Genomic DNA, 53,585 nt, shown 5'->3' with positions numbered 1-53,585 from the left:
CCCGGTGGCCGAGGAGTCCATCGTCGTGCCGCCGTTCGCGCTGCCCGCGCACTGGCCGCGCATCGTGGGCCTGGACTTCGGCTGGGACCACCCGGCCGCAGCCGCCTGGCTGGCGTGGGACCGCGACACCGACACCGTCTACGTGTACGACACCTTTCGCGTGCGCGAGACCAGCGTGGCCATGCAGGCCCCGCTGATCGCGGCGCGCGGCCGCTGGATGCCCGTGGCCTGGCCGCACGACGGGCTGCAGCACGACAAGGGCAGCGGCGAGCAACTGGCTGGGCAGTACCGCACCCTGGGTGTGAACCTGCTGCCCGAGCGCGCCACGTTCGAAGACGGCAGCAACGGCCTGGAGGCGGGCATCAGCGACCTGCTCACGCGCATGCAGACCGGGCGCTTCAAGGTGTTCAGCACGTGTGGGGATTGGCTGGAGGAATGGCGGCTGTACCACCGCAAGGACGGGCTGGTGGTCAAGCTGCGCGACGACCTGCAGAGCGCCACGCGGTATGGGGTGATGATGCTGCGGTTTGCGGTGGTGGAGCCGAAGGGCTCGACCTTGGGGGGCCGGTCTGCGGGGTATGGGGGGAGGAGGGGAGGGTACTAGAGCCCCTGTCCGATGCTGCTTTCCTTGCCCATGGTGTTCGTTTATTATGGGTGTTCACAAAAAATGAACATTTTAAAAAATGAACAAAATTGCGGTGATTGAGCAAGCTCTGAACGCTGCAAAGCCAGTCCTGCACGGCGAGGTTCTGGCTTTGCCGGGCCTAGAGGATCACAACGACGCGATCGTCAAGCTCGCTCGAGCAGGGCAAGATCCGAGTCAATTTGAGGTCCAAGTAAGACATATTGCACGCACCAGCGACTTGGCGTGGTACCGCTCAGAGAAGGAACTCGGTGGTAACGGCAAGACCCAGTTGCTTTTGATCTCCCCCTACTTGTCCGCCAAGCTTGCCGAGGAATGCCAGCGCACGGGGATCAACTTCCTGGACACTGCGGGCAACGTCCATCTTGATCTGCCGGGAACGCATGTGTTCATCACCGGCAAGCCGCGCCCCAAAGAGCTGCGCATTCCGTCGGACCAATCCGCCCTGCGCAAGGCCAGCACCTTGCGGGTCATCTTTGCGCTGCTGACGATTGACGGCCTGGCACAGCAGCCGGTGCGGTCCATTGCCGAGGCGGCCGGTGCAGCGTTGGGATCCACGTCGAATGCCATCGAGGACTTGGCTGCGCTGGGTTTCATCACAGGCGCGGCGCGCCAGCGGCGGGTGGCGAACATACAGACGCTGCAGATGGAGTGGGCGCGGCAGTATCCGATTTCGCTGCGGGGCAAGCTCAAGCCGCAGCGGTACGCCTGCGTGGATGGTGCCGATTGGCGGGGGAGCAGTCTTCTGACTGATGAACCCGAAGTGGCGCTGGGCGGTGAGGTGGCTGCCGCTGCGATCACGCAATACATCAACCCGGCCAGCGCGTGCATCTACAGTTGGCTGGACAGGGGCCAACTGCTGCGCAAGCATCGCCTGCGCCCAGACCCTGAGGGGCCCATCGAAGTGTTGGATGCCTTCTGGCCGCTCGCAGACCAGGCGAAGGCGAATGCAAAGGTCTTGGTGCCGGCTGTGGCGCCCTTGCTGTTGGTCTACTCCGACCTGATGGCCAGCAACGAAGGCCGCAGCGTGGAGGTTGCGGGCATGCTGCTGGAGCGGCTCAAGAATGCTTAGGGTACTGGCCGAACGTCCCATCGATCCAGGCCTGCATGCGATTCTTGCGCATGCCAAAGCGGCCACGCAGGCGCTGGGCATCGATGTGTTCGTGGGCGGAGCCATGGCCCGGGACATCATGCTCACGCATGTGCATGGTCAGGCAGTGCGAAGGGCCACGCGCGATGTGGACATCGGCCTGTACATCGACAGCTGGGAGCGCTTCACCATGCTGAAGAATCGGCTCACCGCGACGGAGGCATTCTTTGAGGTGCATGGCATGTCCCACCGGATGCACTACTTGCGGCCCGGTGGAATTCCGCTGGATCTCATTCCTTTCGGGGGCGTTGCAGGAGAGGACCAGACCATCACCTGGCCGCCTGGCCACGACGTGGTGCTCAATGTGGCCGGGTTCAGGGAGGGGTTGGAGAGCGCGGATCTGGTGGATCTGGGTGCGGGGCTGTCGATTCATGTCTGCACGCTGCCCGCGTTGTCGGTGCTCAAGCTGCTCGCCTGGCGTGACCGCGGTAGCGAAAACAACAAGGATGCCACCGACTTTCTTGCATTGGCGCAGGCGTATGCCAATGCCGGCAATATGGACCGGCTCTACGAAGAAGAGGCGGCGCTGCTGGAGATGGCAGGCCACGATCCCGACCTGGCCGGCGCGGCGTTGCTCGGCAAGGATGCTGCAATGCTCTGCAGTCCGGGAACCGCACAGCAGGTGCGTGTCATTCTTGCTGACCCTGAGCAAATGCTGGACGCGCTTTTGCGCGTGCGCAGCCAACTGGCAATGGACGGTGATGCGCGGCGGCTGCGCGCATTCATCGCGGGTTACCGCAGCGGATTTCTAGGGCCAGTTGGCGGCTGAGCACGGTGGTGACGGCTGAAGCTTTGCATCACACCGCAGTCAACGCCCGGCCACGCGACTGCACTGCCGACCTGGCACGCTGCTGACCCGGTGCCGGTGCCGGTGCCGGTGCCGGCGCTGGCACCGCAGCCCGCGCCGGCAGCCCCCCCGCCTCCAGCCGAAACACCTGCACCGAATCCGCCACCGCACCCGCAGTGCGCGTCAGCCCCTGCGCTGCAGCCGCCACCTGCTCGACCAGGGCAGCGTTCTCCTGGGTGATGGTGTCGAGCTGGCCCACGGCGGTATTGACCTCGGAGATGCCGGCCAGCTGCTCCTGGCTGGCGTGGCTGATCTCGCCGACCACGGCGCCCACGCGGCGCACGCCCTCGACCACCTCGACCATGGTGGCCTGGGCCGCCTGGGTGCGCTGCTGGCCCTGCTCCACGCGGTGGGCCGACTGGTCGATGAGCTGCTTGATCTCCTTGGCCGCGTCAGCGCTGCGCCCGGCCAGGCTGCGCACTTCGCTGGCCACCACGGCAAAGCCCCGGCCCTGCTCGCCGGCGCGGGCGGCTTCCACTGCGGCATTGAGCGCCAGGATGTTGGTCTGGAAGGCGATGGAGTCGATCACCTGCGTGATCTCGCCGATGCGGCTCGAGTCGCCCTGGATGTCGCGCATGGTCTGGCCCACACTGTCCACCGCCTCGCGGCTGCGCGCGGCGGCCGCGCTGGCCTGGTCGGCCAGTGCCGTGGCCTGGCGGGCGGCGTCGGCGCTCTGGCGCACGGTGCCGGTGATCTGCTCCATGGACGCCGCGGTCTGCTCCAGGCTGGCGGCCTGCGACTCGGTGCGCGCCGACAAATCGAGGTTGCCCTGGGCGATCTCCTGCGCGCCCAGGCGCATGGATTCGCTTTCATCGCGGGCATCGCGCACGATGGCGCACAGGTTGAACGACAACTGGCCCAGCGCCTGCTGCAGGTCGCCGAGTTCGTCGTTGCGGCCCCTGCGCACGGTGGTCGTCAGGTCGCCGGCTGCGACCCGGTTGGCCGCCAGGGTGAGCCCTGCGATGGGCCGCACCAGCAGCCGCGCCAGGTACCACCAGGCCGTGCCGAACAGTGCCAGCAGCACTGCCCAGCCGGCCGCGCCGGGCAGCAGCATGCTGGTGGCCAGCGAGGCCGCCAGCAATGCGAGCAGTGCCAGCGCCAGCCGGGCCGACAGGCCCAGTGTGGCCAGCCCGTGCGCCACGCGCCCGGCCAGCGTGTGCCGCAGCACGCGGCCCGAGCGCAGCCCGTGCACGCGCCGCCCGGCCTGCTTTTCCTGGCGCATGGTGGCATACAGCTGCTCGGCCGCGGCGATCTGCGCGCGCGTGGCCTCGGTGCGCACCGACATGTAGCCCACCGGGCGCCCGTCCTGCAGCAGCGGCGTGGCGTTGGCCATCACCCAATAGTGGTCGCCGTCCTTGCGCCGGTTCTTCACCGGGGCCGACCAGGGCCGGCCCGAGGCGATGGTGGCCCACATGTCGCGGAACGCCTCCTCGGGCATGTCGGGGTGGCGAATGAGGTTGTGGGGCTGGCCCAGCAGCTCTTCGTGCGTGTAGCCGCTGATGGCCACGAAGGCCGCGTTGCAATGGGTGATGCGGCCCTGGGTGTCGGTGGTGGAGACGAGGGTCTGGCCCTTGGGGACAGCATATTCCTGTCCGGTGACTGGCAGGTTGTGGCGCATGGAAAAGGCTCCGCTGGACGATGCAGCCGATTGTCCGGACCTCCTCTGCGGGGCGCCTTGACCAAGGTCAACGTTTGCTTGACGAGCGTCAATCCTCACGCCTGCCAGACCCCGAAGCCCGCCGAGCGCAGATCGATGCCGATCTCGATCTCGCGCTCCACCGCATCGTCGTAGCGCATGGGGTTGAAGCCCTCGTACAGGTCGGGCAGCAGGCGCAGGCCGTACAGCATGACAAAGCGGTTGGCCTGGATGCCGGCCTTGTGCTTGTCGAAGCGCACATCCGGGTCCAGCCCGGTCATGCCCACATACACACAGGGCTTGCCCTCGATGTAGCCGGGGTTGCAGCGCAGGAACTTGCGCTCGCGCAGCACCGCCATCGACAGTTCGACGACATAGACGTTGTGGTGCGGGCGCCTGGGCATGGGGTGCATTGTGCAGCGCATGCATTCCAGTGTGTGGCCGGGCCCGGGGTAGACCGCCAGAACCAGCCCATCCGCCAACCCCTGCGCGAGCACGGCTGGACAGCCGAGGCATGCCTCGCCGCATGGCAATCTGGCCTTGCCCCTGTGCCCTGGCGACAGCGGCTTTAACAGACAGAGACAGTTTGCGCCTTGCTGCCGCCCGGCCCGCATGCCACCATCCGCAGCTCCAACCACACACGACACGAGGGACGCGCATGCCACAGCCCAATTTGCGGATCTATTTCGATGGCCTGGAAGAGGCGACGCCTGGCATGCCGTGCTACGACCCGGAGCAGCCCTGGTTTGCCCACGTCACAGTGGTCAACGCCAACCTCGACCCCAAGTGGCCCGCCGAGAAGCGGGCGCTGAATCCGCAGAATCCCACCGGCCCAGCGGGGCCGTTCAAGGTGTTCTTCCAGGTGTTCCCGGGGCAGACTTCCAAGTCGACATCGGGCTCGACCCCGTTCACGACCTACCTGGTCGATGGCCTGGGTGCCTATCCCAGCGGCACAAACGCTTGCGCGCAAGGCTTTTCGATGCAGTTGCCCAAGGGCACGACCAAGGCGGATTTTGGCGTGAAGTACGGCTTCATGTTCCAGGCCGACATGTACCATTCGGTCACCGAGTCCAACGAGGACGACAACTACTTCGTATGGGAGTCGGGCCTGGCCCCCTCGCTGGCGCCGCAGTGGAAAGAGGGCGATCCCAGCCCGTTTTCCAACCTCAAATTCATCGACTTCAAGGCAGTGCCGGGCTCGAAGAACCAGCTCGACATGCTGGTCAAGAACCAGGGCAGCGAGACCTCGTACCAGCTGGAGCTGCGCTTGTCCATCCTGGGGGCGCCCAAGCCTGGCAGCCCCACGGGCAGTGTTGTCGAATCGGTCAGCGCCAATTCCACGGCCATCCCGCCCGGCGGCTCCACCTGGGTGCGCTTCAAGGCCAGAAGCGCCTTCGTGCAGCCGCGTGCGGCGCTTTCGGCGCGCGAACTGCAGCGCCTGCACTCCGCCAACCCCGCCAGCCGCCGCTTCCGCCAGGTGCAGTTGGGCAGCAGCGGCCTGCTGGATGGCCAGAACATTCCACGCTACCTGGTGATGGAGAAGGACTTCGATTTTGTGCCGCTCAAGCCGTTCTTCATCACCCTCATGAACGCCTCGACAAGCGAGCGGGTGGCGTTCGGTGAAAACCCGCTGGGCGTGGTCAAGCGGCCGGGCCCGGGTGGGCCGATTGCGATTCCGCACAAGTAGCCGCCAGCCCCTCCGGCGCCGTGGTGCAGGGCGCGGCGGGAGCGCAGCTCTGGCGGTGCGTCCCCTGGTGGCCTGCGCCGTTGGTCTTTATTCATCCAGTGCTCAAAGCGAGCCCGCCGCCACCAGCTCGCGCGTGCGCGCCAAGGTGGACAGCAGCGCGGTCTTGTAGCCCTTGTCGCTGTCCATCCAGGCCTGCTCGGCCTGTTCCTCTGCGCCGCCTGGTTCTTTGCCGCGCAGGCCGGTGTAACAGTAAAAGCGCAGCTGCAGCTCGCCTGCCTCGTCCTCGAAAAGCTCGTTGACGATCACGCCCTCGCGCGGGCCGGTGGCCTGGAAGAAGCTCACCTTCTGGCCGGGCTCGAACGCGATGATCTCGCGCAACTCGGCGCCGCCGATGGTGGCCTCGCGCACGATGTGGTCGGCCCCTTCGTAGACCACGTCGCAGCGTGTGCACAGCCCGGGCGGCAGGAACTGGCGCGCATCGCGGGCCTTCAAAACGAGCCCGGCCCAGGCCTGCTCGCGGGTGAGTGGCATTTCGCCAGCGGGGTTGACGGGGACGGTGGCGGTGGAATAGATCATGGTGGTTCTCCTGGATGGTTTGATTGGGGCATTCAGGCCTGGGCAGCGACCTGTGCCGCAAAGTCGCGGTAGCTGCGCAGCGGGCGGCCGAGCAGCGCGGTCAGGCGGTCCACGTCGCCCGCCTCGGGCGCCATGCCGTCGGTGAGAAAGCGCTCGGCCATCAGGCGCATGTCGTAGGCCATCCAGCCGGGCATGAAGTGGCGCAGGTTGGCTTCGAAGGCGGCGGTGTCGTCGCCACCATGCACGATGGGGCGGCCCAGCACCTCGGCCCAGGTGGCGGCCACGCCCGCACCCGTGAGCGTGTCGGGGCCGACCAGGTTGATGCGCGTGGTGGGCAGCGGGCCGCTGGCCTGGGAGCGGCGCAGCAGCTCGATGGCGGCCACCTCGGCGATGTCGGCCGTGTCCACCATGGCCAGCCCCTTGGCGCCAATGGGCATGGGGTACACACCGTGGGCCAGCACCACATCCTTGATGCTGAGGTCGTTGCCCATGAAGTAGGCGGGGCGCAGGATGGTGGCGCCAAAGCCCATCTGCTCGATCATGCGCTCCACGCCGTACTTGCCGGCAAAGTGCGGCACGTTGACATAGCGGTCGGCATGTATCACCGAGAGATAAACGATGCGCGTGATGCCCGCCTCGCGTGCCAGGTTCAGCGCCACCAGGGCTTGGGTGAACTCGTCGGGCACCACGGCGTTGAGCAGGAACAGCGTGTCCACGCCCTGGAACGCGGCGCGCAGCGAATCCACGTCGAGCAGGTCGCCCTGCACGGCCGCCACGCCGGCGGGCAGGCCGCCGGCCTTGGCCACATCGCGCACCAGGGCACGCACGTTGGCGCCGCGCCGGGCGAGTTGCTGCACGACCTGGCGGCCCACGGTGCCGGTGGCACCGGTGACGAGGATGGCGGGGGAAGAAGAAGGGTGGGCGGAAGAAGCGGTGGTCATGGAATTTCTCCGGGTTGGGTGGTTGACAGCCCGAACTTTAGGGATCTCATCCATGATCCGATAGCCGTTATAGTTGGACAGATCGTCTCAAAATCGGAACACTCCGCCATGGACCTGCACACCCTTGCCGACTTCAACCTCGTCGCCCGCCACGGCGGCTTTGGGCGCGCCGCGCGCGCATCGGGGCGCCCCAAGGCCACGCTGTCGCGCCGCGTGGCCGAGCTCGAAGCGTCCTTGGGCTTGCGCCTGCTGGAGCGCGGCGCCCGCGCCGTGAAGCTCACCGAAGAGGGCCGCGCGTTGCACGAGCGCACCGGTGCGCTGCTCACCGAGATCGACGAGGCTGCCGCCGCGATTGCCTCGGGCGGCGAGCAGCCGCGCGGGCGCCTGCGCATCAGCGCGCCGCTGCTGTTCTCGCAGACCGCCATGGGCCGGCTGGCGGCCGACTTTGCGCTGCGCTACCCGGCAGTGCGGCTGGAGGTGACCACCGAGGACCGCAGCGTGGACATGGTGGAGGAGGGCTACGACCTGGTGATCCGCGTCAACCCGTTGCCCGACGCCAGCCTGATCGGCCGCGTGCTGCTGCGCGACCGCCTGGTGCTGGTGGCCCCGCCCGGCCTGGCGCGGCCGCGCAAGGGCAGCACCGCAGCCGTGCCTGCGGTTGTGCGCGGCACAGGTGTGCAGCAAGGCAGCACGTGGGAGATGGCGCCGCCGGTGAAAGGCAAGGGCAGGGCCCCGGCGGGGCCGCCGCCGGTGCAGACCATCGCCATCGACCCAGTGCTCAGCCTGGCCTCGCTCATCATGGTGCGCGACGCCGTGTGCCGCGGCGTGGGCGTGGCGCGCCTGCCCATCTCCCTGGTCGGCCACGACATTGCGGCCGGCACCCTGGCGCACTGGGGCGATGTGCCGGGGCCGGACATCGAGCTGTGGGCGCTGTACCCCTCACGCCGGCTGCTGAGCGCGCGGGTGTCGGCGTTTCTGGAGCATTTGAAAGAGGCGTTTCCGAAGGGGGCGCCGGAGGAGCTGGCGGCGTATGTGGGCGGGTGAGTGAGACCAGGAAAGCCTGCTGATCGTTGCCCACCGCATACTCCGCCCATGGCCAGAACGTGGCGCGGAGGTTGCACATGGCACAAACGTTGAAAGTCGAGTCGCAAGGCACGCCGCTGTCGGTGCAGACTGCCGGGCGCGGCGCGCCGGTCGTGTTCCTGCATGCGGCGGTGTGCGACCGGCGTATGTGGGCGGCCCAGATGGATGCGCTGCTGGTTCGCATCGGGTGATTGCTTACGACCGCCCGGGCTTTGGGGGCTCACCCGTGCGCAGCAGCGCGTCTTCGTCCATTGCCGACTGGCTGGCGGTGCTGGACCATCTGGGCGTGGCAGAGCCCGTGGTGCTGGTGGCCTGCTCGCAGGGCGGGCGCATTGCGCTGGAGGCGGCGCTGGCACACCCCGACCGGGTGCGAGGCCTGTTCCTGGTCGCGCCCACCCTCAGCGGTGCGCCAACGCCGCAGCATGCGCAGGAGATTGCGCAGTTGCTGCGCGAGCAACAGCGAGTCGAGGAGGCGCAGGAAATGCCCTTGCTCAACGCCATCAAGGCACATCTGTGGCTCGATGGCCCGTTGTCGCCCGCCCAGCGCGTGGGCGGCGGGGCCCGGGCGCTGTTCCTGGAGATGAATGCCATCGCGCTTTCAAGCAGCAATCAGCGCGGCGCAGAGACAGACGACCTGCCCGTACATGGCCGCCTGCGCGAGATCCAGGCGCCCGCCTGGGTGGCCTGGGGCGACCTGGACTTTCCCCACATCCAGGAGCGCAGCCAGATGGCTGCGCAGCAGTTGCCCAACGGGGACGGCGCGGTGCTGCAGGGCACGGCGCACCTGCCGTCGCTGGAGCGCCCTGAGTGCATCAACCGGCTGCTGCGGGCGTTTCTGGGCGGGCTGTGAAGCTCCTGGTGCATCTGCGCGATGGCGCCGTGCGCCCGCTGGACAACATGTCCATTGGGCCACGCCAAGGCCTCCTATGATCGGACGGAACCTTTCGATCGCAGACACCATTGCCCCATCCCATGGCCGCCGCAAAATCCAAATCCAGATGGACCGACCGCATCTCCTCCTCCATCACCGTGCTCAACCACGCCGAGAGCCTGGCCCTGGACCGGTTCACCAGTGAAGACCTGGACCAGATCGTCGGCTGCGACGATGTGCAGGAGCTGTCGCTGCGCAGCAGCAAGATGGCCGATCCCGTGGACCTGGCGCGCATTGCCCACATCACCGGCCTGCGCTACCTGCGGCTCGACCGGCTCCGGTTCACCAACCTCAAGGCGCTGCGCGCGCTGCCGCGCCTGCGGCACATCTCGATGGACGGTTGCGCGTTCTCCAACTTCGAGGACCTCAACGGCTTCGAGGCGCTGGAATCGCTGTACCTTTTCAACAGCAAGCTCACGGCGTTTCCGGCCGGGCTGGACCTGCCGCGGTTGGAAAGCCTCATCGTGTCGGGTGGCCGCCTCACGGACCTGTCCTTTGTGCAGAGCTACCCGCGCCTGGCCCGGCTGAGCGTGAAGGGCAACCAGGTCCGCGACCTCTCCCCGCTGGCTGCGTGCCCGTGGGTGGTGGACCTGGAGGTGCACGACAACCCCGTGGCCAGCCTGGCGCCGCTGGCGGGCAGGCAATTCACCCGCTTCTACGCCGATGCCCCGCACCGCGAGGAACAGCAGGCGCTGCAATTGCTGCTGCCCGAAGAACCTTATGTGCCCGATCCCGCGCACGCCGAGGCCTGGCGCGTGGCCGACCTGATGCAGGCCAAGGATTGGCAGCAGCTGTATGCCATCACCGACCTGGCGCTGCTGGGCGAGGCCTTCTTCAACCTGGCGCACAGCCACTACGACGAAGAGACCGTGCGTGGCGTGCTGGCCCACCCGGCCGAGGGCGCGTTCCACGCCATGGTGGCCAAGGGCCTGCGCCCGCACTACTCGGTGGAGGCCGAGCTGCTGGTGGGCGTATTGGGCAGTTACGGCGAACGCACCATCGCGCCGCTGACCGAGTGCTTTTACACGGCGCTGGCGCGGCACCCCGACCACGACGACTTTGCCGCGGGCAAGCTGGAGAGCGAGCATGCCATGGTCATGCGCATCCTGCTGCAGGTGGCCGGCCCGGCATACACCGAGCTGTTCCTCGCCTTCTTCAACGAGCGCGAGGGCTTCTCCGAAGCGCACCTGCACCACTACAAGAAGCTGCTCGACGTGGTGGGCAAGACCGGCGCGCCGCAGCTGGTGGAGCCGACCATCGACCTGCTGCGCTTTGAAAAGCACATCGTCGGCGGCGATGCGGCCTTCATGAAGAAGGTCTTCAAGGCCATCGGTCAGCTGGGCAGCAAGGCCGATGCCGCCGTGCTGGCCAGCCGCTTCGATGCCGCCGCCGAGGCCCGGGCCGATGTGCTGGAAGCCTATGAGGCCACCCTGGCGCGGCTTGCCAAGAAGAAGGCGTGACGGCACCCTTGGTCGCAAGGTCCCTTCGCTGCTTCCTGTTCTCATTGGGTGGCATCTGTCTTGCCCTGGTTTTTCCCTGTTTTCATTCAAGTATCTATTCATAAATCAATTCATATGAACTAAGATACCTGCATGGAAACCCCCACCCATCGCCACACGGACCCCATCCGTGATCTGCTGCGAAGCGGGTTGAAGACTGCGCGGGCTTTGGCAGATGCGCTGGAGATCAGCCAGCCCACGGTGTCCCGTGCGCTGCAGGCGCTGGGGCCGGATGTGCTGCGCCTGGGGGCTGCCCGATCTATTCAGTATGCGCTGCGCGATACAGCGCGGGCGGACCTGGTGGCGCCGATCTGCCAGGTGACGGCCGAAGGCCGGTTGCAGGGGCTGGGCACGCTGGTGCCGGTGTACCCCGAGGGCTTCGTGGTGGTGCAGGCCGATGGTGCCGCGCACGGGCACACCGATGGCTTGCCCTGGTGGCTTTTCGACATGCGGCCGCAGGGCTACCTGGGGCGGGCCTACAACCAGCGGCATGGGCCTGCGCTGGGGCTGCCCGAGCGGCTGGCCGACTGGAGCGACGCGCACGTGATGCGCGCGCTGCTGCGCGAGGGCGGGGACCTGCCCGGCAACCTGCTGGTGGGCGATGCGGCGCAGCAGGCCTTCATCAACGCGGGCCAGCCGGCGCCCATTGCGCTGGCCGGCAAGGCGCGGGCCTACGCGGCGCTGGCGCTGGCTGCGTCGCGCGGTGAGCAGGCGGGGTCGTCGGCCGGCGGGGAGCAGCCCAAGTTCACGGCCTATGCGCATTGGGGTGGCGGTGGCCGGGGGGCGGCTGCGGGCTTGGTGGAGCCCGCGCACGTGATCGTCAAGTTCAGTGCTGCGGTGCAAAGCCCGGTGAGTGCGCGCTGGCGCGACCTGTTGTTGGCGGAGCACCTGGCGCTGCAGGTGCTGCGGGACCATGGCATCGCCGCGGCGCGAACGCATGTCATCGACCATGGCGGGCAGCGCTTTCTGGAAGTGGAGCGCTTTGACCGGGTGGGTGCGCTGGGGCGGCGCGCACTGCACTCGCTGACGGCGCTGGACGCCAAGTTCGTGGGGCAGAGCGGGCGCTGGCCCGAGATGGTGGCGGCCCTGGCGCGCGAAGGCGTGGTGCAGCCGCAGGCGGTGGACTCGGCCGGCCTGCTCTGGGCCTTTGGCACGCTGATCGGCAACACCGACATGCACAGCGGCAACCTGTCGTTCATGGCCGAGGGGGGGCTGCCCTACCAGCTGGCGCCGGCCTATGACATGACGCCCATGGCCTTTGCGCCCACGGCGGCGGGCGAGGTGCCGGTGCGCCCGCTGGCGCTGGTCATCGGCTCGCAGGTGGCAGCGCACACCTGGCGGCAGGCGCTGCCGCTGGCGCAGGACTTTGTTGCACGGCTGCTCGGCCAGACCCGCGGGGGGAGCGGGCAAGGCGGATTCAGCGAAGGTTTTGCACAGTGCATCGACGCACTCAAGGCGCATGTCGGGCTGGCGCAGGAGCGGATTGGTCGGCTGGCGATGTAAGGGGACGGCGGTGATGGCCACTCCAGGTTGGGGCGCGCCGCACCACGGGGATCACAATGGGAGACCAAAAAAATGGGAGGGAGCCTGTGATGATGGGACCGGTGAGAAACGGCGGCGCGCTCAAGCTGCTGTCCGGAGGGCTGCTGGCGGGCCTGTGTGGCGTGCTGGTGCACTGGGTGCACGTGCATTGGCACCAGGTGCCCGTGGGTGGGGGCCTGGTGGTGGTGGGGCTGCCGGGGGCGTTCGCGCTCACGGGCTTTCTGGAGCTGCTGACGGGGCACCCCTTCCTGTCGCTGGCCAGCAAGTGGGATGACCTGGCGGGTTGGCAGCGCGGCCTCCTGGGTACGCTGGTGGCCGCGCTGGCCTTCGGGGTGGCGCTCTGCGCGCTGGTGCTGTTCGGCTAGTGAGGGAAGACTCCGGCCCACAGCCCCGGGGCGGCCCCATCAGTCATCGCGCTGGCGAGGCGGGCCTTGGCCGCCATGGGACGGCAGCCGGTAGTAGGACACACCCGATTTTTCTCCCAGGTCGTCGCGCCACAGCAGCACCTGGCCCCGGTTGGACACGGCGATGGCCTGGGGCCGGGTGGCCGCGATGCGTTGCAGGCCATACTGCATGCGCTGGCGCGCGTTGGCGCGGCTGGTGCCGGGGCCACGCTCAATGCAGCAGGACAGGTCCAGGTCCCAGTACTCGGTAAGTTCGAAGAAGTGGCCGCCGTAGCCCCGCAGGCGCTCCCAGCGGCCGATGCGGTCCGCCACGCCCTCCCGCTCGCGCAGGCCTTGCGGGCCCAGGGGCTGCATGCCGACCAGGGGCACGACGAGCGCCGTGCGGTGGGCCAGCGAGAGCCCGACCACCGTGGGGTACGAGGCCAGGGCATCGCCGTGCAGCGCATCGATGGCGGCATGGGTCGCCAGGGGCTGGGCGCCGGCGGTCAGGGTGGTCAGCAGCGTCGCGTCGTACAGGCCCTGCACCAGGCCCTGCGCGTCCAGGTGCGTGGGCAGCAGCAGCAACTGGTCATAGCCCAGGCCATCGCTGGCGGGTGTGCGCAGGTCCAGCAGGATATGCAGGTAGGACTTGATGGCCCGCACGCGCAGTTCCTCGGCCGGCAGGGGCGGGCATTGCGGGCCGCACCGGGCCTGCTCCCAGGCCTCGGCCAGGCCGGCGTGGTGCGATGTGAACGCCGCCGTGGCCAGGCACAGGCCGGGCAGGCCAATCCAGATTGCAAAGGGCCGCGTCCTGGACAGGGCCTTGTAGCGCTGCAGGCGACCAACGCCCAGCGCCGCCCATTCCTCCGGATGGCGCCACAGCCAGAAGGCCAGCAGGCCGAACCAGGCCAGCAGCACCAGCGCAAGGGTATTGATGGCGGATGACATGGCTTGGCAGGCGCTTTCTTCAGGGCGCAGGTACTGCCGGCAGTACACGCGGGGTTGGGCTTGCCCGGCAGTGTGGCGGGTCTGTGTGAGCTGTGGATGAAGTCCCGGCTGGCAGGTGGGCGGCTTCGTCAACGCCGGGCACTGGGGCCACGTCGACCTGCCCTCAAGGCATCGGCGCGCAAAAGACCTGCAAGGGCGTGCACCCCCTCTCGCCGCCGCCTAGGGCGTGGGGGCGTGCAGGTCCAGGTACTCCACCGCCAGGCCCGCGGCCTGGTGCGCGTGCTGTGCCTGCGCGCCCACCTCGTGCAGTATCTGCAGCGTCTGCGGCTGGGGACTCAGCAGTTGCCAGTGGCCGGGGGGCGAGTCGGCTGCGGCGCCGCCATCGCTGTCGCTGCACTGCTGCAGCGCCGCCAGCAGCTCGGCGCGTGCGGGCTGGTGCACGGCAAAGCCCTCGTTGGCCATGGCGGCGACCCGTATGCCCAGCGCATCGCACAGGCGCTGCTTGGCGGGCATCTCCTGCACGGCCCGGCGGCGGGCCTCGTCGATCAGCGGCAGGGTGGCGGCGTCCACCAGCTGGCCTGCGCGTGCGAAGGCCGGGCCGTGCGCATCCCAGGCCTCGGGCGGGCAGGCCTTCGAGGCCTTGAATTCTGCACCCAGGGGCTCGAAGGGGTTGATCGATGCCGGGTAGATGCGGCAGACCAGTGGCCGCTCGGCATAGATGCTGCAGCGTTTGTCGCCCATCAGGTGCGGGCAGCGCCCCGGGAAGGACGCGGCCAGGATCACGCCCACGCGCACCGGCAGTGCCCCGCTGGCAGCGGCAAAGCTGCGCTGGCGCCGGTACTGTGCTGGGGCATCGCCCTGCGCGGGCTCGGCGGGCCAGGCAATGGCATCGCACAGCAGGTGGACATCGCCGCCGCGGCGCAGCCAGGCCGTGGCTTCGTGCACCGACAACGGCACCCGGTGGTTCTGGCAGCACCGGCCGCACTGCGTGCATGCGAAGTTCAGCTGCACAGCCGGTCCCTCGGTTCCAGCGGGCTAGCCAGTAACCATGCCGCCCGCGTCCAGGGCCGGCGGGCGCAGCAGGTCGGCGTCGATGCCCATGACCTGGCTGGCATGCTCCACGGCCCGCCACAGGGCGGAGGGCATCTGCAGTATCTCCTCGGGCGAGGCCGAGCGCGCAATCCAGGCGCTGATCTGGGAGTGCTGGTCGCGGGTGAGCAGGTCCAGGCTCAGCATCTCGTCGATGGTCTTCATATGGGGCTTGGTGGTCAAACGGTGGGGTCTTTCAGGGGCTGTTCTGGAGAGGCAAGCTGCAAGTCTGCCCGAAGGACGAAGCCGGTGCTGGCAAGGGGGTTGCGGCGGCATGTTCTGCGGATGGCTGCCATGGTAGCGCTTGCCCCGTGCTCAGCCGCCCGCGCCCCTGTCCGCCCCCATTGCCAGCGGCTTGCGGTACACGCAGTTGCGTCGCTCCAGCACAAAGCCGCAATCCTCGTACACGCGGTGGGCGCCGCTGCCGTTCTGGCTGTCCACGGCCAGGCACGATTCGGCCATGCCGGCGGCGGCCTGGGCGCGCAGGCTGTGCGAAATCAGGGCCCGCGCCAGGCCGCGGCGGCGCCAGGGCTCGCCCACGCTGATGAACTCCGTCCAGCCGCGCTGTCGGCCGTTGTGCATGTTCCATGCGGCGTCGATGTAGCTGCGCACCTGGCCGGCGACCTGGTGCGATTGCACATCCCACGCCACCTGCCACAGGTGAGGCTGGAAGACCGGGCTCTTCAGCCACTTCAGGTAGTCGGCTTCATCGGGCGGGCAATAGCCCCAATGGCTCTGGAAAGCGCGCCCATGCGCGTCCCAGATCGCGCGGTAGTGCTCGGGCTGCGCGGGCCGCAGTTCCAGCCCTTCGGGCAGTGCAAAGTCGGCCACCTGATCGAGCGTGGGGCGCAGCATGGTGAAGATGTAGCGCTCGGGCGTGTAGCCTGCTTTTTCCAGCAGGGCCGCACGTGCGGCCTCGCCCTGGACGATGTAGGCGTGGTGCGCATGCCGCGGTGCGCCCGGGTGCTCGGCCGCAGCCTGGGTGCGCTGGCGCTGCTCCAGCCAGGCGTGCAGCACTGTGCCGATGCCCTGGCGCCGCCCCTGGGGCGCGACCACAGCGAACTGGGAGTACAGCTGCAGCCCGTCGGCCTGCGCCCAGCTCCACGATCGCACATAGCCGGCGATCGCGGTGCCGGCCTGGGCGATCCACACATCGCGCTCGGGCACGCAGCTGGTGAAGGCGGCGTAGTCGCGCGCCACCTCGTGCACCGTGCGAAAGAACCCGGTGTGGTCGGCCGCAAAACTGGCGTTGGCGCAGGCGACCATGGCCTCGTAGTCCGAGGGGCCGGCAAAGGGCCGGAAGATCACGTGCGGGGGCGGGCGGGTGTGCATCGGTGGGTGGTCCTGGAGCCGGTCTCGCGCAGCCTGTGGGCGCGCCCTGGCGGTCTGCCGGGGATGGTAGCGCAGGCCTTTGCGCAGCTTGCCGCGGGGTGTGCGCAACAGGCTCACCCATTCGGGTGGAGGAGGGCGCGAACGCGCCGGATCAGCCCCGCTGGCGGATACATTCTGCGGGCCCCGATCCAGGGCGTCCCTGTTCGTCGTATGTCCCACCGGAAACCATCACCCATGCACCCCCATCGCTTCGTCCTCCACTTCGCCGCAGCGGCCCTGCTCAGCGTGTCTGCACCCACGGTCTTTGCCCAGGAAACCCGGCAGGAGCTGGTGCAGAAGATCCAGGCGGCGCAGGGTATCCAGGACCAGTTTGAAAAACAGTTGGCCGACCAGCGCGAGTCGCTGAAGGGCTACGGCGCCAAGCTGCTGGGCGACATCGCCGCCCAGAGCGGTGGCGAGGCCAGCGCCAGGGACAAGGCTGCGTTCGACCGGTTCCTGCAGCGCTGCGCGCAGATGTTCTCCGGCAAGGAACTGGCCGCCAAATGGGCTGCCAGTTACGGTGCGGATCTGTCGACCGATGACTTGCGCGAGATCCTGGCGCACTACGAGTCCCCCATCGGCAAGAAGGAGGTTCGCGCCAACAAGGCGGCCATGGCGGCCTTCTCGGCGTGGATGAACGCCGAGTCCCAGACCCGTACGGATGCGCTGATCGGCGGGCTGTTGAGGGACCTGCAGCAGCCGGCAAAGCGGTAGGCAAGCCGGGTCGCGGCCGCCACTGCAGGGGCCCACCTGCCTGGCGTGGCCGGATGCCATCGCAAGCAGCCACCGAGGCGCCTTGTCCTACCTGGCCAGGGCGCAGCTTGCGGCACAGTGCACGCATGGCAAAAGCGTCTGCGGTTCTTTCAGCGCACGGGCGGCTCGCTCCGCACCGGTTGATGTGGGCGCTGCTGCCCTGCATGGCCGCACTGGGCGGCTGCCAGGGCACGCATGACCTGTCGAACAGCGGCTGCCTGCCCCTGCGCGCGCCGGCCCAGGTGGTGCTGGTGCAGGAGGCCGGCCTGTACACCGTGCGCGACGCCAAGGCGCTGGTGCTGGCTGCGCACCCCCGCGATGCCGTCAACGACGGTTTCCATGGCACGCAGCTGGTGCGCGTGCTGCCGCCGGGCACGCCGCTGGGCATTGACCGCCTTCAGCAGGCCTGGGGCTTTGATGTGGGCAAAGGGCGCATCAGCGCCTTCGGGCACGCCGTGGGCGGTGGCGAGCGCTTCGAGTACGGCTGGGGCGGCGGCACCACGATTGGCCGTGCGCCCTGGGAGCCTGCCTCGCTACCCCCTCTGCGCACGGTGGCCTGCGGCGATTGACCGAGTCCCGTGCGCGGCCATCCACCATGTCAAGAAAGGAGCATTCCATGCAGCCGATACACCTTTGCCTTCGCCGCGTGGCGCTCGCCACCGTGGTGCTGCTGGCCACAGGCACGCCCGCACTGGCCCAAACGGCAAGCGTGCTGTACTCAGCGCGCCCGGCCATCGCGCTGAGCGTGGGCGACAGGATGGCCGCCCGGCAGGCGCCGGTGGAGTTCACCGTGACCATGCCGGACGGCAAGACGACCACTGCCACGGCCGAGCCCGAGGGCGGTGGCGAGCGCGCGGGCACCGTGCACTACCCCAGCGACTTCGGCAACGCCGGCACCCGCGTGGGCGACTACACCTGGGCCGCGCGCGTGGGCGGCAAGGTGGTGCTGACGGGGCGCTTTGCCTACCGCCCGGGGCAGGGCGGGCAAATGCTGTTCGTGCCGGGCTGAGCGTTTTCGGCGTCGATGCCGTCCTACGCTGCTGGGTGGTGGCGGTGGAATATCATGCGGTATGAAACAAAATGTCAGGGAAACACGGCTCCTGGCGCCGTGGTGCATGCTGCGTGCGGCCTGTGCGGTGGCTTTTCCGGCGCCACGGGCTGCTGCATTTTGTGAATGCGTCCGGCCATGACCTTCAGAATAGGCAGCCACCACAAGCGGGCCTTGCGCGCGCTGGGAGTGACGCTGCTGGAGCTTCTGATTACGGTCACATTGATCGGGCTGCTGACGGCCGTGGCCATACCCAGCTACAAGGCCTATATCGAGCGCGCAAAGATCGCCGCCGCCAGGAAGGACATCCTGGAGATCAGCATCAAGCTGGACCGGTACCTGCAGTTCAAGAACGCGTTTCCGGCGAGCCTGACCGATGTGCCCGACAACCGGCTGGACCCTTGGGGAAACCCCTACCGCTACCTGTCGATGGAGGGTGCCAAGGTGGGCGACAAGCGCAAGGACAAATCCCTGCACCCGCTCAACAGCGACTACGACCTGTACAGCATGGGCCCCGATGGCAAGAGCCAGACGCCCTTGACCGCCAAAGCCAGCCGCGATGACATCATTCGCGCCAACAACGGGGGGTTCATTGGCGTGGCCGAGGATTACTGAATGCGCCTGAGTGCGGCCCAAGCCATCCTGCACAGCCGCGTGGGGCGGCAGTTGCTGGCCACCTTCTTCGTGCTGGTGGCGGTGCCGGTGGGCGCCATGTCGCTGCTGGCCTATCAGCTCACCGAGTACGTGGTGCAGCAGTCGGCCGCGCAGCTCAGCGGCGAGCTGGCCAAGGCGGTGGGCATCAACCTCATCGACCGCCTGCGCGCCGCCGAGAGCCTGCTGCACGTGCATGGGCTGCCCGCCGAGGGGGGCACCGGGCCCGCAGTGCCGGACCAGCGGCTGGGCGCCGTCTTCGCCCGCGTGGACCGGCTGTCCCCGGCAGAGGCCGCGCTGGCGCCCGGGGGGCGCAGCGCCCTGCGGGTGGCCGGCGCCGCACAGCCCGGGGCTGCACCCACGGTGGATCTGATCGTGCCTTTCGAAGGCGCCGTGGTGCGCGGTCGCTTCACTGCCGACTACCTGTGGGAGAACGCGCAGTCGGGCACCCACAAACTCTGTTTTTCGGGGCCACAGCTGGCCGCGCCTTTCTGCCAGGGGGTGGAGGTGCAGACCCCCCACGCAGTGCAAACGCAGCGCGAGATCTTTTTCACGCCGTACTTCGATGCACCGGCCTGGACCCTCACCACCACGCTGCAGCCGGATGTGCGGCGCTACCTGCCCATTGGCGTGGCAGCCCTGGTGGGCAATGTGGCGGGCATCGCGTTTTTGTTGGCGCTGGCGAGCAGTTCGGTGGTGTTGCGCCGGCTGACCCGGCCGCTGGATGCGCTCACCTCGGGCACGCGCGCCGTGCTGCGCGGCGACTTCACGCGCCAGGTGCAGATTGCCGGCCAGCGCAGCGAGTTCACCGATCTGGCGGATTCCTTCAACGCCATGACCGAAGAGGTGGGGCGCGACCTGGCGCTGTTCCGCGTGCTCGCGCAGATGGACCAGGCGATCATCGAACAGAAGCCGTTGGCCGAGGTGGTGCGCCTGATGCTGGCGCACCTGCACCTCCCGCCGGCGCAAGGCAGGGTGGACGTGGTGCAGTGGCTGGCGGGCGCGCCCAGGCCCCACCTGCTTTCGTTGGCAGGCGATGGCACGCTGCAGCAAAGCGAGACCGGCGCCGTCCCTGCCGACCCCGCCGGGGAACCAGGGCCCTGGCACGACCTGCCCGTGGCCCAGACCGGCACCCAGCGCGTGTGGCTGCGCCTGGAGCAACTGCCGGCGGCGCAGGGGCGGGCGCAGCGCGAGCTGGGCGCCTTTCGCCAGCGGCTGGCCGTGGCCCTGCATGCCGAGCAGCACGAGCAGCAACTGCGCGAGCGCGCCACCCACGACAGCCTGACGGGCCTGCTCAACCGCTTCGGGCTGGTGGAGGCCATTGACCGGCTGGCGCAGGCACTGGGCACCCCGTTTGCCGTGGTCTACATGGACCTCGATGGCTTCAAGGAAATCAACGACGCCTATGGCCACTATGTGGGCGACTGTGTGCTGCGCGAGGTGGCCAGCCGCCTGCGCGACTGCATCGGCACGCGTGCGCTGGCCATGGCCCGCCCGGGCGGGGACGAATTCGTCTTTGTGCTGCCGGCAGATGCGCAGGGGATGTTCCGGGCCGACATCGACGCCGTGATGCAGGCCGTGCGCGTGCCCTACAGCGTGCCCCCGCGCGTGCTGCCGCTGGCCGCCAGCCTGGGCGTGGCGCTGTTTCCCGAGCATGGCAGGTCGCAGGACGAGCTGCTCAAGCACGCCGACCTGGCCATGTACACCGCCAAGGCCGCGGGCCGCAATGTGCTGGTGGAGTTCGAGCCCGCGCTGGCCGCCCAGCAGGCCGAGCGGCTGGCGCTCAGGCACGACCTGCGCCAGGCGCTGGCCGCGCAGCAGATGTTCGTGGTGTACCAGCCGCGTGTGGGCGCGCACGACCGCCAAATCGCCTCGGTCGAGGCACTGCTGCGCTGGCGCCACCCCGAGCACGGGTTGGTGTCGCCCGACGTCTTCATCGCACTGGCCGAGGAGTCGGGCTTCATCCTCGAGCTGGGCCTGTGGGTGCTGCGCCAGGCGCTGCAGCAGTTTGCGCTGTGGCGCGCCGATCCCGCGGTGCCGGTGCGCCACCTGTCGGTGAACCTGTCGCCGGTGCAACTGGCCGACCCGGGCTTTCCGGGGGCGCTGCAGGCGCTGGTGCAGGAGTTCGGCATCCGCCCCGGAGAGCTGGAGCTGGAGATCACCGAAGGCGCGCTGATCCAGGACGTGGACGCCGCCGTCACGCGCCTGGCGGCGCTGCGTGCGCAGGGCGTGGCGATTGCGCTGGACGATTTCGGCGTGGGCTACTCGGCCATGCGCTACCTGAACCGCCTGCCGTTCGACACGCTCAAGATCGACAAGAGCTTCGTGTTTGCCTTTGGCGTGGACCGCCCCGCGCTGGCCATTGCCACTGCCATCGTGGCCCTGGCCAAGGCGCTGGACAAGCGGGTGGTGGCAGAGGGCGTGGAGACGCCCATGCAGGCCGACCTGCTGCAGGGCCTGGGCGTGAACGAATTGCAGGGTTACCTCTACGGCAAGCCGCAGACGGTGGCCGAACTCGAAAGTCTGTGGTCCCGCGCCGAGAACCCCCAAAGCCCGTCCCGCAGCTGAGCCTTGCGCTGCAGAGGCAGCGGCTGCGTGACTTTGCAGTTACCATTCATACTGATTGGTCGCAATTCAGCACGAAGCAGGAGAAGGGCAACCGGGTGGCCCGGTCGGTACCCCTTGGTTGCACCGCATTCAGTAGTGACCACGGCCCGTAATGTGGCGGGCGTCTGCAACGGCGCAGACACTTTGATCAAGACAGCGCATCAAGTGCCCAGGGGCTCGCCCTGGTTGGGTCCGGTACGAACCGGCCGTTTCCGTTGGCGTTTTGCGATGGCGTGCTGTGCCGCGTCCTTTTGCGGGTACCGTGTGGCACTTAAGCCAGGCGCCTCCATCGGTGTTGAATTTCATTGACTCGCTCGCTAGGACAAGCCATGTTGACAAGAAAAAGAGCCGGGGGCAGGGGCTCCAGAGAGGCAGCAGAGTCGGTGCGTTGGCTGCGCCTGATGGCGCTGCTGAGCGTCGTGGTTCCCTTGGTGATCTACGCCATCTTCGGGGTCGTCGGGTTTCTGCGGGCCACGGACGAAACCGATGCCCGTGTGTCCCGTTCCCTTCGTGTTGCGCATGAGCATGCCTCCAAGGTCATGGCCACGTCCGAGGCGGTCATGGAAAAGGCCTACTCCCTGGTGAACGGCAAGAATCCGCAGGCGCTGCACAGCATCGAGGCATTTCTGCACGAAGAGCTGCGCAAGCGCACCGTGGACCAGCCGCAGATCCAGTCCATCCTTGTCCTGGATGCGCAGGGTCGTCCCATTGCCAGCAGCCGCCTGTTCCCGTTTCCGGGGGTTGATCTGTCCGATGGTGAGTATTTTCAGCACCACCTGCAGGGCCGCCCGGGCGCGCATCTGTCCAAGCCGCTCGTGACCCGGACTTCCAACGAGCGTGTCTTGAATGTCAGTGTCGCCTTCGAGGATGACGCCGGCAAATTTGGCGGGGTCATCAACGTGGCCTTGCTCACGTCCTACTTTTACGATTTCTACGGGGACCTGGTGGCGGATGAGCCCAATCTGGCGGTGAGTCTTTTCCGTGGCGACGGAGAGGTTTACACCCGGTGGCCCCACAACGCCAACACCCCCGACAGGTTGCAGCCCAACGCGCCCGTGATGCAGCGGCTGCGCGCCGGCGAGGACTCGGGGCGCCTGCAGGGTTTCTCGCCGATAGACCAGAAGGAGCGGGTGATTGCCTACCGCAAGGTCGGTGACTATCCCTTGTACGTGTCCACGGCGATGCGGCTGAACGTGCCGCTGCACGAGCTGTTTCAGCAGCTCGCGCTGCTGTTCGCCATGGGGGCGCTGCCGGTGGCTGCCCTGGTCATCACGGCAAGGACGGCGCTGCATAGCGCTCGCGCTGCGCACGACACGCTGCAAGAGCTGGAGAAGGAAACCGAAAGCCGCCAGCGTGCCGAAGAGGCGCTGCGCCAGGCGCAGAAGCTCGAGGCACTGGGCCGACTGACCGGGGGTGTGGCGCACGACTTCAACAACGCCCTGATGGTGATCAGCAACAACCTGCACCTGCTCAAGCGCACGGTGCCGCAGGCGGGCATGCGGCAGATTGACTCCATCGCGCGCGCCGTCAAGTCGGCCACCAATCTCACCCGCCAGCTGCTGGCCTTCTCGCGGCGCCAGCCCCTGGTCGCGGAGTACGTGCAGCTGCAGCACAAGCTCCCGGCCATCCAGGACCTCATCGTTCCGGTGCTGGGCAGCCGTGTGCGCCTGGAGGTGCAGGTAGACCCCTCGACCGCGCCGGTGTTCCTGGACCTGAGCGAGCTGGAATTGGCGCTGCTCAACCTGAGCATCAATGCGCGCGACGCGATGCCCACGGGGGGCGCGTTGTCGATCCAGGTGCGCAATGCCGGGCCCCGGCGGGTGGCGACAACGGGGCAGGAAATCGAGATGGTCGTGATCGAAGTGTCCGACACCGGCAGCGGGATTGCGCAGGACGATCTGGACAAGGTCTTCGAGCCGTTCTTCACCACCAAGCCCGTGGGCGAAGGCACGGGCCTGGGCCTCAGCCAGGTGTATGGCTTTTGCCAGGGCGTAGGTGGTTACGCGGAAATCGCCAGCGAAGTGGGCAAGGGTACGAAGGTCAGCCTGTACCTGCCCAGCACGGCCCCCAGGGCACCCAGGGATGAGCCCGCCTCCGACACATCGTTCACACCCCTGGGCATGAGCCTGCTGCTGGTGGAGGACAACGACGAGGTGGCCGAGTCGCTGGTTCCCCTGCTGCAGTCGCTGGGATGCAGCGTCACTCGGGTGGACCGCGCCGACAAAGCCATCTACCTGCTGGATGAAGGCCAGCGGCCCGACCTGGTGCTGTCTGACGTGATGATGCCAGGTGAGCTCAACGGAGAGGGCCTGGCAAGGCACATCCGCGAGAAATGGCCTGCGCAGCGGGTTCTGCTGATGACGGGGTATGCCGAGCAATTGGCCCGCATCTCGCAACTGGGCTTTGACGTGCTGCCCAAGCCCTGCACGCCACAGATGCTGCATGCCGCCATCGGCAAGTCTGCAACCTAGCCGCACCAGGCCGCGCCTTGGTGGCCACGTCATCGGCCGTGGCCTCGTTCCTGACACGAATGCAGCCTGCGCGGCTACAGGGATTGATCGGAAGATCGGCCAACATGGCTGATGAAGTTCGGGGTGCTGCTGCGCCTGGCCTGTTCCCTTCGATCCCGTCACCACTTCGCTTTTGAAGCTGGCCGGTGTCAGGAGCACGGCGGCATTGCCGACGTGCTGTCGTGGGGCAACACTGCCGCCGTGCTACTGCCCCGGTGCCAGCGCAAAGACCCCGCCTGCAGGGCTATGCGGCAGCGGCCGCATAGCACCATCCGCATGGCAAGTTCACCCGGGGCCTGGCGGGGCGGGCCTGGCCAGCCGGATCGGCCCCACCGCCTGCACCGCCGAGGCCACCGCCTGCCCGCGCTGCAGGACCCGGAGGCGGCCTTCGCGCGCCAGGAGGTCGGCGGCGGCGCGCACGGCGGGCATCATGGGGCGCCACTGCGCTGGGGCATCCCCGGCCAGTGCCCGCGCCACTTCGGAAGGGCAGATGGTCTTGCCCGGCGCGCGCCCATCGAGCAGTGCCAGGATGGCCCGTTCAATGGCTGCGTGGTTCAAGGGGACAGACCTGGTGGTCACTCCGGCAACACGTAGCACAGGCCTTGCTGGGTAGTGTTGCCCACGAGGCGCTCCACATCGTCCATGGTGGAGAACTGCGCCCAGAAGTGATCAGCGGCCCAGCACAGGTAGGGGCCCGAGCGTGCAAGAACGGCACGCGTGGGGCGGGTGGGGTCCACGCTGTAGGTCCAGTTGCCCCAGAAGGCGGTGATGCCGCCCCGGGTTTCCTTGCGGTCCACTTCGAAGCGGGCGTATTCCTTTTCGGACTGCACGGTGCCGGCGCCGCTGCACTGGGCGTTGGCGTACGCCATGGTGGCCTGGTTGACGGTGACGCGGGTCTCGTCCTGGCGTGTCAGGCGAAACATGTTGCGGGTTCCCTGGCCGGGGGAGGGGCTGTTGCAGGCTTCGCGCACCCAGGTGCCCTCGGGCAGGCCCCAGACCGCTGCGGCGCAGCTCACCTGCACCGAGTCCACGGCGGCACCCGGCATGGCACCGCTGCCCTGGGCCACGGTGCAGGTCTGGCCGTTGGGCTGCGACTTCACCCGCACCGCATAGGCGCTGCCCGCCGCGAGCGGCGTGGCAAACACGAAGCGGCCATTGGCCGTGGGCAGCAGGTCGTCGCCCTCGTTGTTCTGCAGCACCAGCCGGCTGCTGCCGCTGGTGCCCGAGGCGGGTGCCAGGCCGGTCACCGTGCCGCCGATGATGAAGCGTTCGGTAGGGGTGGGGCCAGGCCCGGGGGCGGGCGTTGTGTCACCGCCACCACCCCCGCAGGCCGCCAGCGATGCCGCCAGGACCAGCCAGGCGAGGGGTGCGCAGCGGCGGTGCAGCGGCGCTGCGGGCGAAGAGGTCAAGGGCGTGGTGATGATGTTGGTCATGGCAAAAATTCGAAGTATGTCGAGGCAGGGCGTGCAGAGGAATCCCACAAAGGTGGCAGGACGTGACGCCCGTCACCTGCCGTGCTTCGTGCCTGCCAGCGGGGTTGCCGCGGTGCCTGCTGCCAATGGGCTGGTGGGCATTGGCGCCAGCCATGGCGCTGGCCGCTGTCGCGGGCGGCCGCTCAACCCCGTGCGCGCGCCAGCTCGTTGCCCACGGCGGTGTGCAGCGTTTCCAGGTCGAAGGGCTTCTTGAGCACCGACTGCGGGCCCACGAGCTTTTCCACCTCGGCCATGTCGGCATAGCCCGTGGCCATCAGCACGGGGATGCCGGGGTGCATCTTGCGGGCGGTGGAGATGAATTCGGCGCCGTTCATTCCGGGCATGAGGTAGTCGGCCATCAGCAGGTCCGGCACGCGGCGGTGCAGTTCGCGCAGGCCGCTCTCACCGTCGCAGGCTTCGCGCACCCTGTAGTTCAAAAGGCGCAGGCCTTCGACGATGCCCTGGCGCACGGCGTCGTCGTCTTCCACCACCAGCACCTCGGTTCGCGCCTCGGATGGAGCAGGGGCTTGCGCAGCGGTGGGGGAGGCCGCATCGTGTTCGCGGATCGGCGTTGCCTGCGCGAAACGCAGGGTGACGGTAGTGCCTTCTCCTTCGGTGCTTTGAATCTCCACGCCGCCACCGGACTGGTTGGCGAAGCCATAGACCTGGCTGAGCCCCAGCCCCGTGCCTTCTCCCTCTGCCTTGGTGGTGAAGAACGGGTCGAACACCTTGGCCTGCAATGCCTCGGGTATTCCGCACCCGGTGTCCTGCACGCTGATGTGCACCTGGCGGCTACCCCCTGCGTTGCCCGGGGCTGCGGCCAGCGCGGTGTGGATGGTCAATGTGCCGCCATCGGGCATCGCGTCGCGCGAGTTGACGGCCATGTTCAAGAGGGCCATCTCGAACTGTGCGCCATCGAGCAGAACCCATGCAGGCTCTTCACTCAGGTCGAGCTGCACCTGCACCTTGGAGCCCACCGATACCTCGATGAGCTCGCGCAGGTTGAGCACCATGGCATTCACGTCGTGCAGGCGCGGCATCAGGCTTTGCGCGCGTGCAAAGGACAGCAGCTGGGCCGTCAGGCGGGCGCCGCGGTCCACCGATTCCTTGGCGCGGCGGGCGTAGTCGGTCACCCGCGGTTCGGTGGAAATCCGGGCGATGAACTGCAGGTTCAGGCTGACCGCGTGCAGCAGGTTGTTGAAGTCGTGCGCGATGCCGCCGGTGAGCCGGCCGATGGCTTCGAGCTTCTGCCCCTGCACCACCTTGGACTGGATGCGCTCGCGGTCCGCAATCTCGCGCGTGAGGCGGTCGTTGGCGCTGGCCAGGTCGCTGGTGCGTGTGGCGATGCGGCTCTCCAGCTCCGCGTTCATGCGGTCGACCGTCTGTTTGGCATTGTTCAGGTCGTGCAGGTGCAGCCGTGTGGTGTGTTGTCGCTTGCGCGCGCGCAGGGCGGAGCGCACCGCGCTGACCAGCGTCTCGGGGTTGACGGGGCGCTCCAGGATGACCAGGTTGCCCAGCTCCTGCAGCGAGGCGGTGGCGCGCACCGACCGGCGGCTGGCCTGGCGCGTGGCCAGCACCACGAAGGGCAAGTCCGACCAGGCCGGCTGGCCTGCCAGGTACTGCCGCAGCGATTCATCCAGGCCGCCGGCAAGCACTTCTTCGGTCAGGATGGCGGCATCGGCCCCTGCCGCAAGCTCTGCCAGCAGCGATGCGGCATCGGGGCACTGGACGCAGACAAATCCATCGCCGCACACCACCGATGCGATGACCTTCGCATCACGGCCATGCGGCGCCAATATGAGAACCCGGCTATCCATGCGCGACATCCGTGTTCAAGAGCGCTGGGAGGCGCTGTCGGCGTCTCCCAGCAGGGCCTGCCGGCCGGTGTACTGTGCTGCGCCAAGGAGTATGCCGTGGAAGTCGGTCAGGGGCTTGCCGATCTGGATCCCATTGGCGCCCAGGCGCAGCTCGCGGATGGTGGACTCGTGTTGCGCGGTACGGCTCTTGATGACTGACAGGGCCTTGAGCACTTCACCCCGCGCCTCGAAGAAACGGTACTGCACCATGGCATCGCTCAGGTAGCTCAGGTCTATATCGGCGTGCATCTCCCCCACGGTGCCGTGCAGCGAGAGGATGATCAGCGTGACAACGCCCATCGAGTTCAGGTACGACAGCAGCTCGTGCATCTGCAGCAGCAGGTACTGCCCGCCGGGCATGGCCTGCATGTAGGAGTTGAGGCTGTCGACCACCACCAGGCGCACCTGTTCTTTTTCAACGGCTTCGCGCACCGCGTGGGCAAACTGGCCAGGAGAGACCTCTGCAGGGTCGAACGAGCGGATCAGCAATTGGCCATTGGCGATGAACGGATCGATGTCCAGCCCCAGGGCGCGTGAGCGCTGGCGCAGCGACGAGAAGCCCTCGTCGAAAAGGTAGTAGGCCACCTTTTCGCCGCGCCGCATGGCGGCCACCGCGCAGCTGATGGCGGTGGTGGTCTTGCCCACCCCCGCCGGGCCGGCCAGCAGCAAATTGCTGCCGGGCGACAGGCCGCCGCCCAGCATGTCATCAAACGCGGACGTGCCGGTGGAGATGGGGGTCTCGTCGAACTTGCCGCCATGCTCGCCCGCCGACAGGCGTGGAAACACCACCAGGCCGCCACGGTCGAGGTCGAAGTCATGGTCGCCGCTGCGGAACTTGACGCCGCGAAGCTTGACCACGCGCAGCTGGCGCTTGTCGGGGCCGTAGGTGTTGGTGTTCTGGTTCAGGTGCACCACGCCGTGGGCGATGCTGTGCAACTGCTGGTCGCCCTCGCCGGAGGTTTTGTCGTCGAGCATGAGCACGGTGCAGCCCACCTGCGCGAAGAAGCGCTTCAGGGCGAGTATCTGGCGCCGGTAGCGCAGGGGGCTCTGGGCCAGCAGGCGCAGCTCGGACAGGCTGTCGAACGCCACGCGTTGCGGCTTGAGTTCGCCGACCAGGCGCATCACCTCGCGGGTGGTCTCGCCCAGCTCGAACTCGGAAGGGTGCAGGATGGTCTGCTCCGCCTCTTCACTCAGGCCTTCGTCGCTGACCAGGTCAAAGATCCGGATGCCATCGAGTGACCAGCCATGCGACTGGGCCACCTGCGCAAGTTCTTCCGAAGTCTCTGACAGGGTGACGTAAAGACCCCGCTCGCCCTTGTCGCGCCCTTCGATCAGGAACTGCAGTGCCAGGGTGGTCTTGCCGGTGCCCGGGCTGCCTTCGACGAGATACAGATGTCGCGGGGGAAGGCCGCCACCCAGCACGTCGTCGAGCCCGGCAATGCCGGTGCTCGCGGCGCCCTTTGGCGGGGAAGACGGCGAGGAGGAGTGGAGGGCGTACTTCAAATTTTTTTCCTTCCAGGGGCAGTTGTCTGGCAGCGCCCCGGTCAGTGCACGCGCCCGGGATGGGACAGGACCACCACGTGGCTTCACGCGATGAGGTGCACATTTGTATCGGATTGTGGTGGGGCAGCGCTGGCGCGGCAGTCAGCCAACTTCGGCGGACAAGGGGAGGGTGGTCCTACACGGCAGCTGGCGTGGCAACGGCTGTGCGTGGTTGTCGTCGGCCGCCACGAGGGTGCTCGGGGGTTGCGCCAGGGGGCGCTGGGTAGGGCTTTTTCCTACACGCGCTGGCCAATGGCCGTGCATAGACTGCTTGCACCCATACCCTGGTGCTTGCGTTCATGATCTATCACTTTCACATTGCACACGCCGATGTGCCCACCGTGCAGAACTCTGGCCATGCGGCATTGGCCCGCGAAGAATGCGTGCAGGCATGCTGGCGGTTGAGTGAAATGCTGCGGCGCTTCTGCCAGTCCGTTCAGCACCTCGGAATCCGTTTTGCAGCGTGCGAGCCCGATGACCAGGGACTGCGCATATGGCTCGACACCCATCTGGATGGTCGCAGCGTGCACAACCTTGCCGAGTCGTTTCTGTCCGAGGTGAACCGTGGCACGCCCGGGTTGAAGCTTGCACTGACGCAGGGCCAGGGCGCCTGAGGGCAGGCATCCACCTGCGGCTGGCAGCAGCGGCCGCCATTGCATTGGACCGCTGCCGCGCGCCGCTGTGCGCGCTACGCGCTGCATCCGTCGGGCAGATGGGCTTGCCCGGTGCCTGCCCAGCCAACGGTACCAGGATGGACTGATCGGGTTGCCGACAGTCCACCGGCCGGCCCGGCTGCTGGTGCGTTCTCAGCGGCTGGTCGGGGACGGTGCCGTGGCGCTGGTCGCGGGTCCGCTGCCCGTGGTGTCACGGGCCTTGTACTTCTTCCACAGGTAGCCGGCAATCGCCATCAGGATCATCTTGCGCATGGGTGTTCTCCAGGTTGGGGTGATCCAGGAGCATCGGCGGCAATGCAGGCCCGCGCTGTAGGAGTTCGGGGCGATCGCGTGTCGTCCAATGTGAGGAGCGACAACCCTGCCCGGGGTACATGGGGCTTACTTACTGGCCGCTTCCTTCAACGCATCGTTCTTTCTCTTCGCCATGATCTCCCGGATGCTGGCAGCGGAGTAGCTGCCCACGCCCCGGTCTCAATGTACGCTGTACTGCCCCAGAAGATGACAATGGAGCCGTTCTTCGGCGTCCACTCGGTGTGGATGGGTGCCATGGTCTTGCCGGTGTCATCGGCCTTGACGGGTGCCACTCGCCGCGAAAAGCGTCGTCATGCCGTGGCGCTCGTATTCATGTGTGCGCCGCTCGGGATACCCGGGCCCAATGGCAGCAAAGGCTGTGTGCGATCCAGCGCCTGGATCTGGCTCTTCTCATCCACGCACAACACCATGGCCCTGAGCGGTGGATCCATGTACAGCCCCACGATGTCGCGTACCTTCTCAACGAACAGCGGATCGCTGGAGAGCTGGAAGGCCTCCTGCCGATGGGGCTGCAGTCCGAATGCGCGCCAGATGCGCGATACCGCCGTCTGCGACGGGCCGGCCTCGCGTGCCATGGTGCGGGTGCTCCAGTGCGAGGAGCATCGAGCAGTCCGTCAAGTCGATCCCGCACGAATCCGGCCCGCCACTTAGAGACGGTTTGCGGTGTCACGCGCGGGCGGCTGGCAACCACCTTGCTGTCAATGTTCTGGGCACAGGCCAGGACGATGCGAGCGCGCAGCGCCAACGCCTGCGCGGTCTTGCTCACTTGGAATTCGGGGGCTCATCGAGTCCAATTTCCCGCGTGACCGCATCCACGAAGCTGCGAAGTTTGCTGGTCAGCCGCCTGTCGGCATGGAACAGCAGGTGCATCGGGCGCGACGGGGTCTCGAAGTCGGGCAAGACGCGCACGAGCGCGCCCGTGGCAATGGAGGCCCGCGCCAGATCTTCGGCGATGAAGGCGATGCCAAATCCCTCCAGCGCACCCGAGAGCAAGGCGGCAGCGTTGTTCACCTGCAGGGGGCCGCGCACCGGTACCTCGAATGTGCGCCCGTCGCGCATGAACCTCCAGTCGGTCGACCCAGGTCTTGTGCCTGCGTAACCCAGGCACACGTGGGCAAGCAGGTCCGCCGGGTCGCGCGGGATTCCGCGTTGTTGCAGGTACGCGGGCGATGCGCATGCCAGCGAGCGAAAGGGGCGCAGCGCACGCGCTGTCAGCGAAGAATCGGCTAACCGGCCGATGCGAAAGACAGCCTCGAAGCCTTCCTCTATCAGGTCGACATAGCGGTCGCTGAGTACCAATTCGATTTCGACCTCCGGATGCTGGCGCAGATAGCGGGTGACCAGCGGTACCAGGGTGTGGGTGCCGAACGAAAGTGGGGCATTGACACGCAAGCGTCCGCGCGGTGTGCCGGTCGCGTTGTCGCCTGCAGCATCCGCCCAGTCCACCTCCGCCAGCACCACCTTGCAGCGCTCGTAGTAGGTCTTGCCGATCTCTGTCAGGCTTTGGCGCCGGGTGGTGCGGTTGAGCAGGCGCGTGGCCAGGCGCGCTTCGAGATAGGCGACGTGTTTGGCGACCATTTGCGGCGACATTTTCAGCTCCATCGCCGCGGCTGCGAAGGAGCCCAGGTCGACGACCTTGACAAACGTAGCCATGCTGGCAAGGCGGTCCATTCGCCACTCCTGGTTGTGAGATTGATGATAAATCTGGTGATTATCACACCATGATCACTCAATACACTTTGTTCCAACGGTGTCGGTGTCGGCACCGCCCGAAGGAACAGAGATGCCATTGAAACCCCACCGCGTATTCCCCGCCATCGCCGCCGTGCTGGCGCTTTCGTCCACCCTTTTCGCAGTGCCGGCAAACGCCGCCGATGCGCAGTCCGTGATGGACAAACTCAACGAATTCGGCCCTGAAGCCAAGGCCCTCGTGCTGCGCGCAGGAACCTGGGACGTGACGATCACCAATTGGGAAAAGCCCGGCGCCACGCCCACTGTCCAGACGGGCCTGGTGGCCGAGCGCCGCATGATCGGACCCATGCTGGAAGAGGTGTTGCGTACGGTGCCCGGCGCGCCCGGTGCACCCTTTACCCGCGCCGACTTTTTGACCTTCAACAAGCAAGAAGGACGCTGGCAATACATGTCCATGGACGGCCGCGTGCCGGACGGAATGATGGTGGCCTACAGCATCGACCCCGATCCTGAGCAGCGCATTTTCATGAGCTTTCTGCCCTTTGCCTCGCCCAACATCATTGGGGACATTGCCATTGGCCAATTTTGGCGCATGGAGCAGGTGATCACGCGCCAGGATGCGGACCACGAAGTGAAGGACCAGTACTTCACGCTTGCTGGATCTGCGCCGGTGAAGTGGCGGGGAATCAGCTACAGCTACACACGCCGCAAATGAGCCTGACAGGCGAAAACACCAGGGTTCAACATGCTCGTACAAACATTGGCAGCGCGAGGCAACAGCTATCGATTCACGCCTCTTGAACGACCCAGCAAGCCTGTCGGCGCAAAGGATGTGCGAATCGCCGTCCGCGCTGCGGCCTTGAACTTTCGCGACATCCAGGTGGCCAGAGGCTCCTACGCCCATGCAGCAGACCAGCCGATTGTCCCACTGAGCGATGCGGCTGGAGTGGTGGTCGAAGTGGGGGAACAGGTGGGTCGTCTTGCGATAGGCGATCGCGTGATCACCAGCTTTTTCCCTGATTGGATCGATGGCCTCATCTCCCGGAAAAAAACATCCGCCACCCATGGCGCGAACTCTGACGGAATCCTCGCCACGGAGCTGGTGCTGTCTGAGGAAGCATTGGTGCATGCGCCAAAGAGCCTGACGGATTCAGAGGCGGCGACACTGACATGCGCTGGCGTGACCGCATGGAATGCGCTGTTCGTGCAGGCAGGCGCCAAGCCTGGCGCCCGGGTCTTGATCCTGGGCACAGGGGGTGTGGCGGTATGGGCATTGCAGCTGTCGGTGGCAGCGGGCCTTGATCCGATCATTACCTCGTCGAGCGACGCAAAGATCGAAGCAGCTCGGGCCATGGGGGCCAGGGCGTCCGTCAACTACCGAACATCGCCCGAGTGGCACAACGACATCTTGCGCATCACCGAGGGGGAAGGCGTCGACCTGGTCCTGGAAGTGGGCGGTGAGCACACTTTGCCCCGGTCGATTGCCGCGACCAGACCGGGCGGCAAGATCATTGTCATTGGCGGGCTCAGCGGCTTTGGGGGCGCAAGGATTGAGCCGCACAGCTTGATCTTCGGGGCGAAGACGCTCTCGGCTGTGCAGGTGGGCAGCCGCGCCATGCTGCAAGACCTGGCGAGCTTCGTGGACCAACGCGGCGTCAAGCCCGTGATCGCCCAAGAGTTCACGTTCTTTGAAGCGGACCGTGCATATGAGTTCCTGGCGTCGGGCAACGCCTTTGGCAAGGTCGTCATCACCATGCCCTGAATCCAACGGGGCGGATACCCCAACCCCATACCCCTGCATCGCGGCTGTATCGAAGCCAGTTCGCGATTTTTCACCCACCTTGACCGGAAAATCACCATGACCATCCACCCCAAAATTGCCCTTGTCACGGGCGCCACCCGCGGCATAGGACTTGCCACAACCCGCCAGCTCGCCCAGGCCGGTGTCCACGTGCTGCTTGCCGGCCGCAGCTTTGCCACTGCGGCCAAGGCTGCGCAGGCCCTTCAGTCCGAAGGCCTGAGTGTTGAGCCCCTGGCGCTGGATGTCACCGTTCCAGCCAGCATCGCTGCCGCCGTCGCGCACGTGCAAAGTACCTACGGCCGCCTCGAGATCCTGGTGAACAACGCGGGCGTGCTGCTGGACGCAATGGACCGCAAGCCTTCCGAGCAGTCGCTGCAGGTGTGGCGCGAGACCTTCGACACCAATGTGTTCGCCCTGGTGGAGGTGACCCAGGACTTCTTGCCGCTTCTCAAGGCCGCAGCCGCGGGTCGGATCGTCAATCTCTCCAGCCAGCTCGCCTCGTTCGGCCTGCATACAGACCCTGCTTCGCCCATCTACGATTTCAAACTGCCGGCCTACAACGCCTCCAAGAGCGTTGTCAACGCGTGGACTGTGCATCTGGCTTATGAGCTGAAGGAGACCTCGGTCAAGGTGAACGCCGTGCACCCGGGCTATGTGATGACCGACATGAACGGTGGCAACGGTGAAATCGATGCCGAAGCCGGCGCGAAGACCAGCGTGGCAATGGCCTTGCTCGACGACTCTGGCCCTTCGGGAAGTTTCACGCACCTGGGCAAGGCTCTGCCCTGGTGATGGGCATCTGGATTGCGTTTCGATCATCCCAACGTCAGGCGAGGTGAACCTTGTTTTCCATCACCGGGCGCCGAGCAGGCGCTGCCCATTGCGGCGCTTTGACGAGATAGTTCACTTCAGGAGTTCATATGAGCACCATCGCATTCAGCCGTCGCAAACTCATCGTCGTTGGCGGGGCCGTCCTGGCAACCGGCGTTTCTGCGTTTTTGCTGCCCGTCAGCGCGCAGGGCCTCGCACCCACCCGTTCGATGTCGGGCGGCTCCAACAACTACCGCAAGGGTGCGCCGATTGTGGAGAAGATTGGAAAAGGAGGCTTCTGGATGAGCGGCAGCGTGCGTCGCGCGGGCGATGGGGCTCCGCTCGCCGGGCAACGCATTCAGATATGGGCGCACACGACCGAAGGGCAGGAGCACGAACCGCAGAGCCATGGCGCAACGCTCACCGACAAGGACGGAAAATTCCGTCTTGAGATGCCGCAGATCATTCCTCTTTTTGGCCAGGCGCACGGTCACCTTGCGTATGACAGCGGTGAGTTCAAGACGGTGTTTCTTCGTCCCGTGATGCGCAGCTCAAAGGACAAGACGCTGGAGGCGCACTTCGTTCTTGAGCCGGCCTGACTGGACTGGGGGCAAGGAAATGAAACTCACGAAGGGGATCCTGATCTGGTCCGGCCTTGTGGCTGCCGTCTGCGTACCAATAGCGGCTGCTGCGGCGAGCCCGCTGCTCGAATGGCGCGATCCAGTCTACATCCTGGCTTGCTTCGCCGGAATTGCTTCACTGAGTCTCGTGCTCGTTCTGCCGCTGCTGATTGGCGGATTCTTGCCGGGGCTCAAGGGCTATCTCGGACGCCGAGCGCATTTCTGGACCGGAGCCGCATTGCTTGTCACGCTGGTGGTTCATGTCGTGGGCCTGTGGATTACAAGTCCACCGGACACGATCGACGCCCTGGTTTTCGCATCGCCGACGCCGTTTTCCCTTTGGGGCGTGATCGCCATGTGGGCAATTTTCGCCGCCGCGATTTTGGCCGCACTCCGCAGGCGATCGGGGCTGGCACCTCGAACCTGGCGCATTGCTCACGTGACCCTGGCAGTGGTGATCGTCACTGGCAGTGCGGTCCACGGCATGCTGGTCGAAGGGGTCATGGAATCAGCGTCGAAGGCGGTTCTCTGTGCGCTGGTGTTCGCGGCAGCCATCAAGGCGGTTATTCACTTGCGTGTGTGGCGATAGCGAGCCGTGGCGCGAAGGGGACCGGCTGCGCCAGGACGTGATGGACACGCTCGGCCCGCCAGTCCAGTGAAACCGAGAAATCGGCCGCTCGCGCCCTCTGGCGCCGTGCATTGGCGCCCCGGCTACAGCGCCGCTGCCAGCGCCGCCACCTGGTCTCTGAGCCACTGCTGCGCCGGGTGCGCGTCATTGCGACGGTGCCACATGAGGTCGTAGCCAATCACCGGCAGCGTGACCGGCGGCGTGAACGCTGCCAGCTTTCGCCAGTGCGGCGACTGGCGCGCCACGCGGCCCATCACGGTGGCCACCATGTCGGTCTGCGCGACCATGCTCGGGGCCGCGAACATCTGCGGCAGCGCCAGCCCCAGCGTGCGGCGCTGGCCCAGGTAGGCCAGTGCCTGGTCGACCAGGCCGTGGCGGTCGCCTTCAGGCGACACCAGCACATGGCGCAGTGCCAGAAAGACCTGCATGCTCATCCCGTCCTGCACCGCCGGGTGGCCGCGGCGCACGATGGTTATGAATTCGTCGCGCATGACGGAGCGCGTGAGGATGCGGTTCTCGGCCTGGGTGGGCGGCACGCCGATGGCTGCGTCGATGGTGCCGGCATCGAGCAGGTCCACCGCGCTGTCGCGGCTGCCGATGGCGTGCACCGACAGGGACAGCGCGGGGCCCAGTTGCTCCAGCGCCCGCGAGAGCAATGGCAGCAGCACGAAAGCCGGGTATTCCGACAGGCCCAGCGTGAAGGTCATGGTGCTGGTGGCGGGCTCGAACTGCTCCTTGGGCAGCAGTGCGGCCTTGATCTGCTGCAGTGCCTGCGATACCGGCCCGGCAAGCTCGCGCGCCTTGGGCGTGGGCACCAGTCCCTGCGCGCTGCGCAGGAACAGCGGGTCGTTGAACAGCGTGCGCAGGCGTGACAGGGCGGCGCTCATCGCGGGCTGGCTGACGCCCACGCGCACGGCGGCGCGGGTTACGTTGCGCTCGCTCACCAGCGCGTCGAAAGCGGCCAGCAAGTTCAGGTCGATGCCATGAAAATCCATAAATCAAATAATTATTTATATAAGTTATCTGTTGGACAGATTGTGACCGGATCTTGAGAATTCACCTACCGCTTCTCAACACACTCCTTTACCCCTGAACTGAAGATCACCATGAATGCCCTGCGAATCCCCCAGTCCCGCCAGCTGCGCGCTGCCATTGCGGGCCCTGCACCAATCCCCGTGTCCGCTGTGCGCCCCGCCAGCCTGTGCAGATCCGTCGCCATCGGCGTGGCCCTTGTGCTTGCCTCGGCGCTGGGCTGTGCACCGGCATTTGCGGCGGGCAAGGATGTGTCGAAGGAAAAGGTCATCAATCCCGCCTACCTCACCGAAGTGAGCCCCGGGGTGCATGTGATCGAGGACCGCCAGCAGATATTTTTGGTGCCCAACGTGACCATCATCGTCGGCAAGGATGCGGCGCTGGTGGTGGACACGGGTCTGAGCGTCAAGAGCGCACAACTGGTGCTGCAGACCGCCCGCAAGCTGGCAGGCAACAAGAAGCTGTACCTCACGCTCACGCATTTTCACCCCGAGCACGGCTTTGGCGCCCAGGCCTTCAAGGGCCAAGCCACCATCATCTACAACCGCGCGCAGCGTGAGGAGCTGATCAAGAAGGGGCCCGCCTTCCGTGCGCTGTTTGCCGACAAGCTCAACGTGGCCGAGGCCATGAAGGACGTGCGCCTGACCATGCCCGACGTGGTGTACGACACCGAGGCCGAGATCGACCTGGGCGGGCGCGTGGTCAAACTCAACTACTACCAGGCGGCGCACACCCTGGGTGACCAGGTGATCTCGGTGCCCGCGCAGGGCGTGGTGATCATGGGGGACCTGCTGGAGACCAAGTCATTCCCCATCATGCCGTGGTTCCCGGACCTGGCGGACACCGACGTCGACCCGCTCAACTGGCGCGAGATTTTTCGCAAGGTGGCTGCCACCAACCCCAAGGTCGTGATCCCGGGGCATGGCCGCATCGGCACGGTGGCCGACCTGAACGAAGCAGCGCAGCACATGGACGTGGCCCGCGAGGAAGTGGCCCGGCGCTGCGCCGCAGGCAACGACCTGGCGACCATCCAGAAAGAGCTCACACCGATCCTTGAGGCGCAGCACCCCGACTGGGACCTGAAGGACTGGATCGCCATGGAGGTGCAGGTGTACTACGAGCGCCTGTGCCGCAAGTAGGAGCGGCCGACAAAACTCTTCTGGCGTCGTTGCTGCACCTTGTCGTACTGGCGTACTGCCTGCGGTTCAGAGCCTAGCCAGAACCGCTTCGCTGAGTTTTGTCAGCCGCTCCATAGGACAGCGCCACTTCAATCATTGACCCCCTGTTGAAAGATTCCCTCCCATGAAAGCCGTCGGATACCTTACACCCCAGCCCATCACCCATGCCGATGCGCTGGTCGACATCACCTTGCCCGACCCTGTGGCCACCGGCCGAGACCTGCTGGTGGAGGTTCAAGCCATCTCCGTGAACCCCGTGGACACCAAGATCCGCAAGAGCACGGCCCCCGCTGAAGGCCAGCGCTGGAAGGTGCTGGGCTGGGATGCCAGCGGCATCGTGAAGGCCGTGGGCCCCGAGGTCACGCTGTTCAAGGTCGGCGACCGCGTGTGGTACGCCGGCTCCTTCGCACGGCACGGCACCAATGCCGAGTTGCACCTGGTGGACGAGCGCATCGTGGGCCATGCGCCCAAGGCGCTGGATTTTGCCCAGGCCGCTGCATTGCCCCTGACGGCCATTACCGCGTGGGAGATGCTGTTCGACCGCTTGGGGCTGGTGCCGGGCAAGAAGCCTGAGGGCAAGACGCTCTTGATCATCGGCGCATCGGGCGGGGTAGGGTCCATCATGGCGCAGCTGGCCTCGCGCCTGACCAGCCTCACGGTCATCGGCACCGCATCGCGCCCTGAGACCCAGGCCTGGGTGAAGGAGCTGGGCGCCCACCATGTCATCGACCACAGCAAGCCGCTGGCGCAAGAGCTCAAGGCCATCGGCTTCCCCACAGTGGACTACATCGTCAGCCTGACGCAGACCGAAACCCACCTGCCGCAGATCGTCGAAGCCATCGCTCCACAGGGAAAATTCGGCCTCATCGACGACCCCAAGGCGCTGGATGTGATGGCCTTCAAGCGCAAGTCCGTCTCCATCCACTGGGAGATGATGGCCACGCGCTCGATGTTCCAGACGGCCGACATGGTCCACCAGCACCACCTGCTCAACGAGGTGGCCGCCCTGGTCGATGCCGGCCTGGTTCGCACCACGCTGGCCGAACGCTTTGGCAGTATCAACGCCGCGAACCTCAAGAAGGCGCATGCGCTGATCGAATCGGGCACGGCGCGCGGCAAGGTGGTGCTGCAAGGGTGGGCATGATGACCAGGTGCGTGAAAGCGGGCGCACTCCATCGGCGCGCCTTTGCTGCCGCCCTGGTGGCCGCCCCCGCGCTCTGGCTGGGCGCCCGCGCGCAGCCCGCAGCCGCGCGCATCGCCACTCCGTCGCAGACCGAAGGCCCCTTCTACCCCGTGCGCCTGCCCGCCGACGCCGACCACGACCTGCTGCGCAATGGCCGGCTGAGCTACGGTGGCGGCCAGCCGGTATGGGTGGACGGCACGGTGACCGACATGGCGGGCAGGCCGGTGCGCGGCGCGCAGGTCGAGATCTGGCAGAGCGACGCCGATGGCCACTACCACCACCCGGGCGACTGGGGCAGGGCGGACGCCGCCTTCCAGGGCTTTGGCCGCGTGGCCGTGGCACAGGACGGCAGCTACCGCTTTCGCACCATCCGCCCCGTGCCTTATGCGGGGCGCACCTCGCATGTGCACTTCAAGGTGCGGCTCGGCCAACGCGAGCTGCTGACCACGCAACTGTATGTGGCCGGCGACGCAGGCAACGCGCGCGACCCGGTCTGGCGCGGTTTGTCAGAGGCCGAGCGCAGCGCCGTCACCGTGCCGTTTGCGCCCGGCGCCGATGGGCTGCTGGCGCGTTTTCCCATCGTGGTCGCCGTCTGAGCCGGTGCATTCGCCTTCCTGCTGCAGTACCAATCCCCGGCTGTCCACCAACCCATCCCTCGAACGAGAACCTTGCATGAAATACCTCATTACCATCAGCGCCATCGCCCTGGCCAGCATTACCTTCTTCGCGCAGGCGGCCGAGCCGCTCAAAATCAGTGTGGTCACCGCGCCGGAAACCAGCTTCGGGGTCAACGCTACGCTGGTCACCGGCGACACGGAGGCCATGGTGATCGGCACGGGCTTCACGCGGGCCGATGCCCTGCGCATTGCCGCCGCAGTGCTCGACGGCGGCAAAGCGCTGAAGACCATCCTCATCAGTGACGCGGACCCGGACTACTACTTTGGCGCAGAAGCACTCCAGGCGCTTTTCCCCGACGCGCAGGTCGTGGCCACCCAGCCGGTGGCCCAGGAAATCAGGGAGCACCTGCAGGAGAAGATGAAAGTCTGGGGCCCCCGGCTTGGCGCCAACGCACCCCAGCGGCCAGTGGTGCCGCAGGTGCTGAACACCACGGTGCTGAGCGTGGACGGTCACAGCGTGGAAATCCGGGGCACAACGGGCGAGCTTGCCAACCGCCCCTATGTCTGGATTCCTTCGGCCAGGGCCATCACGGGCAACGTGGCGCTGTGGTCCAACCTGCATGTGTGGACCGCCAACACGCAGACACCGGCCCAGCGCCTGACATGGCTGGCCCAGCTGGACGAGATGCAGGCGCTCAAGCCCGCACTGGTCGTGCCAGGCCACATGAAGGTGGGCGACGCGCTGGACGGGCGCTCCATCGACTTCACCCGCCGGTACCTCAAGGACTTCATCGCGGCCATTCCCCAAGCCAAGGACTCGCAAGCACTGTCGACGGCACTCAAGAAGCAGTACCCGGACGCGGGCCTGCCGATCGCGCTGGATATTGGCGCCAAGGTGGCCAAGGGAGAAATGGCCTGGTAGCACGGGCCTGTGCACCAAGGACGCGGTGCTGTTGCATCAACCCCAGCGCCGCGACATGCCCCATTGGACATACCTTGTCTACCTGCGGTCCCGGAACGTGATCGACCAGCGCAGTGCCGGCGTCGGCTCCACGCAGTGCTGCCACTTCCAGCGCGCATCGCCCTGCAGCAGGTAGATGGAGCGGGGCTCCACCTCCAGCGCCACCACCTGGCGTTGCAGCTCCGGGCGGTAGGGCCAGGGCCTGAAACGCAGCGTGGCCGGGCCGCCCAGCGATACGCCGATGATGCGTTCGAAGTCCGGCACGTCGCGGTGCCAGCCCAGTGGCGTGCCGGGTGCGTACTCGGACACCAGCGCATGGGCCAGCTGCTCGGGCTGCATGCCTTGCCATGCGGCCACGCGCTCGCGCAGGGGCGCCAGGCGCTCGTCGAGCGGCTTGCCTGGCAGCAGCTGGTTGGTGTCGAAGTCGAACGAACCGCCAAAGCCCGCCACCCGGCGCCGTGCCATGTACTCCTTGTACCGGGCCGCGTGCAGCGGCAATGACTGCAGGATGGCGATGAGCTCGCTTTCTTCGGCCCGGCCCAAAAACCCGGCCTGGTAGACCAGGCCGGGAATGGAGGCGCGCACCGGTGCATCCCCGAACAGGCCCGGTTGGTCCATGGCGAGCAGGGCGGCAGGCACGCTCTCAGCCCAGCCGCACCTCGAAGCGGCTGCCGTCGCGCGGCGCCAGCCCCCGGTAGCCCGCCAGGCGCGCAATGCCCAGGGCGCGCACCCAGTGCTGCAAGGCCACCAGGTCGTGCGCCGAGACGTCCTCGGGCTCGACGCGCTCCAGTGAGTCGATGGTGTGCAGCGTGGCCGCGATGTCGTCGGGGCTGCCGAACTGGTGCTCCAGGGCGACGGCAAAGCGCACTTCTGCGGCGGTGCGTTCGGCCTGCGTGAGGCCGGGATAGTCGCACAGGGCGACGGTGTAGGTGGTGTCCAGAACATCCATGCTCATCTCCAAAAGACTGTATGAATTTACAGTATTTTGGGGCGGGATGGTGGGATATTTATGCGCAGTGGTGCGGGCGCCGGCCCTGGCTCGTGGCGCCGCTACAGATGTGGGAGTGGCGCGCCGGCAAGGGCCCTAGCTTGCTGCGCGGGCGCCTGGCATCGAGCCCCCGGGCCGGGCAACGCAATCCCCTAAAAAAGTGTGAACAGGCCCTATGCCCTGGGCAGCCCGTGCTGCGCGGCACGTTCTTGCAGGCGCTGCTGTTCGCGCAGGAGCACCTTGCTCACCTTGCGCAGGTTCGCGATCTGGGCCTCGATCGCGGTGCGCTTGTCGGCCATCAGGCGGGCGCCTTTGGCGCAGTCGATGCTTTTGGCGCGCATGGCATCGAGCACCTGGCGAATCTCCTGCAGCGAGAAGCCCAGCGACTGCAGTTGCTGCAGCAGGGCCGCGTCCCTGGCGGCCGACTCGGGGTAGTCGCGGTAGTTGTTCTCGCCGCGTTGCACGCCGACGAGCAGTCCCTCGCGTTCGTAAAAGCGCAGCGCGTGGCGACCCAGGCCGGTGCGGCTTTCCAGCTCGGAGATGCGCATGAATTTCCCTTGACTGTAGACCTCACTCTACAGATTAGCATGGCTTTTTGAAAAGGACACCCCATGCATTTGCTGGTCGAAAAGACGGTTTCCATCCACCGGCCTGTGCAGGCGGTGTTCGGCTATGTATCGAACATGGAGCAGTTTGGCGAATGGTTTCCGGGCGTGCTCTCCATCGAATCGCTCGGCGCGCTCGCCCATGGGCAGCCGGGCAAGGAGTACCTTGAAACCGTGGCTGTGCCGTTCAGGGGCCGCCGGCAGGTCACCCTGCAGGTGCGCGAAGCCAGGGCCCCCGGGTTCTTCGCGACCGAGGGGCGGTTTCTGCCACTGCTGCCGCGCATGGAGATCTCGCTGCACGCCACGGCGCCGCAGTCGTGCGAACTGACCTGGCGCATGTACAGCCGAAGCCAGAGCCTTGCCGTCCGCTGCCTGGTGCTCCCGCTGGCCAGGCGGGTCATGCAGCGGCGGGCAGGCCGGGGCCTGGCTGCGCTGAAGGCGCGCATGGAGGGGGCTGCCGGTACCTGACGCCAGGTGGGCTCAGTGCGCTCTCTGCGCGATGCGAAACAGGCGCGGGCGCAACTGGTGGGTGTCGGCCGCAAACTCTGCGCCAAAGGGCGACTGTGCCAGCTGCAGCAGGGCCGCCAGCGCATGCTGCTCCAGGCTGACGACCCAGCGCTCCTGCGGCCATTGCATCCAGTCGATGGCGATGCCCTCCAGGCAGGGGTGGGGCTCGCCCAGGATGGCCGCCAACCGCTCCAGCGCGAAGAGGAGCCGCAGCACCCGCTCGCGGTCGCCCACCAGGACCCTGGCCGGCTCCGTGGCGGCGCGCAGGATCAGCAGGTCGTCGGGCACCAGCCCGCCCTCGGTGTAGGCCTGCCGCAGGCGCTGCTGGAAATCGGGCGTGTCGGTCAGGCACAAGGGCGTCACGGTGCGGTTCTCGCCAGGGCGTTTTCGCAGGCTATGCCGGCAGGCCATGGTGCGCGAGGCGGCCGCCGGTGAAGCGCGGGTCGTCGGTCACCTCGCGCACCGCAAAGTCCGGCCCCGGAAACGCCGCCAGCAGCTCGGGGCTTGCGAACTCCGCCTCGGCCAGCAGCAGGCCCGCGAGCTCGCCCTGGAACTCGTCCACGACCATGGCCACCCCGTCCACCGGGTGCAGCCGGTGCCGCAGCTTGTGGACGCGCCGCCCGGGCAAGGTAGCGGCGAGCAGGGCGAATTCATCCTCGGGCAGGTAGATGGACGTGATCAGCCGGGTGTGCACGTCCACGTCCCCCTTGCGGGTGAGCCGCAGCATGGGCGCGCCGCCATCGAGCGGGCGCGCCTCCCGCAGGCGCAGCCGCGCGCCGGTCACGTAGAGGTCGGTGATCGCCTCGGTGCGGCGAATGCGTTCGCGCGGCGGCAGCTCGCGGCACAGCCAGCGCCGTTCGCGCTCGATGGCAACGTAGTGGGGCTTGGGGAAGCCCAGGCGTTCTGCGGTCTCCTGGTCGATGCTGCTCACCGGCGCTCCTGTGTTCGTGGCGTCCCTGCGGGGTGGGCATGATGCCATGGGCAGGAGGCCCTGCAGGGGGCGGGCGTTCAGGCCTCGTCCTCGGGCAGGGGCGTGTACTCCTCGGGTGAGGCGATGTGGCCGGCTTCGAGCTGTGCGTGCATGTCCTGCTCCAGCGCGATGTCCCTCAGGACCTGCAGGCGCTGGCGCGCCTGCGCCACGGTCAGCGGCTGCTCGGGCGACGAATCCTGCGCAGGGGCGCCGGCCGAGATGGCCGCATCAAAGACCGCCAGCGGCAGGGTCCCCGCCTCGATGCCGTGCAGCAGCGCCATGACCTGGGCTTTGCTGGCGGGCCACTCGCCCGAGAACACCGGGATGTCGAGCACGGACTCGTTTGCCACCGCCCGGCGCCGGATCTCGGCGATGGAGTGCGGGCTGATGCGCCGGATGGCCGCAATCTGCGGGGCGCTGAGGTCCTGATGCGAGGGCTTGAAGCGAAAGCAGCGGTGGCTCATGGTGGCAACGGGGGGCTCAGTTGGGGGCGCGACCTTCCTTGAGTGCAAGCTTCTTCAAGGATTGGATGCAGCCGTGGTGGCCTGGGTCATGACCGTGGCCCAGGCACCGTCCACGCGCTTCCATACCTCCACCACCCACAGCCCGCCGCTGAAAAAGCGCGTGACGACCAGCTCGCCTTGCTGCTCATGCTGCTCGCGTTCGCGTGCGACATAGGGCCGCGGCTTCTGCGCCTGGAGGTTGCCGATCCTTTGCGCCCGGGACATGAACTGCCCGTTCTGCTGGACCGTCGTGAAACGGCCCGCGGTGTACTGGCCCCACTGCACGGCATCGGCCGCGTAGAAGGCCTCGTCGCGTGCGCGCATCGCGGCCTGAAGGTCGGGGGGAAGCACGCTCGTGTCAGTCATTGCACGACTTTAGCAAACGGGGCCGGCGCAGGTCTGGCTTGCGGCCCAAGGCCAAGCCACTGCGCAGCCGGTGCATGGTGAGCAGCGGGCGGGGGGCCGCGCGCGCCGGGAATAGCTTCGCTCCTACACGTCGCCGCATGGGCATGGCATATGGTGGGTTCGCCGCACGCCACTGCCTTGCCCACGGACGACCTCACCATGATCCAACGCCTCACCGCCGCCCTTGCCACCCTGCTTGCTGCCCTCGCACTCTTGGGCTGCGGCTACAACGACTTCCAGCGCCTGGACGAGCAATCCAAGGCCGCATGGAGCGAGGTGCTCAACCAGTACCAGCGCCGCGCAGAGCTGGTGCCCAACATCGTGGCCAGCGTGAAGGGCGAGGCCAATTTCGAGCAGGAAACGCTCACCCGCGTGGTGCAGGCGCGGGCCCAGGCCACTGCCATCCAGGTGACGCCCGAGACCCTCAACGACCCTGAGGCCATGCGCAAGTTCCAGGCGGCGCAGGGCGAGCTGTCGAGTGCGCTGTCGCGGTTGATCGCGGTGTCCGAGCGCTACCCCACGCTGCAGGCGAACCAGGGCTTTCGCGACCTGCGCGTGACGCTGGAGGGCACCGAGAACCGCATCGCCGTGGCGCGCAACCGCTACATCGATACGGTGCAGCAGTACAACACCCTGGCGCGCAGCTTTCCCACCAACCTCACGGCCAAGGTGTTCAGCTACGCCCCCAAGCCGCCGATGGCCGTGCCCAATGAGGCGCAGATCTCCGCCCCGCCCACGGTGGACTTCTCAACCACTCCCAAGAAGCCGTGAGCTACGGGCTCATGCCGCACGCCAAGCCCTTCTGGCGCTACCTTGCCACTGCCGCGCTCCTGCTGGGGGCGGTTTGTGCCTGGGCCCAGGCGCCCGTGCAGCCGGTACCAGCGCTCACAGGCCATGTGGTGGATGGCACTGGCACGCTCAGCGCCGAGCAGCGCACGGCGCTCGAAGCGCAACTGACCGCTCTGGAATCGAGCCAGGGCAGCCAGGTGGTCGTGCTGATGGTGCCCACTACAGCCCCTGAAGACATTGCCGCCTATGCCAACCGCGTGGCCAACCAATGGAAGATCGGGCGCCGCGACGTGGGGGACGGGGTGTTGGTGCTCGTCGCCAAGGACGACCGCAAGATGCGCATCGAGGTGGCCAAGGCGCTCGAGGGCGCCATCCCCGACATCGCGGCTGCGCGCATCATCGACGGCACCCTGCAGCCGCGTTTTCGCGCTGGCGACTTTGCCGGCGGACTGCAGGCTGCCGCCACGCAGCTGGGTGCGCTGATTGCGCGCGAACCGCTTCCCGAACCCTCTGCGCCACAGCCATCGCAAACGCGTGGCCAAGGCATGGTTTCGGGGTTTGGCTGGGGTGAGGCCGCCATCGTCCTGGTGATGGGCGTGCTGATCGGCGGGCCGATTGCGCGCTCGATGTTCGGCAACGCGTTCGGCTCGCTCGCCACCGGCGGCGCGGCGGGGCTGGGGGCCTTCGTGCTCACATCCAGCGTTCTCCTGGCCGGCCTGGCAGCCATTGCAGGCCTGCTGTTCACGCTGATGGCCGGCGCAGGCCGGCGCACGACGCTGCGCCAAGGGGGCTCCGGCATCCCATGGGGCGGGGGGCTCGGGGGCCTTGGCGGCCTGGGCGGCGGAGGCTTCGGCGGGGGGGGGCTCGCGCGGAGGTTCGGGCGGCGGCTTCAGCTCGGGCGGAGGCGGCAACTTTGGCGGGGGCGGTGCCTCCGGAGGGTGGTAGCCATGGTGCTGTCCCGATCTCTGCGCGCGCTGCGGCGCCTGGCCGTACACCGCTGGCAAGAGGGCGATGTGCGCAAGGCCCTGCCCGATGAGGCCTTGGCGCGGCTGTCGGCGCGCGTGGCGGCCAGCGAGCAGTTGCACACCGGGCAGATCCGCATCTGCGCCGAAGGCGCGCTGCCCTGGAGCTACCTGCAGCGCGACGCCACGGCCCGCGAACGCGCGCTCATGCTGTTCAGCAAGCTGCGCGTGTGGGACACCGAGCACAACAACGGCGTGCTGATCTACCTGCTGGTGCCCGAGCACGCCATCGAGATCGTGGCCGATCGTGGCCTGGCCCGCAGCGTGCCGCCGGGCGAATGGGAGGCGGTAGTGTCGCAACTGGCTGTGCACCTGCGCGAAGGCCGCTACGAAGAGGGCCTGGCGCAGGCGGTGGATGCAGTGTCGGCCAGGCAGGCGGCGCACTTTCCCAGGCTGGGCGCCGGCATCGCTTACGCCAACGAGTTGCCTGACGCGCCGGTTGTTCGGTGAGTGGCCGCCGCCGCCTGCCGCAGCTCGCAGTTGTGGGGTGACGGCAAAGCGCAGCTCTGCAGCGGTGCGTTCGGCCTGCGCAAGGCCAGGGCGATGCTGCCGGGGGCCTCTTGACCTCTCAGGCCTCCAGCAGCGCCCCGTCCTCGCGCAGGCACGACTGCAGGCGGTGGACATCGGTGTCCTGGAGCCTTTGGGCGCCCGCCAGGGCGGCGGCCGTGCCCGCAGCCTGCCCCATCACGAAGCACCCACCGCTGGCGCGCGCCGCGGACTGGCCTTCGTGGGTCATGGACGCGCAGCGGCCCGCCACGAGCAGATTCTCCAACACCTTGGGCACGAGCATCCTCCAGGGCAGGTCGTTGTAGGCCCTGCGCGGGTCCGATGGGAAGCCCCAGGAGATGCCGCCCGCACGGTGCAGCTCCATGGGCCAGGCGTTGAAGCCGATCCGGTCGTCGAAGCGGGCCGATTGGAGAATGTCTTCGCCCGTCAGCGCGTACAGGCCCTCGATGCGGCGGGTTTCGCGGATGCCGATCTGCGGCGCGATCTCCACGATGCGCGAGCCTTCGAAGCCTGGAACCTGTTCGCGCAGGAAGCGGAAGTACTCGGCGATCTGCCGGCGCCCCTCCACCTCGCCGTCGCTCAGCTCGATGGCGTTCACGGCGTTCATGGCCTGCCCCCGGGCATTGGCGATGGAGGTGACGTTGGCGCGCCACTCCGCCGGATGGATCTGGGGCCGCAGGATCGCTCCTTCGCGGGGAAACCGGTACCTGCCCGGAAATTGCTCCTGCGCCCGTTCCATGAAGTCGTTGATCGCCTTGAACTCGCCCACGGCCGGCAGCGCCCGGTCGGCATCGACATGCCCGACCCGGAACATCGTCGAGGGGAACAGGCCGCTGCCGTGCCCATCGCCGACCTCGTGCGCAACGCCGGCGAAGGCCGCCACATCCGCGTCGCCGGAACAGTCGATGAACACGTTGCCGCGAATCGCCTGCCGGCCCGATTTCGTCTCGACGACCAGCGCCTGGATGCGGTTGCCATCGCGCAGCACGCCTGCGGCCCGCGCATGGAACAGCAACTGCACGCCCGCACCGAGCAGCCATTGGTCGGCCGCGCACTTGTAGATGGAGGTGTCGTAGGAGCGCACGCGGATGCGCCCCTGCATGCCGTCCTGCGGCTGGTTCAGCCCTCCCTGCGCCTGCAGGCGGTCCAGCAGCTCGTCAACGACACCCCGCACCAGGAGCTTCATCTCCCCTTCATGCCGGCCGTACAGGCCGGCAAAGTTGGTGACGCCGCCCGCCGTGCCCATGCCGCCCAGAAAGCCGTAGGACTCCACGAGCAGGGTCCGCGCCCCCCTGCGCGCGGCGCTCACCGCAGCCGCCAGGCCGGCCGGCCCGCCGCCCACCACCACCACGTCGTATTCACCAAAGACCGGCAGGTGGCGCGCGGGCTCCAGCAGTGTTTCAACAGCCATCTCGTTCTCTTCTTTCATTGCATCAATCCAGGGCGATGCGGTTGGCTTCGATCACCGGCTTCCAGCGTGCGATGTCGGCGCCGAGCTGTTTGCGCATGTCTTCGGGCGAGCCGCCTGCGGGGTCCATGTACTGCGCGCGCAATCGCTCCACCATGGCCGGCTCGGCGAGGATCTGCGCGATCTGGCTATGCAGCGTCTTCAGGACGGCGTCCGGCGTGCGAGCCGGCGCGACAAAGGCAATCCAGGCGTCCGCCTTGATGGCGGGCAGGCCGCTTTCCGCAAGGGTGGGAACATGGGGGAGCGAGGGTGACCGCGTCGGCGAAGCCACGGCCAGGGCCCACAGCTTGCCTGCCTTGACGTGGGGCATGACCGCCGCCGCCGGCAGCAGTGCCATGTCGACCTCACCGGACAGCAGGGCGGTGACGGCCGCCCCCGACCCGCGGTAGGGAATGTGCACCGCATCGGCACCGCCCTGGGCGGCCAGCGCAGCCATGCCCAGGTGCGAGATCGAACCGGCGCCGATGGACGCAAACGTCAGCTTCGCGCCTTTCATGGTGGAGGCGAGCGCCTTGGCGTCGGCGCTCTCCAGCTTCTTGCCAACCACCAGCACGGAGGGCTGGGAGACGGCGATGGTGATGGGCGCAAGGTCCCTGGCGGGGTCGTAGGGCAGCTTCTTGAACAGCAGCGCATTCACCCCGAGCGGGCCGGCGATGCTCACGCCGATGGTGCGGCCATCGGGGCTCGCCTTGGCAATCGCGTCGGTGCCGATGTTGCCCGCCGCGCCGCTCTTGTTCTCGACCACGAAGGGTTGGTGCAGCCGGGCCGCAAGCCGCTCGCCAATGGCCCGCGCGGCCAGGTCCGGGGTGGAGCCTGCGTCGAAGGGCACCACGAGCCGGACGGGGCCTTGCGGCCAATCCTGGCTCCAGGCCGGCAGGCCGGCCAGGCACAGGCATGCCAGTGCGGCGGCGGCGCGGATGGAGGGGAATGCGGTGAAAAAAATGGACCGTGTGTCGGATGCCATGGGTGTTGTCTCCTTGTGTGTCCCCCGCATGCGGTACAGGGATTGCGCAAACTTTAGGGGGAGAGCAACATTGCGTCTATTTAATGCGCGGCATAACTCTCAGCAGGATTTGAAATAATGGACATGCGGCTGCTCTCCGTGTTCGATGAGGTCTACAAGACGCGCAGCGTGTCGCGCGCGGCTGAGAATCTGGACATTCCGCAGACCTCGGTGAGCCTGGCCCTGGCACGCCTGCGGCGGCAGTTCAACGACCAGCTGTTCGTGCGAACCGCGCAGGGCATGGTGCCCACGCCGCATGCCGCCGACCTGCTTGGCCCTTTGCGGCAAGCGCTGGAGCTGCTGCGCACCGCCACGAAACAGCAGGTGGTGTTTGACCCGCTGACCTCGAAGCGGCACTTTCGCATCAGCATGACCGACGTCAGCCATCTGGAGTTTCTGCCGCGGCTGGTCAAGAAGGTCGAGTCCGTGGCCCCGGGCATCCAGATCGAGGTGCTGCGGATCGCCCCCGAGACGGCGGCCCGCCTGGAGGCCGGCGATGCCGATCTGGCCGTGGGCTACATGCCCGAGCTCGATGCGGGCTTCTACCAGCAAAAGCTCTTCGATGAGGGGTTTGCCTGCGTGGTGAGAAAGGCGCACCCGCGCCTTGCGTCGCGTGTCACCCGGCCGCTTTACCGGCGGGAGCGGCACGTGGCCATCATCGCGCCGGGCACCGGGCATGGCTTGCTGGAGCAGGAGCTCAAGCGCCTGAAGATGCAGCGCGATGTGGTGCTGACCCTGCACACGCTGCCGGGCCTGGGCAACCTGCTGGCGCAGACCGACCTGATCGCCACGGTGCCCGCACGCGTCGCCCAGACCCTGGCAAGGATTGCGGCGGTGCGCCTGGTGCAGACCTCATTCCCGCTGCCGACCTTTGCCATCAAGCAGCACTGGCACGAGCGCTTTCACCACGATCCCGGCAACAGATGGCTGCGTGCGATGGTGGCGGAGCTGTTTCTGGAGTGAGGGCGCTTGCGCCTGCCGTCCGCAGCCGTGCCGGCGGTCGCTAGACTCCGATGGACGCATCGTTTTTCGCACAACAAGACATGGCCACTGGCAAGCAATCCCCCATCCCCTTGAACGAGCCTTATCGGCTGGACCAGTCGCTGGGCTACCTCCTCAACCGGTCGGCGGACATCGTGTCCGCCACGTTTGCCGACATCCTGAAGAAGCACCATCTGAGCCTTCCCGAATGGCGCGTGCTGACCGCGCTGACGGACGGCAACGACCAGACCCTCAGCGAACTCGCGGCGCACGCGGGAACCGAGCTGTCCTACCTCTCGCGGGTCGTGCTGCAGGCGCAGGATCGCGGGCTGGTGCTGCGCTTCACCTCGGCTGCCGACAAGCGCGCCACGCGTGTCTCCATCACTGCCGATGGCCGCGCCCTGGTGCGCGAAGTCATGCCCCAGGCCAGGGCGCTGGAGGCGAGCTGGCTGCACGGCATTCCAACGGCGGACGTGGACACCATGCGCAGGACCTTGCGCGCCCTGTACCACAACGTGCTCAACAGCCACCCGGACCTGGCATCCAGCGGTCGCAAGCTGACGGTGGCGCGCCGGATGCGCAAGCGCAGCGATGCCTCTGGCGAAGACGGTCCGGCATCCGGCTAGGCTTCCAACGCTCCATATACGGCCCCACGAGGGATTTGCCGAGTCCCGGGTTTACACCAGCATGGCCTGATAAAAGGTAGCTTAAGCTACTAATTATCAGGTGGTCATGGTGGCTGCCGTGTACCGCCGCAGCGGCGAGGAGCTTCGATGACAAACCACGACGGCCACCCCGACCCGTTGCCCAGCGCGGGGGGCAGGGCAACGGCAACCTCCATCGCCAGGGCGCGCAGGCCTGCACTGCCTGGCCTGCTGCGCAGGCCCTTCCTGGCGGCCCTGGGCGCTGTCCTTGCCGTGGCTGCGGGCGCTGCGCATGCGCAGGTGGCGCCGTTTGCGATGCAGCCCATCACCATCGTCGTGCCCTACACGCCGGGCAGCGGCGCCGACATCATTGCGCGCTCCGTGGCGCCCTTCATGTCCCGCAGGTTGGGGCAGCCGGTGGTCGTGGAGAACAAGCCCGGTGCCAGCGGAACCATTGCCATGGCCAGCGTTGCCAAGTCTGCCGCCGACGGGCATACGCTGCTCATGGCCGCGGACTCCCTGGCCATGACCCCCAGCCTCTACCGCAAGCTGGCGGCTCTGCCCCACAGGGACCTCGCGGCGATCGGCCGGGCGGCTGTCGGCTCCATGGCGCTGGTGGTGCACCCCTCGGTGCCGGTGTCGTCGGTGGCCGAGCTGGTGGCGTTGGCCCGCAGCGAGCCGGGCCGGCTGACCTATGCGACGCCCGGCGCCGCATCGCCGCACCATGTGCTGATGGAGCTGTTCAAGCAATCCACCGCCACCGACCTGCTGCACGTGCCCTACAAGGGCATGGCCGGCGCGGTGACCGATCTGGTGGGCGGGCACGTGCAGGTGGGCGTGATGTCGCTGCAGGTGGCGATGCCGCATGTCAACGCCGGCAAGCTGCGGCTGCTCGCCGTGGCGGACGGTACCAGGGTGGCCGCAGCCCCGCTGGTGCCGACATTTCGGGAGGCGGGGTACTCCGAGCTGTCGCACGCGAACTGGTTCGGGCTGTTTGCTCCCGCGGCAACGCCGGCCAGCGCCATCGGCAGGCTCAACGCGGCGCTGCTGGAGGCCCTGTCGCAAAAGTCCACGCTGGACACCTTGCAGGCCCAGGGCCTGGCCGTGTCCACCAGTTCTCCCGCCGATTTCGCACAGCAGGTGCAGCAGGATGTCGAACGCTGGAGCCAGGTGGTGTCCAAGGCCGGCATCAAGGCGGACTGAAGCGCCACGACCCCCCAGGCCCGGCCTCGCGCACCCGCGGGCGCGCGCCGGGTGCAACACCTCCCCACAAGCAACCAGACCCCATGAACTCCGACCTCGAAACCCTTGTCACGAACGCCCGCGCCCAGCTGTCGGCCCGCTCCGAACCGATTGGATCCTCCCCGGGCGGGAGGGCGCGCTTTGAACTGTTCCACGCGCCCAATTCGATCTGCTCGCAGAAGGTCCGCGCAGTGCTGGCCCACCACGGCATGGCGTACCTGTCCAGCTCCATGAGCATTGTTGCCGGAGAGACCTATCTGCCGCAGTACGTGCGCCTGCGCATGCTGGCGTGCGACAGCGAGGGTCTGCCCCTGGTGTCCTTGCACTCCGGCAGTACCGCGGTGGCGACGGGGGGTTGCGATCCCGCTGTGGTTCCCACGCTGGTGGACTGGACGGCGGGCAAGGTCGTCATCGACTCCAGGCGGATATGCAGCTACCTGGACGGTCTGGCGGACCCTGCCGCGACGCTTCGCCCGGGCCACCTGGCCGATGGAATCGACCAAGAGCTGGGGCTGGTCGACGAACTGCCCAACTACCAGATGCTGGTCGGGCGCACGCCGGATGCACACCGCTACGGCGCGTCGCCGCGGGCGGGCACCGGCGTGGATTTCGCCATGAAAAAGGTGGCGCGGTGCGACCGGTACCTGGCTGATTTCCCGCAGGACGAGCTACTGCAACGCGGTTACCGGGCCAAGCGGGCCAAGGAGCTGTGTGCCGCCGAGCAACTGTTCTCGCAAGAGGCCATGCTCCGTGCCTACGAGAAGGCGGAGGCCGCCTGCAGCCAGCTGGAGCAGACTCTGGCCCAGCGCGCATCGCCTTGGCTTTTTGGCGAGGCGCTGACCATGGCCGACCTCTTCTGGGCGATTGAGCTGTTGCGCATGAAGAACCTGGGTGCCGACCGGTTCTGGAGCGGCGGCCTTCGGCCCCACGTCGCCGCGTACGTTGGGCGGTGCGAACTTGCGCCGGCGGTTCGTGAGGCCGTGCTGGACTGGCCGGGCGCCATTCACTGAGGCAGCGCTCGGGCCCGGCCTCTACCGGCTCGCGATTGGCGGGCCCCGCAGGCGTGCGCGCCTGGCCGAATGGGGGGGTCCTTGCGGCCAGGTACCCTGCCATGCCTCTGCGGGGCCCATGGGTGCCCGCCAACCGGCATCAGCGCACCCAAGCCGGTGGCTCGGCACCTCGTGGACGACGCACTACCCGCCTGGGGTAGGGACAAGCCGCGCTGCCCTGCGCATACTGCGCAGCGCGCAGGGGAGGGGGACGGATCCGGGCTGCCCCGCGGTTGCCGGTTGCATTGCGTGCCGTGTTGCGGCGGGTTGCCAGGCCAGCGCTTTTTTTGCCGCGCGTACTTGTGGAGGGGTCCGCCCGGATCGTTCTCGTTGTCTGTTTGTTTCCTTCTTTTTCCTTCTTTTATGTTTTGTTGAAAGGCGGATCCCCATGAATTTCCTGGACGTGTTGACCCACCCCGCGCAGGCGCTGCCGATCGCTTCGCCCCGCCAACTGGCAGCGAAATGGGCAATTGCGTGCACCTTGCTCGCCGCCGCGGTCGGCGCCCACGCCGCCACCGTGGTGAAGTTCGCCACGGGTGCCACGAACTCGGCCGCCATCCTGAGCGATGGCACGCTGTGGACCTGGGGTAACAACATGAACGGGCAACTGGGCAACGGCACCTCCGTCA

Annotated in this window: 56 protein-coding genes and 2 pseudogenes (1 of these 58 running past the window's edge); 34 read left to right on the top strand and 24 right to left on the bottom strand. The window is 67.3% G+C overall.

The features are described from left to right. The 3 genes from PMI14_RS09730 to PMI14_RS09720 all read left to right on the top strand — a co-directional run. Positions 1–604: the 3' portion of a terminase family protein gene (locus PMI14_RS09730; RefSeq protein ID WP_007853342.1), read on the top strand. The gene continues 146 nt to the left of window position 1, outside the view; 604 of the gene's 750 nt are visible here — the last part of the coding sequence; its start codon lies beyond the left edge, outside the window; the stop codon is at positions 602–604. 79 nt (positions 605–683) lie between these two features. After that, on the top strand, positions 684–1,715 hold the full coding sequence (locus PMI14_RS09725; RefSeq protein WP_007853341.1) for a type IV toxin-antitoxin system AbiEi family antitoxin: 1,032 nt from the start codon (positions 684–686) through the stop codon (positions 1,713–1,715). Continuing rightward, entirely contained in the window at positions 1,708–2,562 is an 855-nt protein-coding gene (locus PMI14_RS09720; protein WP_007853340.1) for a nucleotidyl transferase AbiEii/AbiGii toxin family protein, read from the top strand. The genes PMI14_RS09725 and PMI14_RS09720 overlap by 8 nt, the downstream gene beginning before the upstream one ends. Before the next feature lie 28 nt (positions 2,563–2,590). On the opposite strand, the gene PMI14_RS09715 is transcribed toward PMI14_RS09720, so the two are convergent. Both PMI14_RS09715 and PMI14_RS09710 read right to left on the bottom strand, forming a co-directional pair. Then, on the bottom strand, positions 2,591–4,258 hold the full coding sequence (locus PMI14_RS09715) for a PAS domain-containing methyl-accepting chemotaxis protein (protein ID WP_007853339.1): 1,668 nt from the start codon (positions 4,256–4,258) through the stop codon (positions 2,591–2,593). Positions 4,259–4,353: 95 nt separating this feature from the next. Continuing rightward, positions 4,354–4,680 carry a hypothetical protein gene (locus PMI14_RS09710; RefSeq protein WP_035203068.1) on the bottom strand — a complete coding sequence of 109 codons (327 nt, stop codon included), beginning with the start codon at positions 4,678–4,680 and terminating at the stop codon, positions 4,354–4,356. A gap of 254 nt (positions 4,681–4,934) precedes the next feature. Between PMI14_RS09710 and PMI14_RS09705 the strand changes: the two genes are divergently transcribed. After that, positions 4,935–5,963, top strand: a complete 1,029-nt coding sequence (locus tag PMI14_RS09705; protein WP_007853337.1) for a hypothetical protein — start codon at positions 4,935–4,937, stop codon at positions 5,961–5,963. Positions 5,964–6,065: 102 nt separating this feature from the next. Here PMI14_RS09705 and PMI14_RS09700 read toward each other — a convergent pair whose 3' ends face one another. Both PMI14_RS09700 and PMI14_RS09695 read right to left on the bottom strand, forming a co-directional pair. Then, the gene (locus PMI14_RS09700) at positions 6,066–6,539 is read right to left on the bottom strand and encodes an AtaL-like protein (protein WP_007853336.1); all 474 of its coding nucleotides are present in this window, start codon (positions 6,537–6,539) and stop codon (positions 6,066–6,068) included. A 32-nt stretch (positions 6,540–6,571) separates the two neighbouring features. After that, the gene (locus PMI14_RS09695; RefSeq protein ID WP_007853334.1) at positions 6,572–7,480 is read right to left on the bottom strand and encodes an SDR family oxidoreductase; all 909 of its coding nucleotides are present in this window, start codon (positions 7,478–7,480) and stop codon (positions 6,572–6,574) included. Between the two features lie 108 nt (positions 7,481–7,588). Here PMI14_RS09695 and PMI14_RS09690 point away from each other — a divergent pair, with 108 nt between their 5' ends. From PMI14_RS09690 to PMI14_RS09670, 6 genes are all read left to right on the top strand, one after another. Continuing rightward, a complete protein-coding gene (locus PMI14_RS09690; RefSeq protein ID WP_007853332.1) occupies positions 7,589–8,524 on the top strand; it encodes a LysR family transcriptional regulator in 936 nt (311 codons plus the stop codon). Positions 8,525–8,601: 77 nt separating this feature from the next. Continuing rightward, positions 8,602–8,754, top strand: a complete 153-nt coding sequence (locus PMI14_RS35565) for an alpha/beta fold hydrolase (protein WP_007853331.1) — start codon at positions 8,602–8,604, stop codon at positions 8,752–8,754. Next, positions 8,751–9,413, top strand: coding sequence for an alpha/beta fold hydrolase (locus PMI14_RS09685; protein ID WP_007853330.1), 663 nt, complete (start codon positions 8,751–8,753; stop codon positions 9,411–9,413). The genes PMI14_RS35565 and PMI14_RS09685 overlap by 4 nt, the downstream gene beginning before the upstream one ends. A gap of 122 nt (positions 9,414–9,535) precedes the next feature. After that, the gene (locus PMI14_RS09680; protein ID WP_007853329.1) at positions 9,536–10,954 is read left to right on the top strand and encodes a leucine-rich repeat domain-containing protein; all 1,419 of its coding nucleotides are present in this window, start codon (positions 9,536–9,538) and stop codon (positions 10,952–10,954) included. A gap of 132 nt (positions 10,955–11,086) precedes the next feature. Then, complete coding sequence (gene yjjJ, locus PMI14_RS09675; RefSeq protein ID WP_007853328.1) at positions 11,087–12,496, top strand: type II toxin-antitoxin system HipA family toxin YjjJ; 1,410 nt, start codon at positions 11,087–11,089, stop codon at positions 12,494–12,496. A gap of 89 nt (positions 12,497–12,585) precedes the next feature. Continuing rightward, complete coding sequence (locus tag PMI14_RS09670; RefSeq protein WP_007853327.1) at positions 12,586–12,900, top strand: hypothetical protein; 315 nt, start codon at positions 12,586–12,588, stop codon at positions 12,898–12,900. Between the two features lie 39 nt (positions 12,901–12,939). Here PMI14_RS09670 and PMI14_RS09665 read toward each other — a convergent pair whose 3' ends face one another. From PMI14_RS09665 to PMI14_RS09650, 4 genes are all read right to left on the bottom strand, one after another. Then, positions 12,940–13,866, bottom strand: coding sequence for a hypothetical protein (locus PMI14_RS09665; protein ID WP_007853326.1), 927 nt, complete (start codon positions 13,864–13,866; stop codon positions 12,940–12,942). Positions 13,867–14,085: 219 nt separating this feature from the next. Beyond that, positions 14,086–14,877, bottom strand: a complete 792-nt coding sequence (locus PMI14_RS09660; protein ID WP_007853325.1) for a YkgJ family cysteine cluster protein — start codon at positions 14,875–14,877, stop codon at positions 14,086–14,088. A gap of 24 nt (positions 14,878–14,901) precedes the next feature. Next, positions 14,902–15,120 carry a hypothetical protein gene (locus tag PMI14_RS09655; RefSeq protein ID WP_007853324.1) on the bottom strand — a complete coding sequence of 73 codons (219 nt, stop codon included), beginning with the start codon at positions 15,118–15,120 and terminating at the stop codon, positions 14,902–14,904. Positions 15,121–15,270: 150 nt separating this feature from the next. Then, on the bottom strand, positions 15,271–16,287 hold the full coding sequence (locus PMI14_RS09650) for a GNAT family N-acetyltransferase (protein ID WP_007853323.1): 1,017 nt from the start codon (positions 16,285–16,287) through the stop codon (positions 15,271–15,273). A gap of 234 nt (positions 16,288–16,521) precedes the next feature. On the opposite strand from PMI14_RS09650, the gene PMI14_RS09645 reads away from it, so the two are divergent. From PMI14_RS09645 to PMI14_RS09620, 6 genes are all read left to right on the top strand, one after another. Continuing rightward, complete coding sequence (locus PMI14_RS09645) at positions 16,522–17,040, top strand: DUF2059 domain-containing protein (protein WP_007853322.1); 519 nt, start codon at positions 16,522–16,524, stop codon at positions 17,038–17,040. A 125-nt stretch (positions 17,041–17,165) separates the two neighbouring features. Next, complete coding sequence (locus tag PMI14_RS09640; RefSeq protein WP_146187936.1) at positions 17,166–17,648, top strand: hypothetical protein; 483 nt, start codon at positions 17,166–17,168, stop codon at positions 17,646–17,648. Between the two features lie 47 nt (positions 17,649–17,695). Continuing rightward, positions 17,696–18,088, top strand: a complete 393-nt coding sequence (locus PMI14_RS09635) for a hypothetical protein (protein WP_007853320.1) — start codon at positions 17,696–17,698, stop codon at positions 18,086–18,088. Positions 18,089–18,265: 177 nt separating this feature from the next. Further along, complete coding sequence (locus PMI14_RS09630; RefSeq protein WP_007853318.1) at positions 18,266–18,742, top strand: hypothetical protein; 477 nt, start codon at positions 18,266–18,268, stop codon at positions 18,740–18,742. Further along, positions 18,743–21,346 carry a bifunctional diguanylate cyclase/phosphodiesterase gene (locus PMI14_RS33475; RefSeq protein ID WP_007853317.1) on the top strand — a complete coding sequence of 868 codons (2,604 nt, stop codon included), beginning with the start codon at positions 18,743–18,745 and terminating at the stop codon, positions 21,344–21,346. It begins immediately after the preceding gene. A gap of 422 nt (positions 21,347–21,768) precedes the next feature. After that, positions 21,769–23,856: a hybrid sensor histidine kinase/response regulator gene (locus PMI14_RS09620; protein ID WP_238541824.1), complete on the top strand. Its 2,088-nt coding sequence runs from the start codon at positions 21,769–21,771 to the stop codon at positions 23,854–23,856. 324 nt (positions 23,857–24,180) lie between these two features. Here PMI14_RS09620 and PMI14_RS09615 read toward each other — a convergent pair whose 3' ends face one another. The 4 genes from PMI14_RS09615 to PMI14_RS09600 form a co-directional block, all read right to left on the bottom strand. Continuing rightward, positions 24,181–24,453, bottom strand: coding sequence for a DUF3253 domain-containing protein (locus PMI14_RS09615; protein WP_007853312.1), 273 nt, complete (start codon positions 24,451–24,453; stop codon positions 24,181–24,183). 17 nt (positions 24,454–24,470) lie between these two features. Continuing rightward, the gene (locus tag PMI14_RS33470) at positions 24,471–25,328 is read right to left on the bottom strand and encodes a hypothetical protein (protein ID WP_007853305.1); all 858 of its coding nucleotides are present in this window, start codon (positions 25,326–25,328) and stop codon (positions 24,471–24,473) included. 182 nt (positions 25,329–25,510) lie between these two features. After that, positions 25,511–27,184, bottom strand: a complete 1,674-nt coding sequence (locus PMI14_RS09605; RefSeq protein ID WP_007853304.1) for a response regulator — start codon at positions 27,182–27,184, stop codon at positions 25,511–25,513. A gap of 15 nt (positions 27,185–27,199) precedes the next feature. Further along, positions 27,200–28,726: an ATPase domain-containing protein gene (locus PMI14_RS09600; RefSeq protein WP_007853303.1), complete on the bottom strand. Its 1,527-nt coding sequence runs from the start codon at positions 28,724–28,726 to the stop codon at positions 27,200–27,202. 338 nt (positions 28,727–29,064) lie between these two features. On the opposite strand from PMI14_RS09600, the gene PMI14_RS09595 reads away from it, so the two are divergent. Next, on the top strand, positions 29,065–29,379 hold the full coding sequence (locus tag PMI14_RS09595; RefSeq protein ID WP_007853302.1) for a hypothetical protein: 315 nt from the start codon (positions 29,065–29,067) through the stop codon (positions 29,377–29,379). Between the two features lie 627 nt (positions 29,380–30,006). Here PMI14_RS09595 and PMI14_RS34160 read toward each other — a convergent pair. Both PMI14_RS34160 and PMI14_RS09585 read right to left on the bottom strand, forming a co-directional pair. Beyond that, positions 30,007–30,517 (bottom strand): annotated as a pseudogene (locus PMI14_RS34160) (helix-turn-helix domain-containing protein); the annotation flags it as partial. Continuing rightward, the gene (locus PMI14_RS09585) at positions 30,514–31,422 is read right to left on the bottom strand and encodes a LysR family transcriptional regulator (RefSeq protein ID WP_007853299.1); all 909 of its coding nucleotides are present in this window, start codon (positions 31,420–31,422) and stop codon (positions 30,514–30,516) included. The gene PMI14_RS09585 and the pseudogene PMI14_RS34160, both read right to left, overlap by 4 nt. A gap of 112 nt (positions 31,423–31,534) precedes the next feature. Between PMI14_RS09585 and PMI14_RS09580 the strand changes: the two genes are divergently transcribed. From PMI14_RS09580 to PMI14_RS09560, 5 genes are all read left to right on the top strand, one after another. Further along, on the top strand, positions 31,535–32,158 hold the full coding sequence (locus PMI14_RS09580; RefSeq protein WP_007853297.1) for a DUF1579 domain-containing protein: 624 nt from the start codon (positions 31,535–31,537) through the stop codon (positions 32,156–32,158). A gap of 30 nt (positions 32,159–32,188) precedes the next feature. Then, positions 32,189–33,205, top strand: a complete 1,017-nt coding sequence (locus PMI14_RS09575; RefSeq protein WP_007853294.1) for an NAD(P)-dependent alcohol dehydrogenase — start codon at positions 32,189–32,191, stop codon at positions 33,203–33,205. A gap of 96 nt (positions 33,206–33,301) precedes the next feature. Further along, on the top strand, positions 33,302–34,036 hold the full coding sequence (locus PMI14_RS09570; RefSeq protein ID WP_007853291.1) for an SDR family oxidoreductase: 735 nt from the start codon (positions 33,302–33,304) through the stop codon (positions 34,034–34,036). A 128-nt stretch (positions 34,037–34,164) separates the two neighbouring features. Further along, on the top strand, positions 34,165–34,653 hold the full coding sequence (locus PMI14_RS09565; RefSeq protein WP_007853288.1) for a hypothetical protein: 489 nt from the start codon (positions 34,165–34,167) through the stop codon (positions 34,651–34,653). A 19-nt stretch (positions 34,654–34,672) separates the two neighbouring features. Beyond that, positions 34,673–35,263 (top strand): ferric reductase-like transmembrane domain-containing protein, encoded by a 591-nt coding sequence (locus tag PMI14_RS09560; RefSeq protein WP_035203053.1) that lies wholly within the window; start codon positions 34,673–34,675, stop codon positions 35,261–35,263. A 122-nt stretch (positions 35,264–35,385) separates the two neighbouring features. Here the strand turns inward: PMI14_RS09560 and PMI14_RS09555 are convergent, their stop codons facing one another. After that, positions 35,386–36,297, bottom strand: coding sequence for a LysR family transcriptional regulator (locus PMI14_RS09555; RefSeq protein ID WP_007853286.1), 912 nt, complete (start codon positions 36,295–36,297; stop codon positions 35,386–35,388). Between the two features lie 111 nt (positions 36,298–36,408). Between PMI14_RS09555 and PMI14_RS09550 the strand changes: the two genes are divergently transcribed. From PMI14_RS09550 to PMI14_RS09535, 4 genes are all read left to right on the top strand, one after another. Further along, entirely contained in the window at positions 36,409–37,473 is a 1,065-nt protein-coding gene (locus PMI14_RS09550) for an MBL fold metallo-hydrolase (RefSeq protein WP_007853285.1), read from the top strand. A 163-nt stretch (positions 37,474–37,636) separates the two neighbouring features. After that, complete coding sequence (locus tag PMI14_RS09545; protein WP_007853284.1) at positions 37,637–38,656, top strand: zinc-binding alcohol dehydrogenase family protein; 1,020 nt, start codon at positions 37,637–37,639, stop codon at positions 38,654–38,656. After that, a complete protein-coding gene (locus PMI14_RS09540) occupies positions 38,653–39,291 on the top strand; it encodes a protocatechuate 3,4-dioxygenase (RefSeq protein WP_007853282.1) in 639 nt (212 codons plus the stop codon). Before PMI14_RS09545 ends, PMI14_RS09540 begins: the two co-directional genes overlap by 4 nt. A 76-nt stretch (positions 39,292–39,367) precedes the next feature. Next, entirely contained in the window at positions 39,368–40,234 is an 867-nt protein-coding gene (locus PMI14_RS09535) for an MBL fold metallo-hydrolase (RefSeq protein ID WP_007853280.1), read from the top strand. A gap of 78 nt (positions 40,235–40,312) precedes the next feature. Here PMI14_RS09535 and PMI14_RS09530 read toward each other — a convergent pair whose 3' ends face one another. From PMI14_RS09530 to PMI14_RS09520, 3 genes are all read right to left on the bottom strand, one after another. Beyond that, positions 40,313–40,891: an alpha-ketoglutarate-dependent dioxygenase AlkB gene (locus tag PMI14_RS09530; RefSeq protein WP_007853278.1), complete on the bottom strand. Its 579-nt coding sequence runs from the start codon at positions 40,889–40,891 to the stop codon at positions 40,313–40,315. 25 nt (positions 40,892–40,916) lie between these two features. Then, entirely contained in the window at positions 40,917–41,222 is a 306-nt protein-coding gene (locus PMI14_RS09525) for a hypothetical protein (protein WP_007853277.1), read from the bottom strand. A 212-nt stretch (positions 41,223–41,434) separates the two neighbouring features. Further along, positions 41,435–41,809: a MerR family transcriptional regulator gene (locus tag PMI14_RS09520; RefSeq protein WP_007853265.1), complete on the bottom strand. Its 375-nt coding sequence runs from the start codon at positions 41,807–41,809 to the stop codon at positions 41,435–41,437. A 63-nt stretch (positions 41,810–41,872) separates the two neighbouring features. Here PMI14_RS09520 and PMI14_RS09515 point away from each other — a divergent pair, with 63 nt between their 5' ends. Further along, entirely contained in the window at positions 41,873–42,334 is a 462-nt protein-coding gene (locus PMI14_RS09515) for an SRPBCC family protein (protein WP_007853264.1), read from the top strand. A gap of 12 nt (positions 42,335–42,346) precedes the next feature. Here PMI14_RS09515 and PMI14_RS09510 read toward each other — a convergent pair whose 3' ends face one another. The 4 genes from PMI14_RS09510 to PMI14_RS09495 form a co-directional block, all read right to left on the bottom strand. Beyond that, entirely contained in the window at positions 42,347–42,736 is a 390-nt protein-coding gene (locus tag PMI14_RS09510; protein ID WP_007853262.1) for a hypothetical protein, read from the bottom strand. Between the two features lie 31 nt (positions 42,737–42,767). Continuing rightward, on the bottom strand, positions 42,768–43,304 hold the full coding sequence (locus tag PMI14_RS09505) for a hypothetical protein (RefSeq protein WP_007853260.1): 537 nt from the start codon (positions 43,302–43,304) through the stop codon (positions 42,768–42,770). Positions 43,305–43,381: 77 nt separating this feature from the next. Then, positions 43,382–43,807: a hypothetical protein gene (locus PMI14_RS09500; protein ID WP_007853258.1), complete on the bottom strand. Its 426-nt coding sequence runs from the start codon at positions 43,805–43,807 to the stop codon at positions 43,382–43,384. A 54-nt stretch (positions 43,808–43,861) separates the two neighbouring features. Beyond that, positions 43,862–44,212, bottom strand: a complete 351-nt coding sequence (locus tag PMI14_RS09495; RefSeq protein WP_035203049.1) for a hypothetical protein — start codon at positions 44,210–44,212, stop codon at positions 43,862–43,864. Positions 44,213–44,410: 198 nt separating this feature from the next. On the opposite strand from PMI14_RS09495, the gene PMI14_RS09490 reads away from it, so the two are divergent. Continuing rightward, positions 44,411–45,022: a LemA family protein gene (locus PMI14_RS09490; protein ID WP_035203093.1), complete on the top strand. Its 612-nt coding sequence runs from the start codon at positions 44,411–44,413 to the stop codon at positions 45,020–45,022. Next, positions 45,019–46,512: a TPM domain-containing protein gene (locus PMI14_RS35920; RefSeq protein WP_369751443.1), complete on the top strand. Its 1,494-nt coding sequence runs from the start codon at positions 45,019–45,021 to the stop codon at positions 46,510–46,512. The genes PMI14_RS09490 and PMI14_RS35920 overlap by 4 nt, the downstream gene beginning before the upstream one ends. 118 nt (positions 46,513–46,630) lie before the next feature. Here the strand turns inward: PMI14_RS35920 and PMI14_RS09475 are convergent, their stop codons facing one another. Next, positions 46,631–47,998, bottom strand: coding sequence for an FAD-dependent oxidoreductase (locus PMI14_RS09475; RefSeq protein WP_007853250.1), 1,368 nt, complete (start codon positions 47,996–47,998; stop codon positions 46,631–46,633). A gap of 4 nt (positions 47,999–48,002) precedes the next feature. Continuing rightward, the gene (locus PMI14_RS09470; protein ID WP_007853240.1) at positions 48,003–49,001 is read right to left on the bottom strand and encodes a tripartite tricarboxylate transporter substrate binding protein; all 999 of its coding nucleotides are present in this window, start codon (positions 48,999–49,001) and stop codon (positions 48,003–48,005) included. A 123-nt stretch (positions 49,002–49,124) separates the two neighbouring features. Here PMI14_RS09470 and PMI14_RS09465 point away from each other — a divergent pair, with 123 nt between their 5' ends. From PMI14_RS09465 to PMI14_RS35405, 5 genes and pseudogenes are all read left to right on the top strand, one after another. Beyond that, a complete protein-coding gene (locus PMI14_RS09465; RefSeq protein WP_238541823.1) occupies positions 49,125–50,003 on the top strand; it encodes a LysR family transcriptional regulator in 879 nt (292 codons plus the stop codon). Between the two features lie 80 nt (positions 50,004–50,083). Further along, on the top strand, positions 50,084–50,647 hold the full coding sequence (locus tag PMI14_RS09460) for a MarR family winged helix-turn-helix transcriptional regulator (RefSeq protein WP_007853238.1): 564 nt from the start codon (positions 50,084–50,086) through the stop codon (positions 50,645–50,647). A gap of 147 nt (positions 50,648–50,794) precedes the next feature. Further along, a complete protein-coding gene (locus PMI14_RS09455) occupies positions 50,795–51,868 on the top strand; it encodes a tripartite tricarboxylate transporter substrate binding protein (protein WP_007853237.1) in 1,074 nt (357 codons plus the stop codon). A gap of 83 nt (positions 51,869–51,951) precedes the next feature. Then, positions 51,952–52,917 carry a glutathione S-transferase family protein gene (locus PMI14_RS09450; RefSeq protein ID WP_007853236.1) on the top strand — a complete coding sequence of 322 codons (966 nt, stop codon included), beginning with the start codon at positions 51,952–51,954 and terminating at the stop codon, positions 52,915–52,917. Between the two features lie 427 nt (positions 52,918–53,344). Beyond that, a pseudogene (locus tag PMI14_RS35405) lies at positions 53,345–53,585 on the top strand (RCC1 domain-containing protein); the annotation flags it as partial.

Source organism: Acidovorax sp. CF316, from assembly GCF_000276605.1.
GTDB lineage: Bacteria > Pseudomonadota > Gammaproteobacteria > Burkholderiales > Burkholderiaceae_C > Acidovorax.
The sequence above is the reverse complement of the archived record's forward strand: the minus strand, read 5'-3'. Positions and strand labels throughout refer to the sequence as shown.

Excerpts from the sequence above, each read along its gene's own strand:
- PMI14_RS09725 (WP_007853341.1), top strand. The coding sequence starts at position 684 with ATGAACAAAATTGCGGTGATTGAGCAAGCTCTGAACGCTGCAAAGCCA.
- PMI14_RS09720 (WP_007853340.1), top strand. The coding sequence starts at position 1,708 with ATGCTTAGGGTACTGGCCGAACGTCCCATCGATCCAGGCCTGCATGCG.
- PMI14_RS09715 (WP_007853339.1), bottom strand. The coding sequence starts at position 4,258 with ATGCGCCACAACCTGCCAGTCACCGGACAGGAATATGCTGTCCCCAAG.
- PMI14_RS09710 (WP_035203068.1), bottom strand. The coding sequence starts at position 4,680 with ATGCCCAGGCGCCCGCACCACAACGTCTATGTCGTCGAACTGTCGATG.
- PMI14_RS09705 (WP_007853337.1), top strand. The coding sequence starts at position 4,935 with ATGCCACAGCCCAATTTGCGGATCTATTTCGATGGCCTGGAAGAGGCG.
- PMI14_RS09700 (WP_007853336.1), bottom strand. The coding sequence starts at position 6,539 with ATGATCTATTCCACCGCCACCGTCCCCGTCAACCCCGCTGGCGAAATG.
- PMI14_RS09695 (WP_007853334.1), bottom strand. The coding sequence starts at position 7,480 with ATGACCACCGCTTCTTCCGCCCACCCTTCTTCTTCCCCCGCCATCCTC.
- PMI14_RS09690 (WP_007853332.1), top strand. The coding sequence starts at position 7,589 with ATGGACCTGCACACCCTTGCCGACTTCAACCTCGTCGCCCGCCACGGC.
- PMI14_RS35565 (WP_007853331.1), top strand. The coding sequence starts at position 8,602 with ATGGCACAAACGTTGAAAGTCGAGTCGCAAGGCACGCCGCTGTCGGTG.
- PMI14_RS09680 (WP_007853329.1), top strand. The coding sequence starts at position 9,536 with ATGGCCGCCGCAAAATCCAAATCCAGATGGACCGACCGCATCTCCTCC.
- yjjJ (WP_007853328.1), top strand. The coding sequence starts at position 11,087 with ATGGAAACCCCCACCCATCGCCACACGGACCCCATCCGTGATCTGCTG.
- PMI14_RS09670 (WP_007853327.1), top strand. The coding sequence starts at position 12,586 with ATGATGGGACCGGTGAGAAACGGCGGCGCGCTCAAGCTGCTGTCCGGA.
- PMI14_RS09665 (WP_007853326.1), bottom strand. The coding sequence starts at position 13,866 with ATGTCATCCGCCATCAATACCCTTGCGCTGGTGCTGCTGGCCTGGTTC.
- PMI14_RS09655 (WP_007853324.1), bottom strand. The coding sequence starts at position 15,120 with ATGAAGACCATCGACGAGATGCTGAGCCTGGACCTGCTCACCCGCGAC.
- PMI14_RS09650 (WP_007853323.1), bottom strand. The coding sequence starts at position 16,287 with ATGCACACCCGCCCGCCCCCGCACGTGATCTTCCGGCCCTTTGCCGGC.
- PMI14_RS09645 (WP_007853322.1), top strand. The coding sequence starts at position 16,522 with ATGCACCCCCATCGCTTCGTCCTCCACTTCGCCGCAGCGGCCCTGCTC.
- PMI14_RS09640 (WP_146187936.1), top strand. The coding sequence starts at position 17,166 with ATGGCAAAAGCGTCTGCGGTTCTTTCAGCGCACGGGCGGCTCGCTCCG.
- PMI14_RS09635 (WP_007853320.1), top strand. The coding sequence starts at position 17,696 with ATGCAGCCGATACACCTTTGCCTTCGCCGCGTGGCGCTCGCCACCGTG.
- PMI14_RS09630 (WP_007853318.1), top strand. The coding sequence starts at position 18,266 with ATGACCTTCAGAATAGGCAGCCACCACAAGCGGGCCTTGCGCGCGCTG.
- PMI14_RS33475 (WP_007853317.1), top strand. The coding sequence starts at position 18,743 with ATGCGCCTGAGTGCGGCCCAAGCCATCCTGCACAGCCGCGTGGGGCGG.
- PMI14_RS33470 (WP_007853305.1), bottom strand. The coding sequence starts at position 25,328 with ATGACCAACATCATCACCACGCCCTTGACCTCTTCGCCCGCAGCGCCG.
- PMI14_RS09605 (WP_007853304.1), bottom strand. The coding sequence starts at position 27,184 with ATGGATAGCCGGGTTCTCATATTGGCGCCGCATGGCCGTGATGCGAAG.
- PMI14_RS09595 (WP_007853302.1), top strand. The coding sequence starts at position 29,065 with ATGATCTATCACTTTCACATTGCACACGCCGATGTGCCCACCGTGCAG.
- PMI14_RS09585 (WP_007853299.1), bottom strand. The coding sequence starts at position 31,422 with ATGGACCGCCTTGCCAGCATGGCTACGTTTGTCAAGGTCGTCGACCTG.
- PMI14_RS09580 (WP_007853297.1), top strand. The coding sequence starts at position 31,535 with ATGCCATTGAAACCCCACCGCGTATTCCCCGCCATCGCCGCCGTGCTG.
- PMI14_RS09575 (WP_007853294.1), top strand. The coding sequence starts at position 32,189 with ATGCTCGTACAAACATTGGCAGCGCGAGGCAACAGCTATCGATTCACG.
- PMI14_RS09570 (WP_007853291.1), top strand. The coding sequence starts at position 33,302 with ATGACCATCCACCCCAAAATTGCCCTTGTCACGGGCGCCACCCGCGGC.
- PMI14_RS09565 (WP_007853288.1), top strand. The coding sequence starts at position 34,165 with ATGAGCACCATCGCATTCAGCCGTCGCAAACTCATCGTCGTTGGCGGG.
- PMI14_RS09560 (WP_035203053.1), top strand. The coding sequence starts at position 34,673 with ATGAAACTCACGAAGGGGATCCTGATCTGGTCCGGCCTTGTGGCTGCC.
- PMI14_RS09555 (WP_007853286.1), bottom strand. The coding sequence starts at position 36,297 with ATGGATTTTCATGGCATCGACCTGAACTTGCTGGCCGCTTTCGACGCG.
- PMI14_RS09550 (WP_007853285.1), top strand. The coding sequence starts at position 36,409 with ATGAATGCCCTGCGAATCCCCCAGTCCCGCCAGCTGCGCGCTGCCATT.
- PMI14_RS09545 (WP_007853284.1), top strand. The coding sequence starts at position 37,637 with ATGAAAGCCGTCGGATACCTTACACCCCAGCCCATCACCCATGCCGAT.
- PMI14_RS09540 (WP_007853282.1), top strand. The coding sequence starts at position 38,653 with ATGATGACCAGGTGCGTGAAAGCGGGCGCACTCCATCGGCGCGCCTTT.
- PMI14_RS09535 (WP_007853280.1), top strand. The coding sequence starts at position 39,368 with ATGAAATACCTCATTACCATCAGCGCCATCGCCCTGGCCAGCATTACC.
- PMI14_RS09530 (WP_007853278.1), bottom strand. The coding sequence starts at position 40,891 with ATGGACCAACCGGGCCTGTTCGGGGATGCACCGGTGCGCGCCTCCATT.
- PMI14_RS09525 (WP_007853277.1), bottom strand. The coding sequence starts at position 41,222 with ATGGATGTTCTGGACACCACCTACACCGTCGCCCTGTGCGACTATCCC.
- PMI14_RS09520 (WP_007853265.1), bottom strand. The coding sequence starts at position 41,809 with ATGCGCATCTCCGAGCTGGAAAGCCGCACCGGCCTGGGTCGCCACGCG.
- PMI14_RS09515 (WP_007853264.1), top strand. The coding sequence starts at position 41,873 with ATGCATTTGCTGGTCGAAAAGACGGTTTCCATCCACCGGCCTGTGCAG.
- PMI14_RS09500 (WP_007853258.1), bottom strand. The coding sequence starts at position 43,807 with ATGAGCCACCGCTGCTTTCGCTTCAAGCCCTCGCATCAGGACCTCAGC.
- PMI14_RS09495 (WP_035203049.1), bottom strand. The coding sequence starts at position 44,212 with ATGACTGACACGAGCGTGCTTCCCCCCGACCTTCAGGCCGCGATGCGC.
- PMI14_RS09490 (WP_035203093.1), top strand. The coding sequence starts at position 44,411 with ATGATCCAACGCCTCACCGCCGCCCTTGCCACCCTGCTTGCTGCCCTC.
- PMI14_RS09475 (WP_007853250.1), bottom strand. The coding sequence starts at position 47,998 with ATGAAAGAAGAGAACGAGATGGCTGTTGAAACACTGCTGGAGCCCGCG.
- PMI14_RS09470 (WP_007853240.1), bottom strand. The coding sequence starts at position 49,001 with ATGGCATCCGACACACGGTCCATTTTTTTCACCGCATTCCCCTCCATC.
- PMI14_RS09465 (WP_238541823.1), top strand. The coding sequence starts at position 49,125 with ATGCGGCTGCTCTCCGTGTTCGATGAGGTCTACAAGACGCGCAGCGTG.
- PMI14_RS09460 (WP_007853238.1), top strand. The coding sequence starts at position 50,084 with ATGGCCACTGGCAAGCAATCCCCCATCCCCTTGAACGAGCCTTATCGG.
- PMI14_RS09455 (WP_007853237.1), top strand. The coding sequence starts at position 50,795 with ATGACAAACCACGACGGCCACCCCGACCCGTTGCCCAGCGCGGGGGGC.
- PMI14_RS09450 (WP_007853236.1), top strand. The coding sequence starts at position 51,952 with ATGAACTCCGACCTCGAAACCCTTGTCACGAACGCCCGCGCCCAGCTG.